The organism is Ramlibacter ginsenosidimutans (assembly GCF_016654015.1).
GTDB lineage: Bacteria > Pseudomonadota > Gammaproteobacteria > Burkholderiales > Burkholderiaceae_C > Ramlibacter > Ramlibacter ginsenosidimutans.
Window position 1 is genome coordinate 112474 of sequence record NZ_JAEPWM010000002.1, and the last position, 56123, is coordinate 168596.

A 56123-nucleotide genomic window follows, 5' to 3' on the forward strand; every position below is an offset into this window, starting at 1 on the left:
CAGCGCTTGCCGGAGCGCCTGGCTTCGATGCTCCGCCACCAGGAGGGCCACGAAGCTTTCGGCCGCGGCGAGAGGGACCGTCCGACGTGCAGCACCGGCTCGCCCGCGGCGATCACCGGCTGGGGCAGCCTGTTCCAATGGGCCTGAGTTCCACCCCCGCGGGATCGGCCCATCTGCCGCGATTGGCGTTCTCCGCGTCCGCGCGTTAAAAAGTCACGTGCCTCCCGGCGGCGGCGGTGGAGCGTTGCCTAATTTACGAGTCCTTTACCCCCCGGCCCCAACCTCGCGCGTTGAAAGAGCGTTCGCCGAACGAGGAACATCATGCCGTCCGTCGCCTCCCGCGCCCCGTCCTTGCTGCCCTGGCTGGCGGTGCTCACCCTGTGCTGCTTCCTGGCGCCGGCCCGCGCCCAGGACACTTCCGATCCGCCCGCACGCGTCGCCTACGTGAGCCAGCGGCTAGGCAGCGTGGTGTTCGCCCCGCAGGGCGAGGAAGAGTGGCAGGACCTGCCGCCCAACCGGCCGCTCACGCCCGGCGACCGGCTGTGGACGGACGCGGGTGCCCGCGCGGAACTGCAGCTCGGGACGGCCACCGTGCACGTGAACAGCGAGGCGCACCTGGGCCTGAGCGACCTCGACGAGCATGCAGCGCAGTTCATGCTGCAGCAAGGCAGCATCCATGCGCACGTGCGGGAAGTGGTCGCCGGCGAGAACTTCGAGGTCGATACGCCCAATGTCGCCGTGCGCGCCCTGCAGCGCAGCGACTTCCGCGTCGACGTCGACCCGCAGGCGCAGCAGACGCGCGTGATCGTGCGCAGCGGCGTCGTCGCCGTGTTCGGCGAGGGCGGACAGTCGATCAACCTGGGCACCTCGCAACAGGCCGTCTTCGCCGGCCGCTTCCTCGCCCAGGTGAGTGCGCCGCCCTATGCGGACGACGCCTTCGCCGCCTGGGCCGACGAGCGCAACCGGCAGGAGGACGAGGCGATCGCCACGCGCTTCGTGCCGCGCGGCGTGGTGGGCGCAACGCAGCTCGATTCCTACGGCACCTGGGCGCAGGAGCCCGAGTACGGCGCGGTCTGGTATCCGGCCGTGGCTGTCGCCAACTGGGCGCCCTACCGCTATGGCCACTGGTCCTGGATCGCTCCCTGGGGCTGGACCTGGATCGACGACGCGCCCTGGGGCTTCGCCCCCTTCCACTACGGCCGCTGGACGATGATCGGCAACCGCTGGGCCTGGGTGCCGGGACGGCTGACGCCGCGCCCGGTGTACGCGCCGGCGCTGGTCGCCTTCGTCGGCGGCGCCACGTTCACCATCGGCAGCGGGCCGGCCGTGGGCTGGTATCCGCTGGCGCCGGGCGAGGCCTGGTGGCCCTGGTACCGCAGCAGCACGCGCTACGTGAGCGCCGCCAACTACCGCATCAACCTCGCCGCCTACCCGCGCAACTTCAGCAACCACTACTGGCGCCAGCACCCGGTGGCGGTCACGAGCGTGCGCGACGAGGACTTCCGCCACGGCCGTTCCGTCGAGCGCGTGTGGCAGCCGGTCGCGCCGCAGACGATCGAGCGCGGCCGTCCCGGCGCCGCGCCCGGTCGGCCCCTCCATGACGCCACGCCGCGTCCGCGCGCGACCGCCCCCGGCATGCGGACCGACGCGCCGCAGTCGAATGGCGTGCCGCCTGCAGTGCGCGACCAGTACCGCGCGCAGCAGGAACAGGACCGCCTGCAATGGCAGGCCCAGCACGATGCGCGCGAGCAGATGCGCAGCCAGGCCGAGGGACGCACGCACCAGCAGGGCAACGCCGGCCGGGTGGACTCGGGCACGCGGCAACGCGACGCCGGGCGCGTGGATTCCGGAACGCCGCAGCGCGAAGCCGGCCGCGTGCAGAACGAGCAGCCGGGCAGCGACTTCGACGCGAGCCGCCGTCCTTCCCCGCGCATGTGGCGCCAGTCCGCGCGCCAGCCCGCCCAGCCCGTTCCGGTCCCGCGGCAGCAGGCGCAGGCCGTGGTGCGTCACGAACGCGCGCAGCAAGCTGCGCCGCTGACGCCGGCGCATGCAGCGGCCGCGAGCCACGCGCAGCCGCAGCAGGCACGCGGCGAGCCGTACGCCGCAGAGCACCGCGGGCCGCGCGAACGCTAGTCGTCGTCGTTCAGGCGCCGCGCGGGCGCTAGGCCTCGTCCTTCAGCTTGTATTGCGAGGCCAGTTGCGCCTGCACGCCCGGCGGCACCGGCTCGTAGTGGCTGAAGGCGATCGTGTAGCGGCCCTGGCCGCCGGTGAGCGAGTTGAGCCGCGACTGGTAGCTCGCGAGCTCAGAGAGCGGCGCCTGCGCCAGCACGGTCAGCGCACCGTCGTTCGCGCCCTGCGTCCCGCTCACCTGGCCGCGGCGGGCCGCGAGGTCGCCCGTGATGTCGCCCATGTTTTGCTCGGGCGCAGAGATCTCCACGTCGACGATGGGCTCCAGCACGCAGGGGCGAGCGGCCTGGACGGCCTCGATGAGCGCCTTCTTGCCCGCCTGGATGAAGGCGATCTCCTTGCTGTCCACCGTGTGGTGCTTGCCGTCGTAGACGGTGACCTTCAAGTCCACGACCGGATAGCCGGCGATCACGCCCTGCTCCATCGCCAGGCGAACGCCCTTCTCCACGGCGGGCATGAAGTTGTGCGGGATCGCGCCGCCCTTCACCTCGTCGGCAAACTGGAAGCCGGTGCCGCGCGGCAACGGCTCCACGCGCAGGAATACCTCGCCGAACTGGCCGGCTCCGCCGGTCTGCTTCTTGTGCCGGTGGTGGCCTTCCGCATGGCCCGTGATGGTCTCGCGGTAGGCGATGCGGGGCGGCCGCGTCTCCACCTGGCAGCCGTGCACCTCCGTCAGGCGCTCCAGCAGCGTGCGCAGGTGCAGCTCGCCCAGTCCGTACACCACCGTTTCGTTGGTGGTGGCAACGTGCTCCACCTTCAGGCACGGGTCCTCGCTCACCAGCTTCAACAGGATGTCGTGCAGGCGCTGCTCGTCACCCCGGCGCTTGGGCGTGATCGCCAGCCCGTGCACGGGCACGGGGAACTGCAGCGGCTTCAGGTGGATGTGCGCATCTTCCGCGGCGTCGTGCAGGACGGCGTCGAAATGCAGATCCTCCACCTTTGCGATCGCGCAGAGGTCACCCGGAACCGCCTTCGCCACCTCGTTCAGCTCCTTGCCCTGCAGCATGAAGAGGTGGCCCACCTTGAAAGGGCGGCGCCCATCGCCCACGTACAGCTGGCTGTCGCGCGTGATGGTGCCCTGGTGCACGCGGATCACGCCCATCTTGCCCACGTACGGGTCCTGCGCGATCTTGAAGACGTGCGCCAGCACGTGCTTGTCCGGGTCGCTGACCGCATCGATCGGGCGGGCGGCCTCGCCTTCGCCTTCGAGGAAGGCCGGCGGGTTGCTCTCGGTCGGATCGGGCAACAGGCGTTCGATGACGTCCAGCAGCTCGGGCACGCCGGCGCCGGTGCGCGCTGATACGAAGCAGACCGGCACGAGATGCCCTTCGCGCAGCGCCTGCTCCAGCGGCGCATGCAATTCCTCGGGCGCCACGTCGCCGTCGTTCAAATAGCGCTCGACGAAGTCCGCGTCGACTTCCACCACCTGCTCGACCAGCGCGCGATGCGCCTGCTCGACCGAGGAAAAGTCCGGCGGCGGGCCCTCGTCGGTCAGCTTCCAGAAGCAGTCCAGCACCCGCTCGCCCTTTTGCGAGGGCAGGTTCACGGGCAGGCATTCCTTGCCGAAGGTGGCCTGGATCTGCCCCAGCAGCGCCTGCAGGTTCACGCCTTGCGCATCGATCTTGTTCACCACGATGATGCGGTCGCGCTCGCGCTGCTTCGCCCACTCCATCATGCGCACCGCCATCGGCTCGATGCCGGTGGCTGCGTTGATCACGACGGCTGCGGTCTCCACGGCCTCCAGGGCGGGCAGCGACTGGCCCAGGAAGTCGGGCGCGCCGGGGGTGTCCACCAGGTGGGTGGTGATGTCGCGGTGCTCGAAGTGCATCAGCGTCGTGTTGAGCGAGCGCTGCGCCCGTTTCTCCAGCGGGTCCTGGTCGGACACCGTGGAGCCCTTCTCTACGCTGCCGGGCGCGCCCACCGCCCCGGCTTTCCACAGCAAGGCTTCCGCCAGGCTGGTCTTGCCGGCGGCGCTCGGCCCGACCAGGGCCAGGGTGCGCCGCGAGGCGATGTCACGATGGGTTGCCACGGAAAGCCTCCTTCGCGAACGCGGGACGACCATCCTACGCAGCTCGCCTGCACCCCGCAACGCAGGGAGAACGCGCATGCGCTGTCGAGTCCACCGCGTCCGACACGTGCGGCGGCGCTCTCCTACGGGCGCCTGCCCGACGGCAGCTGCGTCAACCCAGGCGCAGTGCGGCGACGCCCGCCAGGATGGCCGCCGTGCCGAGTGCACGCCTGGCGGTGAAGCGCTCGCGCAGCTGCCATCCGCCCAGCAGCGCCGCGAACAGTACGGACGTTTCGCGCAGGGCCGCGACCGTGGCGACCGGCGCCAGCGTCATGGCCCACAGGGCGATCCCGTACGAGCCGACCGAGGCGGCGGCTCCCGCCAGGGCGTAGTGCGCGCGCCGACCGGCATGCGCCCGCAGCGCTGTCCAGCCATTGCGCGCCAGCACGATCGCACCGAAGGGCAGTGCGTTGAGCAGGAACACGCAGGCGACATAGCCTACGGCGTTGCCGCTCGCGCGCACGCCGTGGGCGTCGAGCACCGTGTAGCTGGCGATCACCACGGCATTCGCGAGCGCGAAGGCGACGGCGCGTCCCGACTCCAGGCTGTGCCGCGCAAAGCCGAGCACGAGCACGCCGCCGCACACGGCCAGCACGCCAGCCCAGGCGAGCGGCGACAGCGCTTCGCCAAACGCCGTGAACGAGGCCAGCGCCACCAGCAGGGGCGCGGCGCCGCGCATCAGCGGATAGGTGAGCGACAGTTCGCCGTGGCGATACGCCGAGACCAGCAGGCTGAAGTAGCCGATGTGGACGGCCGCCGAGGCCAGCAGCCAGGGCCACGCCGCCGCCGCTGGGCCGCCCGCGAGGCCGAGCAGCGGAAGGCACATCGCGCCGCCGAGCAGGTTGATCAGCGCCGTGTCCAGCGCCTTGTCGGCCGACGACTTCACGAGCGCATTCCAGCCCGCGTGCAGGAGGGCGCCGAACAGGACGGCGAGCGCGACGGGCCAGCTGAGGATCATGGCTTGGAAGAGACGACGGTCGGGATCATGGCGCAAACGGCCCCGCTGGCCGCGCATTGGCGCTAGGATTTTCCCGCAGCGGCCCTTCGTCCGCCGGGAGAACTCCTTGGCCCCAACCCCAGCCCATCCGGTGATCGAGCGACTGCGCAAGAGTGGCGCCACCAAGGTGAAGGTGGCGGTGAGCGACATCGACGGCGTGCTGCGCGGCAAGTACCTGCACATCGACAAGTTCGAAGGTGCGGCGAGCGGCGGCTTCGGCTTCTGCGACGTGGTGCTGGGCTGGGACATGACCGACGTCACGTACGACAACACCAGCGTCACCGGCTGGCAGCACGGCTTTCCCGACGCGCTGGCGCAGGTGGACCTGGGCACCGCCCGCAACGTGCCATGGGACGGCGGCGTGCCCTTCTTCCTGGGCGACTTCGTCAACGCCGACGGTTCGCCCCACCCGCTGTGCCCGCGCCAGGCGCTCAAGCGCGTGCTCGCGCGCGCGGAGAAGCTCGGGTTCCAGCCGCAGTGCGGCATGGAGTTCGAGTGGTTCAACTTCCGCGAGACGCCGCACACCTGGGCGGCGAAGAACGGCGCACCGCCCGAGCCGATCACGCCCGGCATGTTCGGTTATTCGCTGCTGCGCATGGCCGACAACCCGGGCTTCTTCAACGCGCTGATGGACGAGATGCTCGCCTTCGACGTGCCGATCGAGGGCTTGCACACCGAGACCGGTCCCGGCGTGTACGAAGTGGCGATCGCGTTCTCGCCGGCGCTGCAGCAGGCCGATCGGGCGATCCTGTTCAAGACCGGCGCGCGCGAGATCGGCAAGCGCTTCGGCATCATGCCCAGCTTCATGGCCAAGTGGAGCCCGAAGTACCCCGGCTGCAGCGGCCACATCCACCAGAGCCTGTCGGACGGCAAGGCCAACCTCTTCTACGACGCGAACACGCCGCGCAGGATGAGCGCGCTGTTCGAGAGCTACCTCGCGGGGCAGGTGGCTTGCATGATGGAATTCGGCCCCATGCTGTGGCCGACGATCAACAGCTACAAGCGTCTCGTCGACGGCTTCTGGGCGCCGGTGAAGCCGACCTGGGGCATGGACAACCGCACCGCCAGCTTCCGCGTGCTGGCCGGCTCGCCCAAGGCCACGCGGCTGGAGACGCGCTGCCCGGGCTCCGACGTGAACCCGTATCTCGCCATGGCCGCGGTGATCGCGGCCGGCATGCACGGCGTGGAGAAGGGCCTGAAGCTCACCGCGCCGCCCATCACCGGCACCAACGTGGGCGGCGAGAACGTGCCGCGCGCCCCGCGCACGCTCATCGAGACGACGCGGCTGTTCCTGCAGTCGGAGATCGCGCGCGACTGGCTGGGGGATACCTTCGTCGAGCACTATGCCGCGACGCGCGACTGGGAATGGCGACAGTGGCAGGATGCGGTGACCGACTGGGAATTGCGACGCTACTTCGAGATCATCTGATGCTGGTGCGCCCCCTCACGCCTGCCGACGCGACGCTCTACCGGGCCTTGCGCCTGCGGGCGCTGCGCGAGCACCCCGATGCCTTCACGTCGAGCTGGGAGGAAGACCGCGACCAGCCGCTGGAAGCCGCGGCCGCGCGCCTGGCGAAGCACGCGTTCTGGGGCGGCTACCAGGGCAGTGAGCTGTACGGCATCGTGGGGCTCGAGCGCGAAAGCCGCGCGAAGAACCGGCACAAGGCGACGGTCGTGGGCATGTATGTCGCCCCGGAAGCCGCGGGCCAGGGGGTGGGACGCGCGCTCATGGAGGCGCTGCTCGCGCACGCGCGCGCCGTGGGCGTGCAATCGCTCGTGCTCACCGTCACCGACGGCAATCCCGCCGCCACGCGCCTCTACGAAAGCGTCGGCTTCCGCAGCTTCGGCGTCGAGCCCGACGCGATCCGCGTCGATGGCCGCTCCTACGCCAAGAACCACATGCACCTCGACCTGGGCCACGCACCATGAGCCTCGCGAATTTCGCTTTCCCGACGCCGATCACCTTCGGCCCAGGCGCCCGCAAGGAGGCCGGCCCGCACCTGCTCGAACAAGGGCTGCGCCGGCCGCTGATCGTCACGGACCGCGCGCTGGCCGCGCTGCCCCTGCTCGCCGAATTCCAGTCGCACCTGGCCGGGCTGAACGTCGCCGTGTACTCCGGCGTGTCCGGCAATCCCACGGCCAGCCAAGTCATGGCTGGCGCCGAGGCGTACCGCGCGCACCGCGCCGACGCGATCATCGGTTTCGGCGGCGGGGCGGCGCTGGACGTGGCGAAGGTCGTCGGGCTCGCGGCCACGCACGAAGGCGACATCATCGAATACGCCTGGGACCACCCGCAGGTGCGGGCGATCACGCGGGAGCTGCCGTACTTCGTCGCGCTGCCCACCACCGCCGGCACGGGCTCGGAGGTCGGCCGTTCCGCGGTGATCAGCGAGGACGCCACGCACCTGAAGCGGGTGGTGTTCAGCGGGAAGATCCTGGCGCGCAAGGTCTTCGCCGATCCCGAGCTCACCGTGGGCCTGCCGGCGAACGTGACGGCCGCGACCGGCATGGACGCGCTCACGCACAACATCGAGAGCTGGCTGTCGCCGGCTTATCACCCGCTGTGCGACGGCATCGCGCTCGAAGGCACGCGCATCGCGGGCCGCTCGATCGTAGCCGCGGTGCGCGAGCCGGGCAACATCGCCGCCCGCAGCGACATGATGATGGCCTCGATGATGGGCGCGATCGCCTTCCAGAAGGACCTGGGCGCGGTGCATTCCTGCGCGCATGCGCTGGGCGCCGTCTGCGACATGCACCATGGCCTGGCGAACGCGCTGATGATCGAGACGGTGATGGCCTGGAACCTGGAAGCTGCCGACGACAAGTTCGAGGAGCTGGCGCACGTGTGCCGCACCGGTGGCGGCGGCCCGGGCTTCGTGCACTGGCTGGGCCAGGTCAAGCAGCAGATCGGCATCACCGGCACCTTGTCCTCCCACGGCGTCAGGCTGGAGCAGCTGCCGCGGCTGGTGGAGATCGCCGTCAACGACATCTGCCACCGCACCAACCCGCGTCCGGTGACGGCACAGGACTTCGAGCGCCTCTTCCTGCAGGCGATGTGATGGACCGGCTGCGCATCGGCCTCAGCGCCTGCTTCTTCCACCCGGACGGGGAGCGCAAGGCCGCGCCGTCCAAGACCCTGTTGTGGATCGAGCAGTCCACCGCGCACTGGCTGATGTCGGAAGGCGCGCTGCCGGTGATGGTGCCCTCGTTCAGCGGCGAGACTTTCCGCGGCGGCGTGGGCGTGGAGGACTATGCGCGCTGGCTCGACGGACTGGTGATGCATGGGGGCGCCGACGTGTGGCCGGGCAGCTATGGCGAGCAGCCGCTGCGGCCCGAATGGCACGGTGACCGCGTGCGCGACGAGTACGAGATCGCGCTGGTGCGGGCATTCTCGGCGGCCGGCAAGCCGGTGTTCGGCATCTGCCGCGGCCTGCAGTTGATCAACGTCGCGCACGGCGGCACGCTCTACCAGGACCTCCGCACGCAAAAGCCCGGCGCGCTGGTGCACCGCGACGCGGACGCGTACGATCTGAACTTCCACGAGGTCGACATCCTGGCGGGTTCGCGGCTGGCGCAGCTGCTGCCGCCCGGGCGCCACAAGATCAACAGCGTGCACCACCAGGGCGTCAAGGGCCTCGCCCCCGGCTTCGAAGTGGAAGCCGTGTCGCCGGTCGATGGCGTGATCGAGGCGATCCGGCACACGGGCGGCCCGTGGGTCGCCGCCGTGCAATGGCATCCCGAATTCCACCGGCCCGAACTGGGCGTGATCGACGACACGCCGCTGCTGCGCGACTTCCTGCAAGCGGCGCGCGCGGCCCGAACTGCATGAGCACTCTCACCATCCACAACCCCGCGACCGGAGAACCGATCACCACCTTGCCGGCGGACGATGCCGCGTCGGTCGCAGCGAAGTACCAGGCGGCGCGCGCCGCGCAAACGCAGTGGGCGCTGCTGCCGCTGTCGCAGCGCAAGCGCTGCATCGAGACGTTCCGCGCGGGCGTGGTGCGCGACCTGGAGCATCTCGCGCGCGTGATGACGCAGGAGACCGGCAAGCCGATCCGCATGTCGCGCAACGAATTGAACGGCCTCCTGCCGCGCATCGACTTCTTCCTCGCGGAAGTGGATGCGGCGATCGCGCAGGAGACGGTGCACGAGGAAAGCGGCCTGCGCGAGCAGATCCAGCACGAGCCGCTGGGGGTGGTCGCGAACATCTCGGCCTGGAACTATCCGTGGTTCGTCGGCTGCAACGTGATCCTGCCGGCGCTGCTCACGGGCAACGCCGTGCTGTACAAGCCTTCCGAGTACGCGACGCTCACGGGCCAGGAGATCGCGCGGCTGCTGCACGAGGCCGGCGTCCCCGCCGACGTGATGGCCTGCCTGGTCGGGGCCGGGGAAGTGGGCGCGGCTCTCCTGGCGCAGCCCGTCGACGGCGTGTTCTTCACCGGCTCGCACGCGACCGGTCAGCGCATCGCCGAGGCGGTCGGCAAGCGCTTCGTGAAGCTGCAGCTGGAACTCGGTGGCAAGGACCCGACCTACGTCTGCGACGACGCCGACCCGAAGGCGGCAGCCGAATCGCTCGCCGATGGCGCGATGTACAACACCGGCCAGAGCTGCTGTTCGGTCGAGCGCATCTACGTGCACGAGAAGATCCACGATGCCTTCGTCGACCACTTCGTGCGCACCGTGCGCGGTTTCACGCGCGGCGATCCCATGAGCGAGGACACCTACATCGGTGCGATCACGCGTGCCCCGCAGCTCGACGTGCTGGACCGCCAGGTCGCCGACGCGCAGCGCAAGGGGGCCGACCTGCTGCTGGGTGGCCGCAAGGCGCCGGGCCCGGGCAACTGGTACGAGCCGACGGTCATGGTCGACGTGGACCACGACATGGACATCATGCGCGAGGAGAGCTTCGGTCCCGTGATCGGCATCCAGAAGGTGAGCGGCGACGACGAAGCGGTGCGCCTGATGAACGACACCCGCTACGGCCTCACCGCCGGCGTCTACACGCCCGACGAGGCGCGCGCGCGGCGCATCCTCGCGCAGGTGCACGCGGGCAGCGTGTACTGGAACTGCTGCGACCGCGTGAGCCCGCGCCTGCCCTGGAGCGGCGTCGGCGATTCCGGGGTGGGCCTCACGCTTTCGAAGTACGGCATCCAGGCCTTCACGCGGCCCAAGGCCTGGCACCTGCGTTCGGGCTGAGGACCGGCGGCTGCCGGCCCGATGCCTACACCCAGCCGCCCACGCGCAGTTCGCGCGTGAGCCACGCCGCGTACACCGGCGCCGCGACCAGGCCACCGAGGCCGAACCCCGCTTCCAGCACCACCATCGCACCGAGCATGGTGTAGGTCGGCACGTTCGTGCGCCCGCCGACGATGCGGGCGTTCAGGAAGTACTCGAGCTTGTGGATCACGACCAGGAAGCCGAGCGAAGCCACGCCGATCCACGCGCCCACCGTGAGCGCCGCGACGGTGATCGCCGCGTTCGACAGCAGGTTGCCGATGATGGGCACGAGGCTCGCGAAGAAGGTGAAGCCCACGAGCGTGGACGACAAGGGCACGTGGTAGCCGAACATGGGCAGCACGCCGAGCAGGTAGATCGCCGTGAGTCCGGAGTTGATGAAGGAAATGCGCAACTGCGCCGCGAACACGTCGCCGAAGGCGTCGGCCAGCTGCACCATGCGTTCCCGCGCGAGCAGGATCAGCGGCCGCCGCGGCGGTGCGTGCGGCCGGCGTTTGGCGGCCGCAGCCATCAGGCCGATCGCCAGGCCGAGGATGATGTGCACCAGGATCTTCAGCGCGGAGCTGCCCCAGCGCTGCACTTCGGCGGCGTGCTCGCGCAGCCAGCCGCTCACCGCGCTTTGCACGGATTCGGCCGATTCAGGCAGCCGTTCGCCGATCCAGCTCGGAGCGGTCGCGCGCAACTGGTCGAGCGTGTCGGCGACGAGCTTCATCAGCCGCTCCAGGCCGCCCGAGCGGAACAACAGCTCCGACGCCGCCAGCAGCGCGACGACCAGGACGGCGACCATCGCGAACACCACCAGCCAGCGCACGGCGCGCCGCGGCCAGGAACCGTGCGACGGCCCCGTGAAGTTGCGCACGCGCCGGTACAGGACGTAGCCGGCGAGGCCCGCGAACAGCGCCGGAATCAGGTGCAACCACAGCAGCCCGATCAGCACGGCCGCGGCAATGAGGACGGCGCGCAGGCGCAGGTGCTCGTGCGCCCGTTCCACCGGCGCGGTCTCGATCGAGGTCAGGGGCCGCTTCACCGGCCCATTGTGCCCCGCGGCTGCGCGGCCGGGGGGCGCGGCCGACGCGCTACTTCTTCGCCGCGGGCCGGCCGTACTTCGCGGTGAAGCTGGCTTTGCCGATCGCGTTCCCGTTGATCATGAATCCCGCCAGGGCCGCGGTGGCATCGGCCGGAATGTCCAGCTTGTCCGTCTTCAGCGCGACCACCGTGAAGACGTAGCGGTGCGGCTTGTCGCCTTCCGGGGGGCAGGTGCCGCCCCATGCCGCCACGCCGTAGTCGTTGCGCACCTGGCGCGCGCCCTGCGGCAGGTTGGCGTTGCTCGCATTGCCGGCGTCGGGCTTCAGCTCGGTCACGTTCGCCGGGATGTTGATGACCGACCAGTGCCACCAGCCGGAGCCGGTGGGCGCGTCCGGGTCATAGACCGTGACGGCGAAGCTCTTCGTGTCCTTGGGAGCGCCGCTCCACTTGAGCGCCGGCGACTTGTTCTCGCCGCTGCAGCCGAACACGTTGGCCTCGAACTTCTTGTCCATCATCGCGTTGGGCTTGACGTCCGGGCTCTCCAGCTTGAAGCCGGCTGCGTGCGCCGTGGCGACCGCCGCGACGGCAAGGGCGGCTGCGATCAGGCTTGCTTTCATGGGGCCTCCTGTCGTGGTGCTTGTGCCCGCGATGATGCCTCGGCCGAGCCAGCTTGTCTCGGCCGGGCTGCCCATCCCGGGCGCGGCCCCGCGGCCGCCGGGTGCCAGGCCGCCGCTACTCGGCCGTCAGGTGCTTGCCCACGATGCCGGCCAGTTCGAACATCGTCACCTGCGGCTTGCCGAACACCGGCCGCAGCTTGTCGTCGGCGTTGATCGCGCGCTTGTCCTTCGCGTCCTGCAGACCCTGGGCCTTGATGTAGTCCCAGATGCGCTTGATCACCTCGGTGCGCGCGATCGGCTCGTTGCCCACCACCGCCGCGAGCGCGGGGCTCGGCTTCAGCCCCGCACCGGTCTTGCGCGGCGTTGCCGGCTTCGCCGCCGTCTTCCTGGCCGCGGCTTTCTTCGCGGGCGCCGCCGCCTTCTTTGCCACCGCCTTCGCGGCCTTCGCGGTTGCCTTGTACGGCGCCGGCGGCTCCTTCGCCCTGGACTTCGCAACGGCCGTCGTCTTCGTTGCCGCGCCCGCGGTCTTGCGCGGCGGGAACTTGGAGGCGCGCGGCTCGAACGCGAAGTTCACCTTGCCCGCTTCCGCGTCCCAGGTGAGGTAGGCCTTGAAGGGCCGCCGCGTGCGCATGGAGATGAACTTGTCCAGCAGGTCGGTCTTGCCCGTGGCCAGCAGCTTGGCCATCTGCTCGCGCTCGACCGGCTGCTGCAGGATGATCTTGCCGGTGCGGAAATCGCAGGTCGGCGTGGCATGCGCCTCGGTCGGCACCGAGCGCTCGCAGACGTAGTTGCTGCCCCACTCGAACACCTTGTGCCCGCACTTGGGGCAGGGGCCCAGCGGCTCCTGCGGCGAGAAGTCGATCACCTCGCCGGTTTCGGCGGGGTTGTCTTCCTTGCCGAAGTCGAACTCCAGCTTCCAGTTCTTCTCTTCCTCGTCGTACACCAGCGCCAGTTCGGCGGTGAATGGCCAGCCCGCCTTGGAGCGGAAGCCCTGCAGCGGGCCGACGCGCTTGTCGCGCAGGAAGGACTCGACTTCTTCGAGCTCGAACGGACGGCCCGCCGGGATCTTGGTGAACGAGAAGCCGCAGGGCTGCTGGCCCTGCTTGCCGATGCAGTTGTAGCGGCGATAGCTCTCCTGCACCACGCCGCCGCAGTTCGGGCACGGCGTCTTGAGCGTCGCGTAGTCGCCCGGCACGGTGTCCCGGTCGTACTCCTTGGCCTTCATGACGATGCGCTTCGTCATGTCGGCGATCTCGTGCATGAACTGTTCGCGCGAGAGCTTGCCGTGCTCCATCTGCGCGAGCTTGTATTCCCACTCGCCGGTGAGCTCCGGCTTGCTCAGTTCCTCCACGCCCAGGCCGCGCAGCAGCGTCATCAGCTGGAAGGCCTTGGCGGTGGGGATCAGCTCGCGCCCTTCGCGCAACATGTACTTCTCGTTGATCAGGCCTTCGATGATGGCCGCGCGCGTGGCCGGCGTGCCGAGGCCTTTCTCCGCCATGGCCTCGCGCAGTTCGTCGTCCTCGACGAACTTGCCCGCACCTTCCATCGCGCCCAGCAGCGTCGCTTCGCTGTAGCGCGCAGGCGGCCGGGTCTTCAGCCCCTTGGCCTCGACGCTCTCGGTGCGCACCATCTCGCCGGGCTTCACCGGCACGAGGTTCTGGCCCTTGTCGCCTTCCTTGGCGTCCTCCACCTCGGCGGCCGCTTCCTTGCCGTAGATCGCCAGCCAGCCTGGTTTCACCAGCACCTTGCCTTCGGTCTTGAAGTGGTGGCCCACCGCCTGGCTGATCCGCGTCGTGACCATGTACTCGGCGCTCGGGAAGAACACCGCGAGGAAGCGGCGCACCACGAGGTCGTAGAGCCGCTGTTCCGCGTCCGACAGGCCGCTGGGCGCCTGCAGCGTCGGAATGATCGCGAAGTGGTCCGAGACCTTGCTGTCGTCGAACACGCGCTTGATCGGCTTGACGTAGCCCTCGGTGATCGCCTGCTTGGCGAACGGGGCGAGGTGGCCCATGCCGCTGGAGGCCAGCATGCCCATGGTGTCGTGCACGACCTTGACGTAGTCCTGCGGCAGGTGGCGCGAATCGGTACGCGGATAGGTCAGCGCCTTGTGCCTCTCGTAGAGCGACTGCGCCAGGGCCAGCGTGGTCTTGGCCGAATAGCCGAAGCGGCCGTTCGCCTCGCGCTGCAGCGAGGTCAGGTCAAACAGGCCGGGGGGGGCCTGCGTGCTGGGCTTGGATTCCTCCGTCACCGTGGCCGACTTGCCGCGCACCGCATCGGCGATGGCGATCGCGTCGCGCTCGTTCCAGAGGCGGTCGGCGCGCTTTTCCGGGTCCTCCGGGTCCTTCTTCCAGTTCGGGTCGAACCACTTGCCCGGGTACTCGCCGGCGTCGGCGAGGAAGCTGCCGTGGATTTCCCAGTAGTCGCGGCTGATGAACTTGCGGATCTGCTCCTCGCGCTCGACCACGATCGCCAGGGTCGGCGTCTGCACGCGGCCCACCGTGGTGAGGAAGAAGCCCCCGTCGCGCGAGTTGAAGGCCGTCATGGCGCGCGTGCCGTTGATGCCCACCAGCCAGTCGGCTTCCGAGCGCGAACGCGCGGCGTGCGCCAGGCCTTCCATCTGCTTGTCGGTGCGCAGGCGCTCGAAGCCCTCGCGGATGGCCTGCGGCGTCATGGACTGCAGCCACAGGCGCCGCACCGGCTTCATGCCGGCAGCCTTCTTGCCGGCGCCCGCGCCGTCGCTGCCGAAGGCGTACTGCTCGATCAGCCGGAAGATCAGCTCCCCCTCGCGCCCCGCGTCGCAGGCGTTGACGAGGTCGCCGACGTCCTTGCGCTTGGCCAGCTTCACCACGGCGTTCAGCCGCGACTTGGTCTTGTCCACCGGCTTGAGGTCGAAGTACGGCGGAATCACCGGCAGGTGGGCGAAGCTCCACTTGCCGCGCTTCACGTCGAACTGCTCGGGCGCATGGATCTCCACCAGGTGGCCGACGGCGCTGGTGACGATATACGTGTCGTTCTCGAAGAACTCGTCGTGCTTCTCGAATTTGCCGGCAACGGGCGTCAGCGCCCGGACAATGTCCTGGGCGACCGAGGGCTTTTCGGCAATAACCAATGTCTTTGTCACGGACCGCTCACGCGCTGCCTTGCGGCAATCGCGTCCTTGATGTTCTTACAATCTGCGCTTCCTCACGCGCGCATACGCGCATGCGCACACGCGCGCACGTGTACGAATCCAAATTAACACGAAATCATTTCATGCCCGCAAAGTCCCCGGCGTCGCCCCGCGCCGCCGCCCCCAGGAAGTCCCCGGCCGCCAAGGCGGCGCCCCGGACCAACCGCAGGATCCAGGTCCGCAAGTCGGGCGTCCACGGCAAGGGCGTCTTCGCGCTGCAGGACATCCCCGAGGGGGAGACGCTCATCGAATATGTGGGCGAGATCATCACGTGGAAAGAGGCCCAGCGCCGCCATCCCTGGAATCCGGACGATCCCAACCACACCTTCTACTTTCACGTCGATGACGGGCGCGTGATCGACGCGGCCGTGGGCGGCAACGCGGCGCGCTGGATCAACCATTCGTGCAATCCGAACTGCGAGGCGGACGAGGAGGAAGGCCGGGTGTTCATCAAGACGCTGCGCAACATCAAGGCGGGCGAGGAGCTGAACTACGACTACGGCCTGATCATCGACGAGCCGTACACGAAGAAGCTCAAGGCGGAGTATCCGTGCTGGTGCGGCAGCAAGAACTGCCGCGGCACCCTGCTGGCGCCCAAGCGCCGCCGCTGACCATGCGCTGGGAAGCCGAGGCCTTGTGGGAAGCGGTGGCGCCGCTGCTGCCCGGCTTCACGGTCGAAATCCTGCCCGAGATCGACTCCAGCAACAGCGAGCTGATGCGGCGCGCCCGCGACGGCCAGCGCGATCCCGTGCTGCTGGTCGCCGAGCGCCAGACCGCCGGCCGCGGCCGGCTGGGCCGTTCCTGGCTCGCCGAGCCCGGGGCCTCGCTGACCTTCTCCCTGGGCCTGCCGCTGCAGCTCGCCGATTGGTCCGGGCTTTCGCTGGCCGTGGGCGCGAGCCTGGCCGAGAGCCTGCATCCGGAGGTCCGCCTCAAGTGGCCGAACGACCTCTGGCTGCAGGAGCGCAAGCTCGCCGGCATCCTCATCGAAACCGCGAGCCTGGACGGCAGCCGCTACGCGGTGATCGGGGTCGGCATCAACATCGCGACGCGGGCCGCCGAAGGCCTCTCCACGCCCCCGGCGGCGCTGCGCGAGCTGCTGCCCGGCATCGAGGCGCCGCAGGTCCTGCAACGCGTGGTCCTGCCCCTGGTGCGCGACGTGCTCGGGTTCGCCGAGGCAGGCTTCGCGCCTTTCCATGCGCGCTTCGACGCGCGCGACGCCTTGCGCGACCGGCCCGTGCGGCTCAGCGACGGCAGCGAGGGCACCGCCCACGGGGTGGCCGATGATGGCAGCCTGCTGGTGCATACTGCGGCCGGCCTGCACGCGATCGGCAGTTCCGAGGTGAGCGTGCGTCCCGCCGTCCGCTGAACATCCCCCCATGCTGCGCCTGCTCGTCCTGCTCCTGTTGCTGGCCAACGCCGGGTACTACGCCTGGTCGCACGGCCTGCTGCTGGCCTGGGGCGCCGGCCCCTCTCAGCAATCGGAGCCGCAGCGCGTGCAGCAGCAGGTCCGGCCCGAGGCGGTGCAGGTGCTGTCCCCGTCCGAACTGAAGCAGGTGGAGACAGTCGCGGCGCAGGCGCCGCGGCAGCCGGAGTGCCTGCAAACGGCGGCACTGGATCCGGCGCAGCTCACGCTGCTGCGCGGCGTGCTGGCGAGCTGGCCGGCGGGCTCGTGGAGCTTCGCGCCGGTCACGGAACCCGCCCGCTGGATCGTCTACATGGGCAAGTATCCGGGCGTCGAGCAGCTCGCGCACAAGCGCGCGGAGCTGCGCCAGCTGGGCATCACATTCGACGCGCCGGGCAATCCCGAGCTGGAGCCCGGGCTGTCGCTCGGCGCCTTCCCGACGGAGGCCGCCGCCACCGCGCAGCTCGCCACGCTCGCGGAGCGCGGCGTGCGCACCGCGCGCGTGGTGCAGGACCGGTCGGAGCAGAAGGGCGAAGGCCTGCAGCTCCCGGCCGTGGACGACAGCCTGCGCCCCCGGCTGGAAGAGCTGAAGCCCGCGCTCGCGAACAAACCCCTGCGGCCCTGCCGCTGAACCCGAGGAGTCGTCATGTCCCTGAAGCTCTATTTCGCGCCGGGCGCCTGTTCGTTCGTGCCGCATGCCCTGCTGGAAACGGCGGGGGCGGACTTCGAGCCGGTCATGGTCAAGCTGCACAAGAACGAGCAGAACGACGCCGCCTTCCGCGCCGTGAATCCGCGTGGCCAAGTGCCCGTGCTGGTGGACGGCGAGCAGGTGATCACGCAGATCGTCGCGATCGTGAGCTACCTGGACGCGAAGTTTCCCGAGCAGCAGTTCCTGCCGCGCGAGCCGCTCGCGCGCACCCGCGTGCTCGAGAGCCTGGCGTGGATGAACAACACGGCGCACCCGACGTTCACGCACGTGTTCATGCCCTTCAAGTTCGCCGGGACGCCCGAGGCGCAGGAGGAGCTGAAGGCCTTCAACGCCAAGGTGTACGCGAGCCTGCTCGGCGAGATCGAGGCGATGGCCAGCAAGGCGGCCGCCGCCGGCCAGCCCTGGCTGGGCGGCGAGCGACTGGGCCCGCTGGACGTCTACGCGCTGGTGCTGCTGCGCTGGGGCGGCTTCGCGAAGATCGACCCGACCAGCTATCCGGCGCTGTGGGCGCACGTGCAGAAGGTCGCGCAGCAGCCCGGCGTGGCGAAGGCGATCGAGCGCGAGCGGCTGCAGCTCAATCTCTACAAGCCCTGAGGTTCACGCGGCCTGCGTGGCCGTCACGGCTTCCGGCTGCGTGGCCGTGGCGTCGAAGCGCACGCTGACGCGCGTGCCCGGCGGCACCTGGCCCGGACGCGCGTCTTGGATGGCGATCGTGGCGTGGTGCTGGCGCGCGATTTCAAGCACGATGGGCAGGCCCAGACCGGAGCCGTCGACGTTGGTGCCGAGCGCGCGGTAGAACGGCTGGAACACCAGCTCACGCTCGCCCTCCGGGATGCCGGGGCCCGTGTCTTCCACCTCAAGCAGCAGTGCGTGGCCGGCGGGATCGGCCAGCACGCGCGCCGTCACCACGCCGGGGTGGTCGGGGCTGGAGGGCGTGTAGTTCACCGCGTTGTCCAGCAGGTTGCGGATCAACTCCTTCAGCAGCGTGGGGTTGCCCTGCAGCGTGACGCCCGGCGTGCGCGGCTGCACCCCGTCGTAGCCGAGGTCGATCTTCTTCTCCATGGCGCGCGGCACGGTGTCGCGGACCGCCTCGATGGCCAGGGCCGCCAGGTCGCAGGGCTGGCGCACCATCGCCTTGCTGCTGTTCTCGGCGCGCGCCAGCGCCAGCAACTGGTTGACGGTGTGCGTCGCGCGCATGCTGGAGCGGCCGATCAGCTTCAGGGATTGCTTCAGCTGCTCGGCGTCGACCTGCTCGCGCTGGGCGAGGTCGGCCTGCATGCGCAGGCCCGCGAGCGGCGTTTTCAGCTGGTGCGCGGCGTCGGCGAGGAAGCGCTTCTGCGTCGCGATGGAGCTTTTCAGGCGCGTCAGCAGGTCGTTCACGGACGAAACGAGGGGAGCGACCTCCAGCGGCACCACGCGGTCGTCGAGCGGGCTCAGGTCGTCGGGTTTGCGGGCGCGGATGCGCTCCTCCAGTTCGGACAGCGGCTTGATCCCGCGCACGAGCGCCAGCCACACCAGCAGCACGGCGAGCGGCAGGATCACGAGTTGCGGCAGCATCACGCCCTTGATGATCTCGGTGGCGAGCACGGACCGCTTCTCGCGCGTTTCGGCGACCTGAACCAGCACGGGAGCCGCGCCCGGCACCTGCACCCAGGTGGCGGCGACGCGCACGTCCACGCCGCGCATCTCCGCGTCGCGCAGCCGCGTCTCGCCGGGCGCCGGGCGCTCGTCGTCCGGCGGCGGGGGCAGGTCGCGCTCGCCGGAGAGCAGCTCGCCTTGCGACCCGAGCACCTGGAAGTAGACCTGGTCGGCCTCGTCGGCGCGCAGGATCTCGCGGGCGGGCTGCGGCAGGTTGAAGCTGGGACGCTGCGCCTGCACGGTGACCAGCTGCGCCAGCGCCTGCACGTTGTATTCGAGCGCGCGGTCGAACGGCTTGCCCGCGATGCTCTGCGCCACCAGCCAGGTGAGCGCGAGGCTGACCGGCCACAGCAGCAGCAGCGGGGTGAGCATCCAGTCCAGGATCTCGCCGAACAGCGAGCGTTGCTCACGCTGGAAGATCTTCATGACCAACGACTTCGCCTCGCTCCGATGACCCGGCTTCGCCCGATGACTGCCCTGTGCGCCGCGGATCGCTCGTCATTTGTCATCGAAACGCGGCGAGGCCATTCGTCATCCGGGAATCTTCTCCAGACAGTAGCCGAGCCCGCGCACGGTGGCAATGCGGATCGGGCCCTTCTCGATCTTCTTGCGCAGGCGGTGGATGTACACCTCGATGGCGTTGTTGCTCACCTCTTCGCCCCACTCGCACAGGCGCTCGACCAGCTGGTCCTTGCTCACGAGGCGGCCCGCGCGTTGCAGCAGCACTTCCAGCAGGCCCAGCTCGCGGGCGGACAGTTCGATCATGCGCCCGTCGATGGTGGCGACGCGCCCCGCCTGATCGTAGTGCAGCGGGCCGTGCTTGATGGTGCTGGTGCTGCCGCCCATGCCCCGGCGCGTCAGCGCGCGCACACGCGCCTCCAGCTCCGAGAGCGCGAAGGGCTTGGCCATGTAGTCGTCCGCGCCCAGGTCCAGCCCCTTCACGCGCTCCTCGATGCCGTCGGCGGCGGTCAGGATCAGCACCGGCAGGTTGGAGCCGCGCGCGCGCAGCTTGCGCAACACCTCGAGGCCGTGCAGGCGCGGCAGCCCGAGGTCCAGGATCAGGAGGTCGAACTCGCTGGTGGTCATCAGCGCTGCGTCGGCTTCCGAGCCGCTCGCCACGTGGTCCACCGCAGCCCCCGAAGCGCGCAGGCTGCGCAGCAGGCCGTCGGCCAGGACCTGGTCGTCTTCCGCGATGAGGATGCGCATGCTTGTCTCCTGTCTGGGACGGCGCCTTCTGCGGACGCTCGCGGAAATTCTAGGCTCCGGGTTGGACCGGCGCCTGACCTGGATCAGCCGCGGGCGCCGGCAGCCCGCATCGCGCTCCGCGCGTCAGCCCAGGGCTCAGGACGAGCCGCCGGCGTAGGCTTCCAGGCCGATCTTCACCACGGTCGCCACGTCGGGCCCGACCTCCTGCCGGAACTCCCGTTCCGCCTGCGCGACTGCGTCCTTGAAGGCCTGCAGCCACAGCAGGCCGGTGGGCGTGAAGCGCACGACGCGCGCGCGGGCATCGTGGGGGTGGGCTTCCCGAGCGACGAGGCCCCAGGCCTCGCACTGGTCCACCAGGTCGCCCATGGCCTGCTTGCTCATGCCGGCCTTCTCCGCCAGGTCGGTCAGGCGAGTGCCTTCCAGGTCCAGGTGGCGGGTGATGTGGATGTGCGCCGCACTGATCTGCGCGCGCGCCGCCAGGTTGGACAGCGCCAGCGGCACGTCGATGTTGTGCGCCATCAGGTGCAGCACGCGGTCGTCGAAGCGCCGCATCGCGTGCCCGAGCAGGCGCCCGAGGTGGGTGAGGCGCCAGCCCTCGTCCAGTGTTGTCATTCACCAATCGTAAGGCAAACTGACCAAAAAACCGGTTGTCCGGATGGGACCTCGATCGTTACATTACTGGGCATGCATCCAGCCTGTTCGTCGAACCAGTGGGTGCCCCCAACCTTAAATCACTGATGGCCAAGGAGAAACTGATGGACGCTCAAGTCAAGGGCACGAGGATCGCGGCGGCGGACAGCGAGAAGGCCAAGGCCCTCCAGGCCGCGCTGGCGCAGATCGAGAAGCAGTTCGGCAAGGGCACGATCATGCGCCTGGGCGAAGGCGAGGTGATCGAGGACATCCAGGTGGTCTCCACCGGCTCGCTGGGCCTGGACATCGCCCTGGGCGTCGGCGGCCTGCCGCGCGGCCGGGTGATCGAGATCTACGGCCCGGAATCCTCCGGCAAGACCACGCTGACGCTGCAGGTCATCGCCGAGATGCAGAAGCAGGCCGGCCAGTGCGCCTTCGTCGACGCCGAACACGCGCTGGACATCCAGTACGCGCAGAAGCTCGGCGTGAACGTGAGCGACCTGCTGATCTCCCAGCCCGACACGGGCGAGCAGGCGCTGGAGATCGTGGACAGCCTGGTGCGCTCGGGCGCGGTGGACCTGATCGTCATCGACTCGGTCGCCGCCCTGGTGCCCAAGGCCGAAATCGAAGGCGAGATGGGCGATTCGCTGCCCGGCCTGCAGGCGCGGCTGATGTCGCAGGCCCTGCGCAAGCTGACCGCGACCATCAAGAAGACCAACTGCATGGTCATCTTCATCAACCAGATCCGCATGAAGATCGGCGTGATGTTCGGCAGCCCCGAGACCACCACCGGCGGCAACGCGCTCAAGTTTTACGCCTCCGTGCGCCTGGACATCCGCCGCACCGGCACGATCAAGCGCGGCGAGGAAGCGATCGGCAACGAGACCAAGGTCAAGGTGGTGAAGAACAAGGTCTCGCCCCCGTTCAAGACCGCGGAGTTCGACATCCTGTTCGGCGAGGGCATCAGCCGCGAGGGCGAGGTCGTCGACATGGGCGTGGCCAACGGCATCCTCGAGAAGTCCGGCGCCTGGTACGCCTACAACGGCGAGAAGATCGGCCAGGGCCGCGACAACGCCCGCGAGTTCCTGCGCGAGAACCCGGAGCTGGCGCGGGAAATCGAGAACAAGATCCGCGAGGTCCTCAACATCGCGCTGCTGCCCGCCGACGTCGCCCCTGCGGAGTAATTCCGCATGGCCTTCGGCCAGCTCTCGCTCAAGGGCCGCGCGCTCAAGCTGCTCGCGGCCCGCGAGCATTCCCGCCACGAGCTCGAACGCAAGCTCGCGCCGCACGAGACCGAAGCCGGCCAGCTGAAGGCCGCGCTCGACGAGTTGCAGGCGCGCGGCTTCATCGACGAACAGCGCGTGGTCGACTCGGTGCTGCACCGGCGCGCCGGCCGGCTGGGCGCGCAGCGCATCCGCCAGGAACTGCACGCCAAGGGGCTGGACGGCGAGCGCGTGGCGGCCGCCGTGGCCAGCCTGCGCGACACCGAAGCGCAGCGCGCCCGCGAAGTGTGGCGTCGCAAGTTCGGCGTGCTGCCGGCGGATGCGGCGCAACGCGTGAAGCAGGCGCGCTTCCTCCTGGCGCGTGGCTTTTCCGGGGAGATCGTCCGGCGGGTGCTGGCCTGCGACCACGAAGAGGACGGCGGCGCCTGACGACTCGAGCAAGGGTGGCGTAACTGCAACGCGATGCGCCTGGAGCGGCCGCGCCACGACACAATAGGCCCATGTTCAGCTGGTTCTCCTCTTCCGAATCGCTGCGTTTCGGCAAGGAACTCGCCGAGTTCGTGCTCCACGAGCTTTCCGGGTCGGCGGCCAAGGGCGAAGCCAAGTTCACCGCCAAGGCCGAAAAGGCACTCGTGCGGGCCGATCAACGTGTCAGGGACTTCAAGGCCCGTGAACGCCTGAACGTCTACAAGAAGGCCAAGCTGGCCAACGCCTTCCTCTGGACGCTGCGTGACAGCGGGTGCAGCGCCGAATACGCCGACCAGCTCACCGAGTGGCTGAGCCTGCGTCTCTGATCCGTGGGCTGGCTGCGCGACACTTTTGGCCGCAGGGGCGCCGCAGCCACCGAGCGGCCTGCCTCCGCCGAGCCTCTCGTGGCGGCGACCGACTGGCGCAAGCGCGGCAACGATGCGCTCGCTGCCGGGGACTTCGCTGAAGCGGCGCGCTGCTACGAGCAAGGCGTGCTGGCGAGTCCGCAGGACGCCGCGCTTCGCCTGAACCTGGGCTTCGTGCTGCTGGAGCAAGGGCAGTTCGCCCCGGCGGCCGAACGCCTGCGCCAGGCGCTGGCGCTGAGGCGCCCCGATGACGGGTGCGCGCTGCACGAGGTGCACTACCTGCTGGGCCGCGCCCGTGCCGGCTTGGGGCAGCACGTGGAAGCGGTGGCCAGTTTCGAGGCGGCCTTGCGCGCGCAACCGGCGTTCGCCGAGGCGCTGGAAGACGGCGCGCGTAGCCTGCACTCGCTCGAGCGGCACGCGGAAGCCGCGGAGTGGATCCAGCGGCTGCTGGCCTTGCGGCCGACGTACTTCAACCGGCTTCTCCTCGCCACCGAGCTGAACGCCTCCGAGCGCCATGCCGAAGCCGCTGCCCTGCTCGACGCGCTCTGCGTCGAAGAGCCGACCAACGCCGACGCCACATTGCTGCGCTTCAGCGCGTTGATCAAGACCGGACGCCATGCAGAGGCGCTGGAAGAGACGGATCGAGCGATAGCCGTCCATGGCCGCAGCGCCAGCTTGCTCGCGAATCGCTCCGTGCCTCTGGAGCGGCTGGGTCGCTGCCAGGAGGCGCTGGACTGCATCGAGCAGGCGCTGGCGCTGGAGCCGGCCAATCGCGTCGCCCTGGTGAATCGGTGCACCGTGCTGACGCAGCTCCTGCGGTTGCCGGAAGCCATCCAGGCCGGTGAAGAGGCGCTGAAGTCGCTGCCGGAGGACGCGGAAGTCCACCTCGCCTTGAGCATCGCGCTGCTGATGCGCGGGGACCTGCAGCGTGGCTGGCAGGAGCACGAGTGGCGCCGGCGCAGCGCGGCCACGCGCGGCAAGCTGCTGCAACTGGAAGGCAAGCGCATGTGGGCAGGCGAGAGCCTGCAGGGCCGCACCATCTTCCTCCATGGCGAGCAGGGGTTCGGCGACAACATCCAGTTCGTGCGCTATGTCCAGCCGATCGCGCAGCAAGCGCAGAGCGTGGTGCTGATCGTGCCCGCTGCGCTCGAGTCGCTGGTCGCCCGCTCCTTGCCCGCGAATTGCCGCCTGTTGCCGCAGAACAGCGCCCTGCCGCCGATCGACTTCCACTGCCCGCTGATGACCGTGCCGGCGATCGTGGGTACCACGGAAGACACGATCCCGTCCCAGGTGCCCTACCTGCATGCCGACGCGGCGTTGCTGCCAGCCTGGCGCGAGCGCCTGGGCAACGGCACCTTGAACGTGGGCATCGCCTGGGCCGGAAATCCGAAGCACACCAACGACCACAACCGCTCGATGCCGCTGGCGAGCTTGCGGCGCCTGGATGCGCCGGGTTGTCGCTTCGTCACCGTGCAGCCGGGGCTGGGCGAGGCGGACCGCGCACTGCTCGCAGACTGGCCAAGCGCGATCGACCTGGGCAGCGAAGTGCGCAGCTTCGACGAGACGGCCGCGCTCATCGAGGCGCTGGACCTCGTGATCACTGTCGACACCAGCATCGCCCATCTCGCTGGCGCGCTGGGAAAGCCCGTGTGGATGATGCTGGCCCATGTGCCGGACTGGCGCTGGATGCTGGAGCGCTCCGATTCGCCGTGGTACCCGAGCGCGCGCCTCTACCGGCAGCCGGCACCGCGCGACTGGGCGTCCGTGGTGGACAGCGTGCGCCGCGACCTGCTCGCGCTTTGCGCCGCCCGCTGAGCGCGCTGCCGACCGGCGATCAGAAGCGCCCTGGCAGCCGCGGCTGCTTCGGCATCTGCATCTCCGCAGTCCAGGAAGGGGCCGGTGCCGACGCTTCGGCAAAGCGCTGCACTCGCCGCGCGACCTGCCGCTAGAGGCCCAGCATCAGCTTCAGGTTCTGCACCGCCGCCCCGCTCGCGCCCTTGCCCAGGTTGTCCAGGCGCGCGACCAGCACGGCCTGCGCGTAGTCCATGTTGGCGTACACGCGCAGCTCCATCCTGTTCGTGTCGTTCAGCGCGGTGGGCTCCAGCTTGCCGTCGGTGGTGGCGGCTTCCACCGTCACCCATTCGCTGCCTTCGTAGTGCTTGCGCAGCACGCGTTCGAGATCGGCGGCCCCCGGCTTGCCGGGCAGCGTGTCGAGGTGCAGCGGCAGTTCCACGAGCATGCCCTGGCGGAAGTTGCCGACCGAGGGGATGAAGATCGGCCGGCGCTGCAGGCCGGAGTACTTCATGATTTCCGGCAGGTGCTTGTGCTTCAGCCCCAGTGCATAGACTTCGTACGGCGGCGCGCTGCCGGCTTCATACGCTTCGATCATCGAGCGACCGCCGCCGGAATAGCCGCTGACCGAAGGCAGCACGACCGGATGATCCTTCGGCAGCACGCCGGCATCCACCAGCGGGCGCAGCAAGGCGATGGCGCCCGTGGCGTAGCAGCCGGGGTTGCTGACGCGCTCGGCGCGCACGATCGCTTCGCGCTGCCCGGGGGCCAGCTCCGGAAAGCCGAACACCCAGCCCTCGGCCGTGCGGTGCGCCGTCGAGGCGTCGATGATGCGTGGCTTGCGCCCACCCGTGCGCCCGATGTCATCGATCATCGCCGCCGACTCGCGAGCTGCGTCGTCGTGCAGGCAGAAGATCACCAAGTCCACGCCGGCCATCAGCGCGCGCTTGGCCTCCGGGTCCTTGCGCTTGTCCGGAGCGATGCTCACCAGTTCCACCTGCGGCATCGTCTGGAGCCGTTCGCGGATCTGCAGGCCGGTGGTGCCGGCTTCGCCATCGATGAAGACCTTGGCCATCTGGATTCCTATAGCGGAAGCTTATGGTTCCCCCAAGCTACCGTGTGAATTTGGTGCAATGCACCATGATACAGTCACCATCCGATTCCTGCGGACCGCCCGCCCGACCTCATCCGCGCTCGCCGCCCGCCCCGTTTTTTCCTTCCCCGAGAGAACCCCTCATGAAGATCCACGAGTACCAAGGCAAGGAGATCTTGCGCTCATTCGGCGTGCCGGTGCCGCGCGGCATTCCGGCCTTCACGGTCCAGGAAGCCGTCGAAGCGGCGCAGAAGCTCGGCGGCCCCGTCTGGGTCGTCAAGGCCCAGATCCACGCGGGCGGCCGCGGCAAGGGCGGCGGTGTCAAGGTCGCCAAGTCGGTCGATGACGTGAAGAAGCTCGCCGGCCAGATCCTCGGCATGCAGCTGAAGACGCACCAGACCGGCCCCGAGGGCCAGAAGGTCCGTCGCCTCTACATCGAGGACGGCGCCGACATCCAGAAGGAGTACTACCTCTCCGTCGTGACCGATCGCGCGACGCAGAAGGTGGCCTTCATCGCCTCCAGCGAAGGCGGCATGGACATCGAGGAAGTGGCCCACTCGTCGCCCGAGAAGATCGTGAAGGTCTTCGTCGACCCGCTCGTGGGCTTCACCCAGGCGCAGGGCGAAGAGCTCGCCAAGGGCATCGGCATGCCGGCCGACTCGGTGGCCCAGTTCGTCGACATCTGCCAGAAGCTCTACAAGTGCTACATGGAGACGGATGCGTCGCTGGTGGAGATCAATCCGCTGAACCGCGACAGCAAGGGCAAGGTCATCGCCCTCGACGCCAAGTTCAACTTCGACAGCAACGCGCTGTTCCGCCATCCCGAGATCGTCGCGCTGCGTGACCTCGACGAAGAGGATCCGGCGGAGATCGAGGCGTCCAAGTTCGACCTCGCCTACATCTCCCTCGACGGCAACATCGGTTGCCTCGTGAACGGCGCGGGCCTCGCGATGGCCACCATGGACACCATCAAGCTGTTCGGCGCCGAGCCGGCCAACTTCCTGGACGTCGGCGGCGGCGCCACGCCGGAGAAGGTGACCGAGGCCTTCAAGATCATGCTGAAGAACAAGAAGGTCGAGGCCATCCTGGTCAACATCTTCGGCGGCATCATGAAGTGCGACACCATCGCCACCGGCGTGATCACCGCATGCAAGGCGGTGAACCTGAGCGTTCCCCTGGTCGTGCGCATGAAGGGCACGAACGAGGAAATGGGCAAGAAGATGCTGGCCGAGAGCGGCCTGCCGATCATCAGCGCGGACACGATGGCCGAAGCTGCGCAAAAAGTCGTGGCCGCGGTGAAATGAATTGTTCTTGGGGACAGACCTTCAGCTCTGTCCTCAACTGACTAGGAAAAGACATGTCGATCTACATCAACAAGGACACCAAGGTCATCACCCAGGGCATCACGGGCAAGACCGGCCAGTTCCACACGCAGAAGTGCCAGGAGTACGCGAACGGCAAGAACTGCTTCGTGGCCGGCGTGAACCCCAAGAAGGCGGGCGAGAAGATCTTCGACATCCCGATCTTCGCGTCGGTGAAGGAAGCCAAGCAGCAGACCGGCGCCACCGTGTCGGTGATCTACGTGCCGCCCGCGGGCGCAGCGGACGCGATCTGGGAAGCGGTGGAAGCCGACTTGGACCTGGCGATCTGCATCACGGAAGGCATTCCCGTGCGCGACATGCTGATCGTGCGCAACAAGATGAAGCAGAAGGAAGCCAACGGCGGCAAGAAGACCCTGCTGCTCGGCCCCAACTGCCCGGGCCTCATCACGCCCGACGAGATCAAGATCGGCATCATGCCCGGCCACATCCACAAGAAGGGCCGCGTGGGCGTGGTCTCGCGCTCCGGCACGCTGACCTATGAAGCCGTGGCGCAACTCACCGAACTGGGCATCGGCCAGTCGTCCGCGGTCGGTATCGGCGGCGACCCGATCAATGGACTCAAGCACATCGACGTGATGAAGGCGTTCAACGACGACCCGGACACGGACGCCGTGATCATGATCGGCGAGATCGGCGGCCCCGACGAGGCGGACGCCGCCCGCTGGTGCAAGGCCAACATGAAGAAGCCGATCGTGGGCTTCATCGCCGGCGTGACTGCGCCCCCCGGCAAGCGCATGGGCCATGCAGGCGCGCTGATCTCCGGCGGCGCCGATACGGCCGATGCCAAGCTTGCCATCATGGAGGAGTGCGGCTTCAAGGTCACGCGCAACCCGTCCGAGATGGGCAAGCTGCTGAAGGCGCTGCTCTAAACCGCTTCACTCCCGCGCGACAGGCCGGCACCCCACGGGGCGCCGGCCTTTTTTTCGCTTGGCGCATGCCGCGTTTTGAAACAGAATGTACGTCTGCGCGACCGGTTCGCATCGTCAGGGCCGGCCCTTGGCCGCGGTCACTGGCGAGTCCGCTGTGAAGGCGGCGGCGCAGGTCGTTCTGGGGATTCCACACGTTGGGCCGGCAGCCATGCCGGGCAAAAAGGTCGCAAGTGAGCACTTCATCTTCCGCGCGGCGGGGGCAGTTCTGGCGCACGGATGGGTTCGTCGGCGTGCTCGTCGTGGCCGCCACGATGGTGCTGCAGTACTCCACGGATTTCCTGAGCGGCCTGGAGCGGCGCTTCTATGACTACGCGAGCACGGTCACCGCGCGCCAGCCCTCGGACCGCGTGGCCATCATCGCGATCGACGACTACAGCATCGGCAACATCGGGCAGTGGCCGTGGCGCCGTGACGTCCATGCCGAACTGATCGACAAGCTGGCGGCGGGCCAGGCCAAGACGATCGTCGAGACGGTCAATTTCGCGGAGCCGCAAAGCGACCGCGGGCTGGCCTACATCCGCAGGATCCAGGACGCGCTCGCGCCCGCGCATGGCCAGCCGGCATCGGTGGCCGCCGCGACCAAGCTCATTCGGGAAGCGGATCAGGCCCTCGACTACGACGCGCGGCTCGCGGCCAGCATCGCGAAGGCCGGCAACGTGCTGGTGCCTTCCTTCTTCACGCTCGGCCAACCCCTGGGCAAACCGGACCGGCCGCTGACCGCGGCCGCGCTGAGGAGCGCCCTGGACGGCACGCAGGACTTCGCCATCGAGAGCGTGAGCACCACCCAGCCGATCGAGGCGATCGCGAACGCGGCCGCCGGCATCGGCCAGCTGAACCTGCTGAACGACGTGGACGGAGCGGTGCGCTCGAACCCGCTGGTGATCGACTATTACGGCAAGGCGATTCCATCCCTCGCGCTGCTCGCGGCGGCGAGGAGCCTGAACCTCTCCATCTCGGACATCAGGCTGCATCCCGGCAAGTCGGTGCAGGTGGGCAAGCTCTGGCTGCCCACCGACGGCGCCGCGCGCGTGCTCCCGCAGTTCTACCGCCCTCGCCCGGGCGGCCGGTCGGCCTTCAGCATCGACTCCTTCTACGACGTGCTCACGGGCAAGATCCCGGCGTCCAAGTACGCGGGCAAGATCGTCCTGATCGGCGCCACGGCGCAGGGCGTCGGCACCCAGGTCCCCGCTCCGGGCTACGCCGCGGTGACGCCTGTCGAAATGCTGGCGCACGTGACCTCCAGCATCCTGGAGGAACACTACATCGTCGTGCCGGCCTGGGGCACCTGGGCCGCGCTGGGCGCCTTCCTGCTGGTGGCCGGCTACGTGATCGCGGTGCTGCCCCGGCTGTCGGCCGGCATGGGCGGAGCGCTCACGGCGCTGCTGTTCATCGCTCTCCTGGCGACGGAATTCGGGCTGCTTTCCGGCGCGGCGATCCGGCTCGAGTTCGTGTTCCCGGCGGCGCTGCTGCTGATCGGCCATGTCGCGCTCACGACCAAGCGCTTCCTCGTCACCGAGGCGGGCAAGGTGCGGGCGGACGAGGAATCCGCCGAGACCAATCGCATGATGGGGCTCGCGCTGCAAGGGCAGGGCCAGTTCGACATGGCGTTCGACCGCTTCCAGCGCGTGCCGATGAACGACGAGGTGATGGCGAACCTCTACAGCCTCGCGCTGGACTTCGAGCGCAAGCGGCAGTTCAACAAGGCGGAGGCCGTCTACGCCCACATGGCGCGCTACAACCCGCGCTACAAGGGCCTCGACGCGAAACTGAAGCGCGCCCGCACGCTGTCGGAGACCGTCATCCTCGGCGGCGGCGCGAGCCGTTCCGGCGGCACGCTGCTGGTGGACGGTGGCGATGTGGAACAGCCGATGCTGGGCCGCTACCGGCTGGAGAAGGAACTGGGCAAGGGCGCCATGGGCGTCGTGTACCAGGGCCGCGACCCGAAGATCGGACGCGTCGTCGCGATCAAGACATTGGCCCTGTCCCAGGAGTTCGAGGGCGAGGAACTGGCGGACGCGCGCGAGCGTTTCTTCCGCGAGGCCGAGACGGCCGGGCGGCTGCAGCACCAGAACATCGTCACGATCTTCGATGCCGGCGAGGAACACGATCTCGCCTACATCGCGATGGAGTTTCTCCAGGGCCGCGACCTCGTCGACCACTGCAGGGACGGCAACCTGCTGCCCGCCGCGCGCGTGCTGTCCATCGCGGCGCGCGTGGCGGAGGCGCTGGCCTATGCACACCGGCAGCACGTGGTCCACCGCGACATCAAGCCGGCGAACATCATGTACGAGCGCGACTCGGACACGGTGAAGGTGACGGACTTCGGGATTGCGCGCATCACCGACGCGAGCAGGACCCGGACGGGGCTGGTGCTGGGCACGCCCAGTTTCATGTCGCCCGAGCAGCTCGCGGGCCGCCAGGTGGACGGCCGCTCGGATCTCTGGTCGCTGGGCGTCACGCTCTACCAGATGCTCACCGGCGCGCTGCCGTTCCGGGGCGAGTCGATGGCGCAGCTGATGTACAGGATCGCCAACGAGGACGCGCCGGACTTGCGCCTGGTGCGCCCCGACTTGCCGCAGCGACTCGCCGAGGTGGTCGGCCGCGCGCTCGCCAGGAAGCCGGACCTGCGCTACCCGGATGGCGACGCCTTCGCGCGCGACCTGCGTGCCGTGCTGGCCGGCTTGCCCACGGAATCGGGTGCGCCGGCGCGCGCAGCGGCTTCGTCCTTGCCGTTTGGCGAGACCGGGAATTCCGGCCGCGCCGGCGCCGCTCATGCCAGCGCGGCGACCGTCGAATCCGCGCCAGTGATGGCGGCAGGCAACGCTTTGCCTGCGCCTGTAACGCCTGTGGCGTCGCGCGGATATGATGCAACCCAGAAAGTCGAGCTCGCGCCCGCAACGCCGTTCGACAAAACCACCGTGATGAACAAGACGGGGGCTCCGGAAAGGCCCCAGGCCGGCGCCAGGAACACCGGCCAGGAGCCTTGACCCGCGAACTATGAACTACGAGTTTTGCATCCGCACGGACCCCGGTCTTGCGCGCGAAAACAACGAGGATTCCGTCACAGTCGACGAGCCGACCCGCCTCGGGATCCTCGCGGACGGAATGGGAGGCTACAACGCCGGCGAAGTCGCCAGCGGCATGGCCACGACCTTCATCAAGTCCGAGCTCGGGCGCTGGCTGGCGCAAGCGGGACGCCACGCGAACGGTCGCGAAGTGCGCCGTGCGATGGAAATCTGCGTCGACAACGCGAACCGCTCGATCTTCAACGCGGCCAACTCCAACCCCCAGTACAGCGGCATGGGCACCACCCTCGTGGTCGGGGTGTTCCAGGACGGGCGCCTGATGCTGGGGCACATCGGCGACTCGCGCTGCTATCGCCTGCGCCACGACGCGCTGGAACAGATCACCAAGGACCATTCGCTGCTGCAGGAGCAGATGGATGCGGGCCTGATCACGCCGGAGCAGGCCGCCACGTCGACCAACAAGAATTTGGTGACCCGCGCCCTGGGCGTGGAGGACGCCGTCCTGCTGGAGGTCAACGAGCACAAGGTCGAACCTGGCGACCTCTTTCTGATGTGTTCCGACGGACTGTCGGATATGCTGGACGACGATGCCATCGCGCAGATCCTGGTGGGGTCCGGAGGCCTCGAGCAAAAAGCCGTGCAGCTGGTCGACGCAGCGAACGCGAATGGCGGGCGCGACAACATCTCGGTGCTGCTGGCGCAGGCCAGCAGCGGCTCCAGGAAGCGGGGCTTCATCTCCCGCTGGCTGGGACAATGAGGCCGCCGGAATTACGGGCTAGAACACTGAATCAGAGGAGTCGACCATGCCGAAGATGATCGTTTCGATCGACGGTGTCGTCATCAAGGAAGTGCAGTTGACCAAGGACCGGACCACGCTCGGACGGCGCCCTTACAACGACATCGTGATCGACAACCTGGCCGTGTCCGGCGAGCATGCGGTACTGCAGCTCGGGGACAATGAGGTCTTCCTGGAAGACTTGAACAGCACCAACGGGACCTACGTCAACGGCAAGGCGGTGAAGAAGCAGTTGTTGCAAAACAACGATACCGTCGAAATCGGCAAGTACAAGATCAAGTTCATCAACGAGGTGCCGGGCGCGACCTTCGAGAAGACGCAGATCATCAAGCCGGGCATGGTGCCGCCCATGCCGGCGACGGCGGCCGGCGCGCCTGCAGGCTCCGCGGCGAAACCTGCGGGCACACCCGCTGCGGCGGGCGAAGCCGCAGCGAATGCCAGCATCAAGGTTCTGTCTGGCGCCGCTGCCGGACGCGAGGTGCCGCTGGTGAAGGTGGTCACGACCATCGGCAAACCCGGCGTGGCGGTCGCCGCCATCACCAAGCGCTCGCACGGCTTCGTGGTCGCCCATGTCGAGGGCGCGAACAAGCCGATGCTCAATGGCGCAGCGATCGGGCCGGACCCCGTGACGCTGAAGAACGGTGACATGCTGGAGCTGGCCGGCACGCAGATGCAGTTTCTGCAGGCGGGCTGACGGCCCGCCACGGCGCACCCGTCTCGCATGGGGACGCTTGCCAGGCACTGGCCGCGCATCGCGATCACGCTGGCCCCGCTGGTGTTTGCGCTGCTCCACGCGGTGGGCGCGCTTCCCATCGGTTTCCTGAACCGCCTCGACGCCATCCTCTACGACGCGCGGCTGCGCGCGAGCATGCCGCGCAGCATGGACCCGCGCGTGGTCATCGTCGACATCGACGAGAAGAGCCTGGCCGAAGTCGGGCGCTGGCCCTGGGGTCGCAACAAGCTCGCCGCCATGCTCGACGAGCTGTTCGAGCGCCAGCAGGTGGCGCTTGTCGGCTTCGACGTGGTGTTCGCCGAGCCGGACGAGAGCTCGGGCCTGCAGCGCCTGCGGGAGCTTGCGCAGGCGGACCTGAGGGACGCCGCCGGCTTCCGCGAGCGGGTGGCGCAGCTGCAATCCAGCCTGGACTACGACGCGAGCTTCGCCCGGGCGCTCCAAAAGCGTCCCGCCGTCCTCGGCTACTACCTCACCAGCGAGCGGGATGCCCGCAAGAGCGGCCTGCTGCCGGCGCCGGTGATGACCCGCGACAGCCTGAAGGGCCGCCCGATCGCCTTCTACAGCTTCCAGGGCTACGGCTCCAACATTCCCCAGCTCGCACAGGCCGCCCCGGTGGCGGGCTACTTCAATTCCATCACGGACGGGGACGGCGTCGTGCGCTCCATCCCGCTGCTGGCGGAATATGGAGGCGCGTACTACGAATCGCTGGCGCTCGCCATGTTCCGCGTTCTGGCCGGGCATCCGGCCGTGGAACCGGGTTTCCCGCGCGAGCACTTCGTGGGCCGCAGCTATCCGGGGCTGGACAGCGTCCTGCTGAAGCTCGGGTCGCGGCAGGCGGCGATCCCGGTGGACGACAAGGTGGCGGTGCTCGTCCCGTTCCGCGGCCCGGGCGGCCCGATGGGCGGCTCGTTCCGCTACGTGTCCGCCTCGGACCTGATCGCGAAACGGCTGCCAGCGGGCGCGCTCAAGGACAAGATCGTGCTGGTGGGCACCACCGCGCCCGGGCTGTTGGACCTGCGCGTCACGCCGGTGGGCGCGACCTACCCCGGCGTGGAAGTGCACGCGAACGCGGTCTCGGGGCTGCTCGAGGGCCGATTGCTCGTGAAGCCCGACTACGCCATGGGCTACGAGGTAGTCGTGCTGATGGTCGCGGGCCTCGCGCTCGCGTTCCTGCTGCCCATGTTGTCGGCCACCGTCGCCGTGCTGGTGAGTTCGGCCGTCATGACGGGCCTCCTGGCGCTGAACTACTTCCTGTTCAACACCTTCGGCCTGGTGCTGCCGCTGGCCTCCGCCCTCGTGATGGCGGGCGCCGCATTCGCGCTGAACATGAGCTATGGCTACTTCGTCGAGAGCCGCAGCAAGCGTGAGCTCGCCAACCTGTTCGGAACCTACGTCCCGCCTGAACTCGTCGACGAGATGGTGAAGGACCCGGACAGCTACAGCATGAAGGCGAGCAACAAGGAGCTGACCGTCATGTTCTGCGACATGCGCGGCTTCACCAGCATGTCGGAGCGCATGGAGCCCACGCAGCTGCAGGAGCTGCTCAACGCGGTGTTCAGCCAGCTCACCGAGATCATCCGCGCCAACCGGGGCACCATCGACAAGTACATGGGCGACTGCGTCATGGCGTTCTGGGGCGCGCCTGTGGAGACGCCGATGCATGCGCAGCTGGCGGTGAAGACGGCGCTGCAGATCACGCAGGCGGTGCGCGCGATCAACCAGGAGCACCGCGCCAAGGGCATTCCGGACATCGGCGTGGGCATTGGGCTGAACACCGGCACGATGTGCGTGGGCGACATGGGCTCGGACGTGCGCCGCAGCTACACGGTGATCGGCGATGCCGTGAACCTGGGCTCCCGGCTCGAGGGGCTCTGCAAGGTGTATGGCGTGGACATCGTGGCGAGCGAGTCCACGCGCCAGCAAGCGCGCGAGTTCAGCTGGCTGGACCTCGATCGCGTCCGCGTCAAGGGCAAGCAGGAAGCGGTGGCCATCTTCCACCCGCTGGGTCCCTCCGGCGCGCTGGATCCGCAGGCCGCCGACGAACTCCGCGCGTGGGGCGCTTTCCTGCAGGCGTACCGCGCTCAGGACTGGGAAAAGAGTGAGCTGCAGCTGGTGAACCTGCAGAGGTTGGGCGCCAAAAAGTACCTTTACGAGCTGTACGCCCAACGTGTAGCCTCGATGCGGTTGCTGCCATTCGACCCGGGATGGGATGGCGCGACCCAGTTCGAGACGAAATAGATAGGGGCGTTGCCAATGCGCGTGCGGGTGCTGGGCTGTTCCGGCGCGATCGCGAGGGACTGCCGGACGACGTCCTTCCTCATCGACGGCGACGTACTCGTCGACGCGGGCACGGGCGTCGGCGACCTGTCCCTGGAGCAGATGCGGGGCGTCCGCGACGTCTTCCTCACCCACTCGCACCTGGACCACATCGCCGCGCTGCCGCTGATGGTGGACGCGGTGGCTTCGCAGCTCGCAGAACCGATCCGCGTGCACGCGCTGCCCGGCACGATCACGGCCCTGAAGGCGCACATCTTCAACAACGTGATCTGGCCGGACTTCAGCCGCATCCCCACGCCGCAATCGCCCTTCGTGTCCTTCCACGAGGTGCAGGTGGGACAGAGCCTTGCGCTGCACGGCAAGGTCGTCGAGGTGCTGCCGGCAGTGCACACGGTGCCGGCGTGCGGCTATGCCGTCAGTGCGGGTGCAGGCTGCTGGGTGTTCACCGGCGACACCGAGCGCAACCCGGCGTTCTGGAGCCGCATCAACCAGCTCGATGTGGCGGCCCTCGTGATCGAGACCGCCTTCAGCAACCGGGAAGAAGACCTCGCGAGGCGCAGCCTGCACCTGTCGCCCGTCGCCCTGGCCGGGGAACTCGATCGCATCGACAAGCGCAAGCGCTTCCCGATCTACATCACGCACACCAAGCCTGCGGAAACCGCGCTGATCATGGCGGAGATCCAGCGCTTCGAGCAGGCGCAGCCGTCCGGCATGAACGTGAGCCACGACATCCGCTGGCTGCGCGCGGGCGAGGAGTTCGAGCTGTGAGGAGGGGCAGGCCGGCCGGCGGCCACATGGAGACGCGTGCGCGCCTGGCACTTTCGGTCGGCTGGCATCCGCTAATGCGCAAATTTGTCACTGCGAACGACGCTCTACGTCGGCTGAACGGCTTCCAGGTTGTCAGAAAGCGATAAGAAGTTCACAAAACGTCTTTGGCATGGCGCTTGCACTACCTCCTCACTTCGTCAACCTGGAGGTCTCAATGAAGCGTCAATTTCAACAGGGTTTCACCCTGATCGAACTGATGATCGTGGTCGCGATCATCGGTATCCTGGCCGCGGTGGCCCTGCCCGCATACCAGGACTACACCAAGCGTGCCAAGATGTCCGAGGTGGTCCTCGCCGCGTCCGCTTGCCGCACGACCATCACCGAGGTGTACCAGTCCGGCTCGCAGACGTCCGTGCAGCCCGGCAACTGGGGCTGCGAATCGACGACGGCCGCGTCCAAGTATGTTGCGTCGATCGCCACCGACGGCAACGGCATCGTGACGGTGACCTCCCAGAACATCGGCCCCGGCGCCAACGGTGACGTGACTCTGATCCCCGCTGACAGCAACGGCAGCACGATGACCTATAGCAACCAAGCCCAGACCATCTTCAAGTGGGTCTGCGGCGGCACCGGAACGACGGTCACGCCGAAGTACCTGCCGGGCTCCTGCCGCGGCGGCTGATCAGCATGCATGCTGCAGAGGGGGCCGCCAGGCCCCTTTTTGCTTTTTGGGCTCGCCGTTCGCGCGCCAGACGGGGCGATGCCGTTCCGGGCGCGGTATGCGCTGGAATGCGACGGACCGGCCAGCAGCGGGTTCAGTCGGTCGGGAGCGAAGACGCGCAAATTTGTCGGCCGAACGACGCTTTGCGTCGACCGGACGGCTTCAGGTCTCGTCGAACGTGCCAAGAAGTTCACGAAACGGGGTTGGCACAGGGCTTGCAATACTTCCTTGCTTCTTCATCAACCTGGAGGTCTCAATGAAGCGTCAACTTCAACAGGGTTTCACCCTGATCGAACTGATGATCGTGGTCGCGATCATCGGTATCCTGGCCGCGGTGGCCCTGCCCGCATACCAGGACTACACCAAGCGTGCCAAGATGTCCGAGGTGATCCTGGCCGCGTCCGCCTGCCGCACGACCATCACCGAGGTGTACCAGTCCGGCTCGCAGACGTCCGTGCAGCCCGGCAACTGGGGCTGCGAATCGACGACGGCCGCGTCCAAGTATGTTGCGTCGATCGCCACCGACGGCAACGGCATCGTGACGGTGACCTCCCAGAACATCGGCCCCGGCGCCAACGGCGCGGTGACTCTGATCCCCGCTGACAGCAACGGCAGCACGATGACCTATAGCAATCAAGCCCAGACCATCTTCAAGTGGGTCTGCGGCGGCACCGGCACGACGGTCACGGCGAAGTTCCTGCCGGGCTCCTGCCGCGGCGGCTGATCAGCATGCATGCTGCAGAGGGGGCCGCCAGGCCCCTTTTGTTCACAGGCATCGCCACGCAAGACGTGGCGGCGCCTTTTCGTGCTCAAGACGCGTTGGAGCTGACGATTCTGATGCCGTGCCTTAACGAGGCGAAGACAGTGGCTGCCTGCGTAGAGGCGGCGCTCGGCTTCTTGGAACGCGCAGGAATCCGGGGTGAGGTTGTCGTTGCTGACAACGGATCCACAGATGGTTCGCGAGAGCTGGCGCGTTCCGCCGGCGCGCGCGTAATAGCTGTACCGGATCGAGGCTATGGCGCAGCACTGAAGGGCGGCATCGAGGCTGCGCGCGGAGCCTACGTTATCATGGGCGACGCGGACTGCAGTTATGACTTCTCGAACCTGGATGCGTTCGTCGAGCAGCTGCGAGGCGGTGCTCGGCTCGTGATGGGAAACCGGTTCCGTGGAGGCATCGCGGAAGGTGCGATGCCTTTGCTGCATCGTTACCTGGGCAATCCGGTATTGAGCTTCATCGGACGCCTATTCTTCCGCACGGACATCGGAGATTTCCATTGCGGGATCCGGGGCTTCCATCAGGAGTCCGTTGCCGCCCTTGGGTTAGTGAGCAACGGAATGGAGTTTGCAAGCGAGATGGTGGCCAAGGCCGCCCTGGCTGGGATCTCGATTGCGGAAGTCCCCACAACCCTGAAGCCGGACGGGCGTGGCCGGCCGCCGCACCTGCGCACGTGGCGCGATGGGTGGCGGCACCTGAAGTTCCTGCTCCTGTTCTGCCCGCGCTGGCTGTTCCTGTATCCGGGCGTAATGCTTGTCTTGGCAGGCGTGGTGGGCATGGGCGTGCTGCAGCGCCCGTGGAGCAGTGACGCGCATGATCTGCGCATTCACACGATGTTGTACATGGCGGGTGCCATGGTCCTTGGCGTCCAGCTGGTGCAGCTCGCGGTCTTGACGAAATGGCTCGGGGTGCTGTCCGGCATAGTGCCGCAGCCGCCATGGCTTCGACGCGCGCAGCCCGCGTTGAGTCTTGAAGCGGGACTGCTGCTCGGGGCCGGACTATTCGCCATCGGACTGATCTGGTCGGTCGGCCTGGTGCAGCAGTGGGGGAGGTCCGGCTTCGGGCCGCTTGCGCCAACGGAAGGCATGCGGGCCGCGATTCCCGCCGTGACCTTGATGATCATCGGCATGCAAGCCGTGGCGGGAACGCTGTTCGCGGGCGCCATCGAGCTGGCTTGGCGGACGGGTCGGCAGAAGCGACATGCCTGAGGAGCGAACGGCAGTTCCTTCGTGGGTTTTTCGGCACGAGGGTGTGTGTGTCTACCTTCTCGGTGCGCTGTGCTTCACTTTTATTCCGATCTACCTGGGGCATCTTGGCATCAGCTGGGACGCCCTCAATCACCACTTCTATCTCGGGTGGTCGGCGGAGCACTCACGGCTGTCCCTCGACTATCTGCCTGCCGGATACCAGTCGTACCAGTTTCCGTATCTGTATTGGCCCGTGTACAAGCTGGCGTCGGCGGGTGCAAGCGGGACGACGGCGGGCGTAGTGCTGGCGTTGCTGAACACAACGGCCATTCCTCCGGTCTGGATGATTGCTCGCAGTTGCATCAAGGGCGCCGAGGCCTTCTCGGCGGCAATGCGCGTCACTGCGGTTCTGCTCGCATTTCTGAGCGGAGTTGTTCTTTCGCTCTTCGACGCCACTTCGAATGACCTGCTCGCAGGCATTCCGCTGATCTGGGCATACGCGCTCGCCTTGCAACCGGTGGGCGAGCCTGCCGCTGGAGCCGTGCGACCTGCGCTGCTGTCAGGTGCCGCTGCGGGAATAGCCGTTGCATTCAAGCTGAGTAATGGACCCCTTGCCATTGTGTTGCCGCTGCTTTGGCTGTGGCCCGCGGGATCGGCGATGCAGCGCATCAATCGCAGTATCGCCGCAGGCTTGATGCTCCTGGCAAGCTACGCGCTGGTCTACGGTTACTGGGGGTGGGAGCTCTGGACCCATTTCGGGAACCCGATTTATCCCATGTACGACGACTGGTTCGCGCGCCTTCGGGATCTTGGCGGGTGGCACCGATGATCAGGTTCGAACCAGATTCGCTGACGCAGGCCCTCACGCGGTTCTTCGACATGGCGGCGCCGGACGCCAACGTATACGTTGAGATACCCGCACCCGATGTACGCCTCGCCGCCGTCCTGTTCCTCGCCGCTGCTGCACTCGTCATGTGGCGGCGCCTTGGTCCCGGTCGACGTCCGACGTTCGCGATGCTGCTCGTGCTCCTGGTTTCCACGTGGGCGTGGCTCACCACCTCAGGCAACGGCCGCTATTTCATTCCCTTGCTGGTCTGCGCTGGTCCCATCGCCATCGGCCTTCTGTGCGCCCTCCCTCTCACCCGGACGATGAAGGCGTCGATTGCGTTTGGCCTCGTGGTGGCGCAGTTGTTCGTCCTCACGCAGCAGCCGCCCTGGGGTACCTGGTCCTGGGCGGACTGGCAAGAGGCGCCGTACTTTTCCGTGGAACTCGGGCGGGAAGAGACCCAAGCTCCTGCGACCACGTACGTCACGATCTCGCCAATCTCCTACTCGCTGATCGCTCCTCAGTTCCCCGCGAACTCTCGCTGGGTCAATATCACCAGCGCAGACGCAACCTCACATGACTCGCGCTGGCTGGATGAATACCTTACCCGTGCAGCGCGGGCTGGCCCAGTGCGGCTCCTGGCCCCGTCGCTGCCTCCAGCCACGCTCGCCGATGGAAAGCCGGAGCAGGCGGTGCCGGAGGCATTCGACAAGATGATCGCGCAGCGGCATCTGCGCATCAGCGGAGACTGCCACCTGATTCGTTCGTTGGGACAAACTCGCCTGGAGGGCCGCGACCACCCTGGCCCTGCCGCCCGCCCGGTGGGCTTCTGGTCTTGTCCATTAGCATACGTGCCAACGCTTCCCGACGCGGCACGGCCGGCGCCGATTCCGGCTGAAGTGGAGCGTGCGTTTCAGCGCTTGAGCGTCCTCTGCCCGCGGTTCTTTCCCTCATGGGAAAAATCGACCTTGCGCGTCGTGGATGGCTGGGAGCGCCATTTCTCCGAGTCTGATTCTCGCGTGTACGTCCTCGACAACGGTCAAGTCTGGTACAAATTCTGGCGGGCGCTCAATCCTGTTCTCCTGGGAACACGTGAGGAGCTAGTCGAGGCCAAGCGAACGCTGGACTGTTCGATGCTTCGCAGTGACGGCGCATGGCAAACCGGTCGCCAATGAGCACAGTGGAACGCAGCCTTCTGCTGCGGTTCGTCTTTCATCATGAGTGATGCTCCGCCGCCGGCGGCAAGGGGATGGGCCGCGTGATCGCAAGTGCGAGGCGTCGTGCATCGCAAATTACTTCAGTGTGGGATTCGAATGAATCTATCCGCCGCAAGCCGAGTCGTGGATGATGACGTCGCCGAAATGGGAGCGGGCTTCCCGTGGGAGCGCCTGTTGGGCAAGATCGCCGTCGTGACGAGCCTGGCTGCCGCACTCGGCTGGCCGCCTAGGGTGGCTCGCGCCAAGGTATTTCGCAAGATGGTGGAAAGCTACGCATGACCTGCAGCGGGTTCCGATCGTGAGTGTGGCGCGGCTCGCGTTGTGCGTGGGCCTGGACCGCGCCGTATTGGCACTGTTGCTGGCGCGGGGCTGGCCTGTAGCCGCGGGGCTGGTCACGCTCGTGATGATCAGCCGCTTCCTCACAGTGGAGCTTCAGGGCTACTTCTTCACGTTCGTCAGTCTGATCGCCTGGCAGTCGCTGGTGGAGCTAGGGCTGCTGCAGGCCATCGTGCATTTCGCGAGCCACGAAGCTGCCACGCTCTCGTGGACGCACGGCCGTCGCATCGAGGGGCCGGAGCCTGCCCGGCAGCGGCTGCGTTCGCTGCTGCATTTTTCGCTCAAGTGGCTTGGCGCGGGGGCGCTGGCGCTGGTTGCCGCTCTGCTCCCGATCGGGTGGATTCTTCTGGGATCCGGAGACGGCGCTGTCCGTGACTCGGCGCGGGCGGCATGGGTCCTGCTCGTGCCGCTGGCTGCCATCAACTTGACTGCCGCCGGCGCTTTTGCAGTGCTGGAAGGCTGCGGCAAAGTCGCAGATGTGGGGTTCGGGCGTTTGGTGCAGTCCGTGGGTTCCGTGCTCGCGCTTTGGGCGGCCCTTGCGGGAGGCGCAGGACTGTACTCACTCGTGCTGCAGGCTGGAGTATCGGCATTGATCGCTGTCGGTTGGCTTGCCGGCTGCTACGGCGGCTTTTTCACTCAAGTGTGGAGATTGCCGCGCAGGATCGGAGCCGGCATTCGCTGGCGATCCGAAATATGGCCATTCCAATGGCGCATGGCCGTGAGCTGGGCGAGTGGCGTGCTGATCGCGCAGCTTTTCACCCCACTGCTCTTCGCTAGCTGCGGGCCCGCCCCCGCCGGGCAGATGGGGCTCGCTTTGCAAGCGTTTGGAGGCATCAACATGCTGGCGCTAGCGTGGGTCAGCGCGCAAGTTCCCGTCTATGGGAGGCTCATTGCGCTCGGCCAGGGGCGCGAGCTGGATCGCCTTTTTTGGCGCGCCGTGCTGCAGTCCGCGGGTGCTCTATTCTTGCTCCTTGCTTGTGTCTTGGCGGCAGTGTGGGAGCTGACGGTCTTGCGCTCGCCGCTCTCCGCTCGCCTCCCGCCGCTTCCGCTTGTCGCCGTATTCTGCGTCGTGAGTCTCGCGAATCACCTGATCTTCGCGCAGGCGACATTGCTGCGCGCCCATCGTGAGGATCCCTTCATGGTGCTGTCGCTGGCGAGCGGGGCGGTGACAGCCGTTATGTGCGTCACCTGGATTCCGCCTTATGGACTTGCAGGGGCCGTTGCCGCATACGCAGTGGCCACATTGGGCGTAGGACTCGTCGGTGGCACCACAGTGTTTCTGCGCAAGCGGCGCGAGTGGTGGCTGATGGAAGGAAACGCAAGGGCTGCGAAGGAGAGCGCTTGATGCTTGGGAATCCGCCATTGCTCACGGTGGCCGTGCCCACCTATAACCGTCTTGGGTGCTTGCGTCTGCTGCTGAGCGCCATAGGGCCGGAGGTCCAGCGGCTGCACGCGGAGGGCACGGTCGAGCTTCTTGTCTGTGACAACGCCTCAACGGACGGGACGACCGAATTCCTCGAAGGTCTCGCGATCGCTGGATGGCTGCGCGTCCTGCGGAGTCCTTTCAATGTTGGTGCAGATGCGAACTTCATTCGGTGCCTCACTGAGGCGCGCGGACGGCACGTTTGGATGATCGGGGACGACGATCTTCCGCTACCCGGCGTTCTCGAACGGGTCGCCGCGTTCCTGGCGCGGCGACGGTGCGACCTCCTCTATCTGCCTGCTCGCTGGCACTCGGGGGACTTGGCCGAGTGCGTTCCTGCGCCATCGCCGGTCATGGAGCCGCAGCCAGTGAACGCGGGCGAGCTGGCCATACGCGCGAACGCATACGTGACGTTCCTGTCCTCCTGGGTGTTGGATCGGGAGCGATACCTCTCGTTGGCCGACGCGCGACCAACGCGATTCGAGGGCAGCTTCCTGGCGCAGCTGGAATGGCATCTTGCCTTGCTTGCGGCCGGTGGGCCGCTGTATGCGGCGCCAGAGGCCTGGCTGTTGGCGCGTGCGGGACATGGCGGCGGTTATGCACTGTTCGAGACGTTTGTGCAGCAGTACCACCGAATCATCGGCGAGAGGCTCGCGCGCGCACCGTCGATTCGCGACTTCCTTCAGGAACACATTTTGCGCGGCTATCTGCCCGGTCTTGTCTGGGGTATCAGGCTTGGAAAGGCCGGGGCCTTTCGGCTGGCCGACTGGCAAGCCGTCGAGGCGATGATGGCGCGGGTGTGGCCCGACCGGCCACGCCAGCGTCGCCGCATCACCTGGATCGCCAGTTGGCCGCAGCCGCTGGCCCGGCTCGTGATGGCGACTGCATGGCTTGACACCCGGGCGTGGACGCGGCGGCTACGCACGCGGGAGAAGTGGCGGTGAGTTCGCTGTTACGCATGCTTCTCGGACGGCTACGGCATGACGGCATCGCGTGGACCGTTCCTGCTGCATCGCGGGCGGCTGTTCGCCGATTGAGATCGTGGTTGGCCGCACGCAGCCTCGGCGCCCCTGGCCTGCAATTGGGTCCGGGATGCGAACTGATCGGGGTCCGCCATATTCGATGGGGGCGTGACGTCAGCGTCCGTAGCGGGCTGTGGCTGGAGGCGGTGACCTCCTATCGCGCCGTCGAATTCGAGCCCAGGATCGTGATCGGGAACCGCGTGTCGTTCTCGCACGGCGTCCACCTCTCGGCGATCGAGGCGATCAGTGTTGGCGACGATGTGCTGTTTGGCAGCCTGATTTTTGTTGCCGACCACCAGCACGGAACCTATTCGGGGACCGCGCAGAGCACGCCCGACGAGCCGCCTTCGAATCGGCCGCTGGTGCTTCGTGGTCCAGTGGTCATCGAGGACAACGTATGGATCGGCGATGGAGCGCACATCCTCGGGCCGGCCCGGATCGGTCGCGGCGCGGTGATCGGGGCACATGCAGTCGTTCGGGGCGATGTACCGGCTGGCGCGATGGTTGCGGGAGCGCCGGCGGTCGTAGTGCGCGTGTTCGACGGCGCAACCGCCACCTGGATCCGTCCTATTCGTGGTGGCCCAGGTCCGGTGGCCGGCGCAGCAGCACCGCAGGCAAGTTCGATCCCCAGCTGAGGAATGTGGCGTAGCGCAGTAGCAGTGCCACACGCTGCGCGCCTGCGATGCGCGCAAGCAAACGTACGAGACTGTTGACGGTCCGCACGCGTTTGTCTCCGGCATCAAAGGTGAGGGTGTTGTCGCCCTGCGGCGCCGGCGCCGCCGCCGTTTGCGCGAGGCCCCGCGCGCGCAGCTCGCGTTGGAACTGCGAGTCCGCGGCGAAGGGGCGAGAGACGTCAAGGTCGCTGCAACCGGAGGCGCGCCGCATCAGGGGACTGATTGGCGAGCCGTCGTCGAGAACCGCATACCCATACGCGTTGCCGCGATAGCGTTCGTGACCCGCCGCCAGAAGAGCGGCGCAGTAGTTCTGGACCAGCTCCGAGACAATCGGGTCCAGCGGGGGAACATGGCGGTTCTGGTGGCGCGAGAGTCGCTCCGGTCGCAACGCGTCGACCCCGCTGAAATGGAAGAAAGAGAGCGTCTGCCCGTTCGCCGTGTAGCCACTCGCAGAGCGCTCCAGTGTGCGCTCATGCAAGTTCCAGTAGGCTACGTTGCACCCGGGGTGCCGCAGAACGCGGACCGAATCAAAGTAAGACGGAGCCAGATCGACCCATTTTTGATCGACGAATACGCCGAAAGTGGCGTCGTTGAAGCCCAGCGCCAGGCATCTCCTCTCCCACCAGTCCAGGAATGCACGGGCGTTGGCGCCGGCGCGCAGGCCGACGAAGCCGAGGTTGAATGTCCCGCCACGCAGGAAGTCGATGTCCGACGGTCGTTTGCCGTCCATGACCGGACGCAGCGCATGCGGTGTGAGGACGATCTCGCAATCGTGGAGGGCGGCGAGAACCGGCTCCGGAGGGGCCAGCACCTGGATGTCGGGGTCCAGGTAGACTACCTGTTCGTAGCCTTCGGTGAACAGCTGCTTGAGGAAACTTGGCTTCAGTGCGGTGTTCAGTTCCACCACGTCGAACTTGTACGCGATGAGTTCGAAATCCGGCAATCCAAGTTGCTCGGCATACGTTGCCGAAAGCCCGGTTTCAGCAAGCTCGCTGTCGAGAGCTGCGGTCCGGCGGTCAACAATCAATAGGCGGAAGGCCGCCTCCGGCATGTGACGGGAGACCGAATCACGCAATACGCGCGCGTAGGCCAAATAGTTGCCCGATGCAATGGTGGCGAAGCAGGTTCTGGTTCTCATCACGCGAAGTCGATGCTCCAGTGCAGGCTGGGTGCGCAGGTCACCCTTTGGCCATGGGTTGCGATCCCCAGATGATGGATTCGAAGCCATAGAGTGCCCAGGTCGCGCCGGGCAGATTTCGCCCAGCCAACCAGCTGGCCGGCTCGAGCAGCAGGCCCATCGTCGCCAAGACGAACGGACGGTAGCGAGGACAGGCGATGTCGGTCTGCAGCCCCGATGCGATCAGCTCTGACACCACCGCCGACCAGGAAGGAACCTCCCGATGCGTGTTGTCGTCGAAGAAATTCAGGGTGCCGCGACGACGTGGAAATCGTACGCTTGCTTCGCAGGGAAATGCGAGGTACAGGCAGCCCCCGGGCCGGAGGGCCGCGGCCATGGCCTTCAACACGCCATCCGGGTCCTCGCAGTGTTCAAGGTTGTGCGAAGACACCACGGCGTCAACCTGCCCTTCGAAGTGCCGGATGGCGCCCGCGAAATCCGCGGATGCGACGACCTTGTAGGTGTCCGCATACCGCAAGGAGTCACCCTGGTTGTAGTCGCTCACATCCAGGCCGTGATAGACGAGGTCCGGCCGCAGGATCTTGGCGTCCCGCGGCGAATTGTTCCCGCAGCCTACATCCAGCACGTGTGCCCCGGGAGGCAACGAGCGGAGAAAAGCGAGCTTCCCGCGCGGGCGCAAGGTCACAACGAGCACGTGGCGCAACCGAGTACCGAGCGGACGTTTCAGATTCATTCGCCAGAGCAAATCAAGGGACGAGTCCTCATTATGTGGGCCGTTGGTGCAGGGGAATCCAAGACGAAGCGCCAGCGCCGGATATATCACGCTCGCCTGCGTTCAGGATGTCTTCCGGCCGCATGCCATCGAAGAAACGCCCGTCTGGAACGCGCCCATATAGCTCATAACGGTGGTCGTACAGATGTTCGGCGCGCCACACCCAGCGCGCACCGACGGGGCACTTGCGCAGAGGGTGGGTGGGGCCGAAGATCGCCACAACGTTGCTGTTGACGGCGGCCGCCATGTGCATGAGACCGGTGTCTGTGGTGTAGACGCTGTCGGCACGTGCGAGGACATCCCACGTTTGCTGGAGTGTCGTTCTTCCGCACAAATTGAATGCGGAATGTGCGCGTGCGAACGACTCGTAATAAGGTCTCTCCTGCTGGGAACCGAGGAACACGACGCGCGCCTTGGAAGCTAGTTGGCGGACGAGCGCGCCGAACAGGTGCTCGGGCATTTGCCGTACCGCCGAGGCCTCACCGGGGTTGTTGCCGCCGGCGTTGACGGCCACGACATAGGGACCAGCCAAGTCGAAGGGCTGCATCGGCGGCAGCTCCAGTGCGAGATCGTCGCGATCGACGGCCAGTCCCTCGGCCTCGAGCAGGTCGAGGTAATAGTGGACCTCGTGACGAAGCGGTCCCACGTGAACGCGTGTGGTATGAGGCAATCCTTCGACCGCCCGGCGCGCAAAGCCGATGCGGCGGGGAATGCCCGCGCATAAGGCCAGCCAAGTGAAAATCCAGTGCTTATCGAGTACGTAGACCGCGTCATAGCCGCGCAGCCTGGCCCGAATGTGGCCGAGTGCCGAGAGACGTCCGTCGAAGAGGACCGACTCGTCGAAATCCAGGACGCGATCCAGGTGAGGGTTGCCATCCAGCACTGCCCGGAACGACCGGCCGACGAGATAGTCGATCTGCGCATCCGGCAGATTCCGGCGAAGCTGCCGCACCAGTGGCGTCGTCATGACGACGTCCCCCAGCGCGCCGATCTTCCACAGCAGCACTTTCATCCGGCGCTCGTCCTCCTCGCGCAACTATAGCGATGCGCTGGGGTAGCATCTTGCCCGATGCGCTCCGAGCCACTGCACTCGCCCGACCGCCGTGTCGCTTATGCGCACGAATGGCTCACGGAACAGGGCGGGTCCCAGATCGAGCTGCGGGTTCCGATGACGGCGGAGTTGGCGCACCAGTTGCACGCTCATGACCACGTCTCCCAGTGCCCAACTTGCTGGAGCGACCCCCATCGGCCCGTTCCGTCGTCTGCCGCTCCCCATACGCTTTCGCCGGGCCCGGCTGTCACAATCCGGCAGCAGCCATGATGTCGTCCCTGCCCAGAGTCCGTGAGAGCGCGTTGGCGAGATTAATCGACCAGGCCGCGGGCACGGCTGTGCTGGCGCTGTGGGGGACGTTCCGGCGACGTCGTTCGTTGCCGCATGCACCTCGACGCTTCGGCGTGATGATGTTCGAGACCATCGGGGACTCGCTGCTGGCGGGCTCGCTGGTGGCGAGCCTCCGTGAGTCCATGCCGAATGCAGAGATCGTCATCTTTGCTTCGCGAGGAAACCGCGGCATTCTTCAACTGTTTGAAGGCATTTCGAGCGTTGTCGAAGTGCCCCTGACGCGGCCGACAAAGGCGGTTGCCGCGATCCGCAGCGTCCCGGTGGACGTGATGATCGACATCGGACAATGGCCGCGTTGGTATGCGTTTTTGTGTGCCATTGCGCGGGCACGGTACACGATCGGTTTTGCCACACCCGGCCAGACCCGCCACTACGCATACGACAGGGCGATTCCGCACGACCCGGCTGCGCACGAAGTGGAGAATTTCCAGCGTTTGCTTTCTCCTCTGCCTGGCGTGGCTGCGCTCCCACCCGAGCGCGCCCTGAGACCGGTAGGCCCGCCTCCAGCCTACTTCGCAATGTCTGCGCCCTATGTGATCGTGCATCCTTGGGCCAGCGGGTTCCGGCATGCTTCGCGCGAATGGCCGCTGCCTCTTTGGGCTGACCTGATTAGCCGGTTGTGCAACTTGGGTCTGTCGGTGTACGTGACGGGGAGTCCTGCCGACCAGCCGAAGGCCGAAGCACTCGCCAGTTCGTGCGCAGTGGGTTTGCCGGTTCGGTCGGCAGCCGGCCGCCTGTCGCTCGCAGAACTAGCCGCCGTGCTGCGAGGGGCTGCGGCGGTGGTGGCCGTGAATACGGGCGTGATGCACTTGGCAGCGCTCCTGGATACCCCGCTCGTGGCGCTGCACGGACCCACGAGCCGTCGACGCTGGGGGCCAACGGGTCGCCGCAGTATTGCGATGGCTCCCTCTACGGGCGCAGAATTTCTAAGCCTTGGCTTCGAGTACCCCGCTGGAGTGGTCGATTGCATGGCGAGCATCAGCGTCGATGAGGTATTTGCGGCGGTTTTGCAACAGCTACAACTCCAGCAAGAGCCTAGCCCAGCGTGACAAGATCGCGCTTTGCTGGTCCACGGCGCTTCACGTTGTCGCTGGCACTCGCCGCCCTCCCCTGGCTGAACCCCTTCGCCCGCGGCCCCTCCCCCTCCGTGATGCCGTGGCTGGTGAGCGCGCTCTGCGGCATCGGCCTGTGGATCCTGGCCTCCGCCGGCGGCCAGGGGTGGCCGCGCATGCCGCGTGGCCTGCTCGCCGCCATGGCCGCAACCGTCGTGTGGGCGGCGCTCGCGCACCTGCCGTTGCGTCCGGAAGTCGTGATGCTTGCAGCGGGGCTCCTGCTGATCGCGCTGGCCGCCGGCTTCTCGCCGGACCCGGACCTGCGCGCCGGCCTGCAGGCGGGCTTCCTGGCGGCCGCCGCTCTCAGCGCAGTGCTCGGGCTGGTGCAGTACTTCGGCGTGGCTTCCGTGTTCTCGCCGTGGATCGACCTGGCCGAGGCCGGCGAGGCCTTTGGCAACCTGCGCCAGCCGAACCAGTACGCCACGCTCTGCTGGATCGGCGGGGCCATCGTGCTGTTCGGGACTCTGCGGCTGTCGCGCGGCGCCGCGCTCGCCTTGCTCGTGCTGCTCGCTGCGGGCAGCGCCGCCTCCGTCTCGCGCACCGGCATGGTCCAGGGCCTCGTGCTGACGCTGCTCGCAGCGTCGTGGAAGCACCCGCGCCGCGGCGAGCGGCTGCGCCTGTGCGCGGTCGCCGCCCTTGCGTATTTCGTGGCCACCGTGCTGCTGCCGATCGCGCTGGACGCCGCCACTGGTGCGATGCCGGCGCGCACGCTGTGGGGCCGCATCGGCGGTGCCGCGGGTTGCAGCAGCCGTCTCGTGCTGTGGTCCAACGTGCTGCACCTGATCGCGCAGAAGCCGCTGGCGGGCTGGGGCTGGGGCGAACTCGATTACGCGCACTTCGACACGCTGTACGCGGGACCGCGTTTCTGCGACATCCTGGACAACGCGCACAACCTGCCGCTGCACTTCGCGGTCGAACTGGGCGTGCCCGCCGCGGTGCTCCTGTGCGCAGGCGGCCTGTGGTGGGCGTGGCGGCAGCGCCCCTGGCGCGAGGCCGACGCGATGCGGCAACTCGCCTGGGCGATCGCTTCGCTGATCCTGTTGCACAGCCTGCTCGAGTACCCGCTCTGGTACGGACCGTTCCAGATCGCGTTCGGCGCGAGCCTCGGCTGGCTGCTGGCGCGCGAATCGATGCCCGCCGCCGCCGCTTCTTCGCGGCGGACCGCCCTCGCCGGCGCGCTGGTGCTGCTCGCGGCCACCGCCCATGCCGCGTGGGACTATGCGCGGGTGAGCCAGATCTACGTGCAGCCGCAGCGGCGCTTGCCGTTCTGGGCGGACGACACGCTGTCGGTCGTGCGCCGTTCCTGGTTGTTCTCGGGCCAGGCGCGGTTCGCGGAGCTCACGCTGGCGACGCCCGACCGCGGCAACGCGCAGCGGCTGTATCCCCTGGCACTGGACGTCCTGCACTATTCCCCGGAGCCCCGGGTGATCGAGCGCGCGATCGAGAGTGCGACGCTGCTCGGGCGCGACCGCGAAGCCGTGCTGCTGCTGGCGCGCTTCCGCGCGGCCTTTCCGCAGGAATACGAGGCTTGGCGGCGCAGCCAGCACGTGGCGCGCTAGGACGCCACGTAGCTCCCCGACTTGCCTCCGTGCTTTTCCAGCAGCTTCACGTCAGTGATGGTCATCCCGCGGTCAACCGCCTTGCACATGTCGTAGACCGTGAGCAGGGCGACGTTCACCGCGGTGAGCGCTTCCATTTCCACGCCCGTCGGTCCCACGGTCTCCACGGTGGCCGTGCACACCACCGCGGCCGGTTCGGCGCCCTGGGCCGGACGCAGGACGAAGTCCAGCGCCACGCGCGTGAGCGCAAGCGGGTGGCACAGGGGAATCAGGTCGCTGGTTTTCTTGGCGCCCTGGATGCCGGCGATGCGCGCCACGCCCAAAACGTCACCCTTCTTTGCCGACCCGCTCTGGATCAAGGCCAGGGTAGCGGGTAGCATTTCGATGCGGCCCTCGGCGACCGCCACGCGATGCGTGGCCGCCTTCCCGGCGACATCGACCATGTGGGCCTGTCCTTGCGCGTCGAAATGGGTGAATCCTGTCATGCTGCAACCATCGCTTCTTCTGGACCATCATACGAGCTTCGCGTGGCGCTCCCGCCTGCGGGCGGCCGGTGTCCACCTGGGCTTGAGCTTGCTGGTCGCAGCACTCTCGGCCTACCTGGTCTTCGCACTCTGGTACCCCTATCCGTACCGCGAGATCTCCGGCGGGCGCGAGCTGTTCCTGCTGGTGGTGTCCGTGGACGTGGTGCTCGGTCCCCTGCTCACGTTCGCGGTGTTCGACCTGCGCAAGGGCTGGACGATGCTGCGTCGCGACCTCGCGGTCATCGGGCTGCTGCAGCTGGCGGGCCTGGGCTACGGGCTGTGGACGGTGCACGTCGCGCGTCCCGTGCACATGGTGTTCGAATACGACCGCTTCCGCGTCGTGCACCTCGTGGAGATCCCGAGGGAGCTCGAAGACAAGGTGCCGCCGGGCATCGAGCTGGCGCCGCTGCGCGGACCGACGCTGCTGGCGCTGCGCCCCTTTCGCAACGGGGCCGAGCAGGGAGCGATGACGATGGAGGCGCTGCAGGGCGTGCCGCTCGCCGCGCGCACGGAACTCTGGGAGCCGTATGAGGTCGGACGGGCGGAGGTGCTGCAGGCCGCGCGCCCCGCGACGCAACTCAAGCAGAGGTTCCCCCAGCGCGCAGCCGAAATCGACGCCGCCTTGCGGGGCTCCGGCCGTGAGGCCGCCGCGGCGGCCTACCTGCCCCTCGTGGCGCGTACGGCCGAGGCCTGGACCGTGCTCCTGGATGCCAACACCGCCGAAGTGATCGGATATCTGCCCCTGGATTCGTTTTGAACCTGTTCTCCCGTTCCCGCTGGCGCGCCGCCGCCGCTGCGGTCCTGGCCGTCTCGGTCGCGATGGCGCCGGTGCGCGCGCAACTGCCGCAGCTCGGAGGCAACGGCGAACTCAGCACGAACGCCGAGCGGCGCATCGGCGAGCGCATCGCCCGCGAGCTGTACCGCGACCCCGACTACATCGACGACCCGGTGATCGTCGAGTACGTGCAGGGCATCTGGCAGCGCCTGCTGGACTCCGCCCGCCGACGCGGCGAGCTGACCCCCGAACTCGACGAGCGCTTCGCGTGGCAGGTGATGCTCGGCAAGGACCGCACCGTGAACGCGTTCGCTCTGCCCGGTGGCTGGATGGGCCTCAACTCGGGGCTGGTCGCCGTGACCGCCAACAGTGACGAACTCGCATCCGTGCTGGGGCATGAGCTGAGCCACGTCACCCAGCGCCATATCTCGCGGATGATGGAGCAGCAGTCGCAGCAGGCGCCCCTGCTGATCGCGGGCATGCTGCTGGGCGCGCTGGCCGCGGGCAAGAGCGGCCAGGCCGGAGGTGCGCTGATCTCCGGCGCGCAAGGGCTGGCGATGGCGCAGCAGCTCAGTTTCTCGCGCGACATGGAGCGCGAGGCGGACCGCATCGGCTTCGGCGTGATGACCGGCGCCGGCTTCGCCCCGCAAGGCTTCGTCACGATGTTCGACAAGCTGCAGCAGGCTTCGCGCCTCAACGACAACGGCGCCTATCCCTACCTGCGCACCCACCCCATGACGACGGAGCGCGCGGCCGACATCCAGGCCCGCCAGGAGCTCGTGCCGCGCGCGGTCGTGCCGACGACGCTGGAGCACGCGATGATCGCTGGCCGTGCCAAGGTGATCTCCAATCCGGGCATCGATGCATTGCGCGCGTTGGTCAGCGACGCCCAGGCGACCAGCCTCGCAGCGCAGCCGCGCCCGCGCCAGGCCAACGTGCTTTACGCGGGGACCCTCGCCGCCGCGCGCGTGCACGATGCAGCCGCTTTCCAGCAACTGCTGCCACGCCTCGAAGCGGTCGCGGTCGGCGACGCCGCCGCGCAGCGGCTCGCGCGACTGCTCGCCGCCGAAGTCGCCGAGGACCGGCAGGACTGGCCGGGGGTGCTGCGCCTGGTCGATTTCGCCAGCCCGGGCCGGCCCGAGCTGTTCCTGGCGGCCCCCGCCCTGGTGCACACGGGCCATGCGTCGGAAGTGGCGCAGCGCCTGCAGACCTGGGTGGCAACGCGGCCGCGCGACGCGAGCGCGTGGCAATTGCTGGCCACCGCGTACCAGGCCCAGGGACAGCAACTGCGCGCCGTGCGAGCGGACGCCGAAGCGCACGTCGCGCAGATGGATTACCAGGCGGCGCTCGATCGCCTGCGGGCCGGGCAGGACATGGTGCGCAAGGGCACGGCCGGCGCCGACTACATCGAGGCGTCGATCATCGACACCCGGGCCCGCCAGGTCGCTTCACTTCTTCACGAGCAGTCGCTCGAGCGCTGAGTCGATCACCATTCCGATGGCGGTGTACAGCAGCGAGCCGATCAGGGCGGCCAGGAAGCTGCGCACGACAAAGCCGTCCAGCAACGCGGACGCGGCCCAGAACATCAAGGCGTTGATCACGAACAGGAACAGGCCGAGCGTCAGCACCGTGACCGGCAGCGTCAGCACCACCAGCACCGGGCGCACGACGGCGTTGAGCAGGCCGATGACCAGCGCCGCGCCCATCGCGGTGGCGAAGCTGCGCACCTCGACCCCGTTGTAGACGTAGGCCACGAACAGGAGCGCGGAGGCGCTCAGCACCCACTTCGCGATCAGCTTCAGCATGGGCGGGGAGCATAGCACCCGCCCTGCTGCGCTAGAAGTCGCAGGCGAGGAACAGGAGCGCTCCCAGTCCCATCAGGGCGCCCGGCGCCCAGTGGCCGCGGTCGCCGGGGCCGCCCTGCCGCGGTCGTCGCGCGTCCAGCACGCTCTCGGTCTGGTGCTGCGCCATCAGCGCGCGCGTGAGCTCGGGCAGCGGCCCGCGGGCCAGCACCGGCGTCACCTCGTCGCCCCGGCCCTCCAGGAAAGGCACGAGCTGCTGGAACAGCTTGCTCGCCCACCGGGTGCGCCAGTTCTCGCGCGCGGAGTGGCTCACCCACTTGCTGATGCGTTGCGTCATCCGCGGCGCGCACGCGACCAGCACCCAGTGCGTGCCGGGACCGCCCGCGCCCGCCAGCCGCTGCCGGGCATAGCCGGGATCGTCCAGGTACACGATGACCTTCTGCATGGGCTCTTTCTCCTTGCCTTGTCTACCGCGGCGCGGCGCTGCGCCGCCGGTGGCCGGCGCGCCAGCCGGCCGCCCGCACGCCCCGCGCCTCCAGCATAAGTGCTCCGCCTCCGCCCGGATACCTGGCGCAGCGGGCTGCGGGGCTATGATGCCCATCCGCCGTCTTCCCGCAGTCCCATGGCCGGCATCCACATCACCGACATCGAAGCCGCCATCAATTTCTGGCGCGAGCGCAAGCCATCGCCCGACGGCGTGAGCCTGCCGCCCGAGCTGCGCGCGTTGGCGGAGGTGTATGCGCTGATGGTGTACTACCGCGAGGACGAGGCCGACGAGCGCAGCTTCCCGCCGGCTGCCTATGCCGCGTGGAAGGCCTGGTACGACAGCCAGCCCGACACGCCCTGCATCGCGATCTGCTCCACCAGCCAGGGCGACGCCCAGTGCAAGGGCTGCGGCCGCAGGTTCGAGGAGGTGCAGCGCTGGACCGAGATGAGCCCGGCGCAGAAGCGGCAGGTCTGGCGGCGCATCACGCTGCAGGGCGACGCCTGGCGCTTCAACCGCTACGTCGAACGCGCGAGCGCCGCCGCCGAGCGCGGGCAGAACTAGCCGTGCGCCGGCTGCGCCAGGCTCCCAATCTCGCCATCGCGACGCTCTGGGCGGACCTGTTGCAAGAGGAGGGCATCGCCGCCAGCGTGCAGCGCCAGTTCCTGGGCAGCGTCGCCGGCGAAATTCCGCCCGATCAGTGCCTGCCGGAGATCTGGATCACGCACGACGAGCAGTGGGCGCGCGCCCGCGCGCTGCTCGATGAACTGCTGGCGCTGCCGCAGCGGCGCTGGCACTGCGGCTGCGGCGAGCTGGTCGAAGGCGGCTTCGAGTCCTGCTGGAACTGCGGCCGGGCGATGCCGTCCTGACGCGCCGCCTGCAAGGCGCGCGCGCGCCGGCTCACTTCCAGCGGATCGGCTCGATGTCGACGTGCCGCGCGCCGTCGCCCAGCATCAGCGTGCCTTCCTGGATGGTCGCCTGCAACTGCATCGAGCGCTGCGCCAGCGCTTCCAGCGCCTTGGAGGCGTCGCTGGGAATGCGCCACACCGACAGGTTCTGCAGGCGGGTGAGCTTCGTCTCGATGCCGCGCCACCAGACTTCCGCCGCGTGGTGGAACGGGTAGACCGCCACCTGGTCCGATTGCCGGCACGCCTTGGCGATCGCGACTTCGTCGGGTTGGCCGACTTCGATCCACAGGCGCGTGGCGCCGGTGAAGTCGCGCAGCCACGCATCGGGCTCGTCGGGGTCGGACAGGCCCTTGCCGAAGGCTAGCGTGCCGTCGCCGCCGCAGACGGTCTGCAAGGTGTGGGCCTGCAAGGCCAGGGCCGCCAGCCGCACCATCATGCGTTCGTCGGTCTCGCTGGGGTGGCGCGCCAGGGTGAGGGCGTGGTCGGCATAGTAGCCGTGGTCGATGTCGGCCACGGCGAGCTGCACCTTGAAGACGGTGGACTTGAGGGCCAAGGGGTCCTTCAGCAGCGGCGTGCGAGTTCCGCCGCCTTGCCGATGTACGCGGCGGGCGTCATTGCGAGCAGGCGCTCCTTCTCGGGCTCGGGGATCGCGAGCGAGCGGATGAGGGCGTGCAGGTCCTCGGGCGCGACCGTCTTGCCCCGCGTGACTTCCTTCAGCCTCTCGTAGGCGCCGTGCACGCCGTAGCGGCGCATCACGGTCTGGATCGGTTCGGCCAGCACTTCCCAGGCGGCGTCGAGGTCGTCGCGCAGCGCCTCCTCGTTCAGTTCCAGCTTGGACAGGCCGACCCCGAGCGCGTGATATGCGAGCGCGGCGTAGCCGAGGGCCACGCCCATGTTGCGCAGCACCGTGGAGTCGGTCAGGTCACGCTGCCAGCGCGAGATCGGCAGCTTTTCCGAGAGGTGCCGCAGCAGCGCGTTCGCCAACCCGAGATTGCCCTCGGCGTTCTCGAAGTCGATGGGGTTCACCTTGTGCGGCATCGTCGAGGAGCCGATCTCGCCTTCGCGCAGCCTTTGCTTGAAGTAGCCCAGGCTGATGTACCCCCAGGCGTCGCGGCACCAGTCCACCAGGATGGTGTTGGCACGCGCGATCGCGTCGAACAGCTCCGCCATGTAGTCGTGCGGCTCGATCTGGATGCTGTACGGCTGGAAAGTCAGGCCGAGGCCCAGGGGCTCGGGCGACTCGACCACCTTGCGGCTGAACGCCTCCCAGTCGAAATCGGGCCAGGCGGCGAGGTGGGCGTTGTAGTTGCCGACCGCACCGTTCATCTTGGCCATCAGCTTCACGCCGGCAATGCGCTCGCGCGCACCCGCGAGGCGGACCACGACGTTCGCGATCTCCTTGCCCACCGTGGTGGGGCTGGCGGTCTGGCCGTGCGTGCGGCTGAGCATCGGCACCGCGGCGTACTCGTGGGCCAGCGAGCGCAGCTTCTCGATCGTCGCATCCAGCGCGGGCAGCAGCACCTGCTCGCGCGCCGCCTTCAGCTGCAAGGCATGGCTGGTGTTGTTGATGTCCTCGCTGGTGCAGGCGAAGTGCACGAACTCGCTGGCGGCGCGCAGCTCGGGGCGCGCCTCGAACTTGGACTTGATCCAGTACTCGACCGCCTTCACGTCGTGGTTGGTGGTCTTCTCGATTTCCTTGATCGCGGCGGCATCCGCCTCGGAGAAATT

At 67.9% G+C, this 56123-nt stretch carries 53 protein-coding genes and 1 pseudogene (2 of these 54 only partly in view); 37 read left to right on the forward strand and 17 right to left on the reverse strand.

Annotated features, from left to right (window positions below):
* A protein-coding gene (locus tag JJB11_RS06435; protein WP_201167396.1) for a hypothetical protein crosses the window boundary here: on the forward strand, window positions 1-147 show its 3' portion. It extends 117 nt beyond the left edge of the window; the window shows 147 of its 264 coding nt (coding positions 118-264); its start codon lies beyond the left edge, outside the window; it ends in the stop codon at window positions 145-147.
* A 174-nt stretch (window positions 148-321) separates the two neighbouring features.
* Window positions 322-2133, forward strand: coding sequence for a DUF6600 domain-containing protein (locus tag JJB11_RS06440; protein ID WP_201167398.1), 1812 nt, complete (start codon window positions 322-324; stop codon window positions 2131-2133).
* A 28-nt stretch (window positions 2134-2161) separates the two neighbouring features.
* Here the strand turns inward: JJB11_RS06440 and fusA are convergent, their stop codons facing one another.
* Together fusA and JJB11_RS06450 are read right to left on the reverse strand one after the other, a co-directional pair.
* Entirely contained in the window at window positions 2162-4249 is a 2088-nt protein-coding gene (gene fusA, locus JJB11_RS06445; protein WP_201167400.1) for an elongation factor G, read from the reverse strand.
* A gap of 118 nt (window positions 4250-4367) precedes the next feature.
* Complete coding sequence (locus tag JJB11_RS06450) at window positions 4368-5213, reverse strand: EamA family transporter (RefSeq protein ID WP_201167402.1); 846 nt, start codon at window positions 5211-5213, stop codon at window positions 4368-4370.
* Between the two features lie 106 nt (window positions 5214-5319).
* On the opposite strand from JJB11_RS06450, the gene JJB11_RS06455 reads away from it, so the two are divergent.
* The 5 genes from JJB11_RS06455 to JJB11_RS06475 are packed head-to-tail and all read left to right on the forward strand — an operon-like array spanning window position 5320 to window position 10451.
* Entirely contained in the window at window positions 5320-6681 is a 1362-nt protein-coding gene (locus tag JJB11_RS06455; RefSeq protein WP_201964665.1) for a glutamine synthetase family protein, read from the forward strand.
* Window positions 6681-7181 (forward strand): GNAT family N-acetyltransferase, encoded by a 501-nt coding sequence (locus JJB11_RS06460; RefSeq protein WP_201167406.1) that lies wholly within the window; start codon window positions 6681-6683, stop codon window positions 7179-7181. Before JJB11_RS06455 ends, JJB11_RS06460 begins: the two co-directional genes overlap by 1 nt.
* Window positions 7178-8311 carry an iron-containing alcohol dehydrogenase gene (locus tag JJB11_RS06465; protein ID WP_201167408.1) on the forward strand — a complete coding sequence of 378 codons (1134 nt, stop codon included), beginning with the start codon at window positions 7178-7180 and terminating at the stop codon, window positions 8309-8311. Before JJB11_RS06460 ends, JJB11_RS06465 begins: the two co-directional genes overlap by 4 nt.
* Window positions 8311-9081 (forward strand): gamma-glutamyl-gamma-aminobutyrate hydrolase family protein, encoded by a 771-nt coding sequence (locus tag JJB11_RS06470; protein WP_201167410.1) that lies wholly within the window; start codon window positions 8311-8313, stop codon window positions 9079-9081. The genes JJB11_RS06465 and JJB11_RS06470 overlap by 1 nt, the downstream gene beginning before the upstream one ends.
* A complete protein-coding gene (locus tag JJB11_RS06475) occupies window positions 9078-10451 on the forward strand; it encodes an aldehyde dehydrogenase family protein (protein WP_201167412.1) in 1374 nt (457 codons plus the stop codon). Before JJB11_RS06470 ends, JJB11_RS06475 begins: the two co-directional genes overlap by 4 nt.
* Window positions 10452-10476: 25 nt before the next feature.
* Here JJB11_RS06475 and JJB11_RS06480 read toward each other — a convergent pair whose 3' ends face one another.
* From JJB11_RS06480 to JJB11_RS06490, 3 genes are all read right to left on the reverse strand, one after another.
* Entirely contained in the window at window positions 10477-11517 is a 1041-nt protein-coding gene (locus JJB11_RS06480; protein WP_201167414.1) for an AI-2E family transporter, read from the reverse strand.
* Window positions 11518-11566: 49 nt separating this feature from the next.
* Window positions 11567-12133, reverse strand: coding sequence for a YbhB/YbcL family Raf kinase inhibitor-like protein (locus JJB11_RS06485; protein WP_201167416.1), 567 nt, complete (start codon window positions 12131-12133; stop codon window positions 11567-11569).
* Between the two features lie 115 nt (window positions 12134-12248).
* Window positions 12249-15254 (reverse strand): DNA topoisomerase III, encoded by a 3006-nt coding sequence (locus JJB11_RS06490; protein ID WP_201167418.1) that lies wholly within the window; start codon window positions 15252-15254, stop codon window positions 12249-12251.
* A 131-nt stretch (window positions 15255-15385) separates the two neighbouring features.
* Here JJB11_RS06490 and JJB11_RS06495 point away from each other — a divergent pair.
* The 4 genes and pseudogenes from JJB11_RS06495 to JJB11_RS06510 form a co-directional block, all read left to right on the forward strand.
* A pseudogene (locus JJB11_RS06495) lies at window positions 15386-15904 on the forward strand (SET domain-containing protein); the annotation flags it as partial.
* A gap of 11 nt (window positions 15905-15915) precedes the next feature.
* On the forward strand, window positions 15916-16668 hold the full coding sequence (locus JJB11_RS06500) for a biotin--[acetyl-CoA-carboxylase] ligase (RefSeq protein ID WP_201167421.1): 753 nt from the start codon (window positions 15916-15918) through the stop codon (window positions 16666-16668).
* Window positions 16669-16678: 10 nt separating this feature from the next.
* A complete protein-coding gene (locus JJB11_RS06505; protein WP_201167423.1) occupies window positions 16679-17335 on the forward strand; it encodes an SPOR domain-containing protein in 657 nt (218 codons plus the stop codon).
* A 15-nt stretch (window positions 17336-17350) separates the two neighbouring features.
* Window positions 17351-18007: a glutathione S-transferase family protein gene (locus JJB11_RS06510; protein ID WP_201167425.1), complete on the forward strand. Its 657-nt coding sequence runs from the start codon at window positions 17351-17353 to the stop codon at window positions 18005-18007.
* Between the two features lie 3 nt (window positions 18008-18010).
* Here JJB11_RS06510 and JJB11_RS06515 read toward each other — a convergent pair whose 3' ends face one another.
* The 3 genes from JJB11_RS06515 to JJB11_RS06525 form a co-directional block, all read right to left on the reverse strand.
* Window positions 18011-19477 carry a sensor histidine kinase gene (locus JJB11_RS06515; RefSeq protein WP_201167427.1) on the reverse strand — a complete coding sequence of 489 codons (1467 nt, stop codon included), beginning with the start codon at window positions 19475-19477 and terminating at the stop codon, window positions 18011-18013.
* A 105-nt stretch (window positions 19478-19582) separates the two neighbouring features.
* Window positions 19583-20257 carry a response regulator gene (locus JJB11_RS06520; RefSeq protein WP_201167429.1) on the reverse strand — a complete coding sequence of 225 codons (675 nt, stop codon included), beginning with the start codon at window positions 20255-20257 and terminating at the stop codon, window positions 19583-19585.
* 135 nt (window positions 20258-20392) lie between these two features.
* A complete protein-coding gene (locus tag JJB11_RS06525) occupies window positions 20393-20869 on the reverse strand; it encodes a MarR family winged helix-turn-helix transcriptional regulator (protein ID WP_201167430.1) in 477 nt (158 codons plus the stop codon).
* 143 nt (window positions 20870-21012) lie between these two features.
* Between JJB11_RS06525 and recA the strand changes: the two genes are divergently transcribed.
* From recA to JJB11_RS06545, 4 genes are all read left to right on the forward strand, one after another.
* Window positions 21013-22071, forward strand: coding sequence for a recombinase RecA (gene recA, locus JJB11_RS06530; RefSeq protein WP_201167431.1), 1059 nt, complete (start codon window positions 21013-21015; stop codon window positions 22069-22071).
* A gap of 6 nt (window positions 22072-22077) precedes the next feature.
* Window positions 22078-22539, forward strand: coding sequence for a recombination regulator RecX (gene recX, locus JJB11_RS06535; RefSeq protein WP_201167433.1), 462 nt, complete (start codon window positions 22078-22080; stop codon window positions 22537-22539).
* A 71-nt stretch (window positions 22540-22610) separates the two neighbouring features.
* On the forward strand, window positions 22611-22904 hold the full coding sequence (locus JJB11_RS06540; RefSeq protein ID WP_201167435.1) for a hypothetical protein: 294 nt from the start codon (window positions 22611-22613) through the stop codon (window positions 22902-22904).
* Window positions 22905-22982: 78 nt separating this feature from the next.
* A complete protein-coding gene (locus tag JJB11_RS06545) occupies window positions 22983-24758 on the forward strand; it encodes a tetratricopeptide repeat protein (RefSeq protein ID WP_201167437.1) in 1776 nt (591 codons plus the stop codon).
* Window positions 24759-24888: 130 nt separating this feature from the next.
* Here JJB11_RS06545 and argC read toward each other — a convergent pair whose 3' ends face one another.
* A complete protein-coding gene (argC, locus tag JJB11_RS06550; protein ID WP_201167439.1) occupies window positions 24889-25809 on the reverse strand; it encodes an N-acetyl-gamma-glutamyl-phosphate reductase in 921 nt (306 codons plus the stop codon).
* Between the two features lie 161 nt (window positions 25810-25970).
* On the opposite strand from argC, the gene sucC reads away from it, so the two are divergent.
* From sucC to JJB11_RS06630, 16 genes are all read left to right on the forward strand, one after another.
* On the forward strand, window positions 25971-27131 hold the full coding sequence (gene sucC, locus JJB11_RS06555; RefSeq protein ID WP_201167442.1) for an ADP-forming succinate--CoA ligase subunit beta: 1161 nt from the start codon (window positions 25971-25973) through the stop codon (window positions 27129-27131).
* A gap of 53 nt (window positions 27132-27184) precedes the next feature.
* Window positions 27185-28078 (forward strand): succinate--CoA ligase subunit alpha, encoded by an 894-nt coding sequence (gene sucD / locus JJB11_RS06560; protein ID WP_201167446.1) that lies wholly within the window; start codon window positions 27185-27187, stop codon window positions 28076-28078.
* 230 nt (window positions 28079-28308) lie between these two features.
* The gene (locus JJB11_RS06565) at window positions 28309-31125 is read left to right on the forward strand and encodes a protein kinase domain-containing protein (protein WP_201964666.1); all 2817 of its coding nucleotides are present in this window, start codon (window positions 28309-28311) and stop codon (window positions 31123-31125) included.
* Window positions 31126-31135: 10 nt separating this feature from the next.
* A complete protein-coding gene (locus tag JJB11_RS06570) occupies window positions 31136-31921 on the forward strand; it encodes a Stp1/IreP family PP2C-type Ser/Thr phosphatase (RefSeq protein WP_201167449.1) in 786 nt (261 codons plus the stop codon).
* Between the two features lie 46 nt (window positions 31922-31967).
* Window positions 31968-32654, forward strand: a complete 687-nt coding sequence (locus JJB11_RS06575) for an FHA domain-containing protein (RefSeq protein ID WP_201167451.1) — start codon at window positions 31968-31970, stop codon at window positions 32652-32654.
* Between the two features lie 27 nt (window positions 32655-32681).
* On the forward strand, window positions 32682-34931 hold the full coding sequence (locus JJB11_RS06580; RefSeq protein WP_201167452.1) for a CHASE2 domain-containing protein: 2250 nt from the start codon (window positions 32682-32684) through the stop codon (window positions 34929-34931).
* Between the two features lie 15 nt (window positions 34932-34946).
* Window positions 34947-35738: a 3',5'-cyclic-nucleotide phosphodiesterase gene (locus JJB11_RS06585; protein WP_201167454.1), complete on the forward strand. Its 792-nt coding sequence runs from the start codon at window positions 34947-34949 to the stop codon at window positions 35736-35738.
* 214 nt (window positions 35739-35952) lie between these two features.
* The gene (locus JJB11_RS06590; protein WP_201167456.1) at window positions 35953-36420 is read left to right on the forward strand and encodes a pilin; all 468 of its coding nucleotides are present in this window, start codon (window positions 35953-35955) and stop codon (window positions 36418-36420) included.
* 295 nt (window positions 36421-36715) lie between these two features.
* Entirely contained in the window at window positions 36716-37183 is a 468-nt protein-coding gene (locus JJB11_RS06595) for a pilin (protein ID WP_201167458.1), read from the forward strand.
* 5 nt (window positions 37184-37188) lie between these two features.
* Window positions 37189-38442 carry a glycosyltransferase family 2 protein gene (locus tag JJB11_RS06600; RefSeq protein WP_201167460.1) on the forward strand — a complete coding sequence of 418 codons (1254 nt, stop codon included), beginning with the start codon at window positions 37189-37191 and terminating at the stop codon, window positions 38440-38442.
* Window positions 38435-39250 (forward strand): hypothetical protein, encoded by an 816-nt coding sequence (locus JJB11_RS06605; RefSeq protein WP_201167462.1) that lies wholly within the window; start codon window positions 38435-38437, stop codon window positions 39248-39250. The genes JJB11_RS06600 and JJB11_RS06605 overlap by 8 nt, the downstream gene beginning before the upstream one ends.
* A complete protein-coding gene (locus JJB11_RS06610; RefSeq protein WP_201167463.1) occupies window positions 39247-40422 on the forward strand; it encodes a hypothetical protein in 1176 nt (391 codons plus the stop codon). The genes JJB11_RS06605 and JJB11_RS06610 overlap by 4 nt, the downstream gene beginning before the upstream one ends.
* A 138-nt stretch (window positions 40423-40560) precedes the next feature.
* The gene (locus JJB11_RS06615) at window positions 40561-40743 is read left to right on the forward strand and encodes a hypothetical protein (RefSeq protein ID WP_207189933.1); all 183 of its coding nucleotides are present in this window, start codon (window positions 40561-40563) and stop codon (window positions 40741-40743) included.
* A gap of 25 nt (window positions 40744-40768) precedes the next feature.
* Window positions 40769-42145, forward strand: coding sequence for a polysaccharide biosynthesis protein (locus tag JJB11_RS06620; RefSeq protein WP_201167468.1), 1377 nt, complete (start codon window positions 40769-40771; stop codon window positions 42143-42145).
* Window positions 42145-43167, forward strand: coding sequence for a glycosyltransferase family 2 protein (locus JJB11_RS06625; protein ID WP_201167473.1), 1023 nt, complete (start codon window positions 42145-42147; stop codon window positions 43165-43167). Before JJB11_RS06620 ends, JJB11_RS06625 begins: the two co-directional genes overlap by 1 nt.
* A gap of 101 nt (window positions 43168-43268) precedes the next feature.
* Window positions 43269-43880 (forward strand): acyltransferase, encoded by a 612-nt coding sequence (locus tag JJB11_RS06630; RefSeq protein WP_201167475.1) that lies wholly within the window; start codon window positions 43269-43271, stop codon window positions 43878-43880.
* On the opposite strand, the gene JJB11_RS06635 is transcribed toward JJB11_RS06630, so the two are convergent.
* The 3 genes from JJB11_RS06635 to JJB11_RS06645 are packed head-to-tail and all read right to left on the reverse strand — an operon-like array spanning window position 43813 to window position 46841.
* A complete protein-coding gene (locus JJB11_RS06635) occupies window positions 43813-45057 on the reverse strand; it encodes a glycosyltransferase family protein (protein WP_201167478.1) in 1245 nt (414 codons plus the stop codon). The genes JJB11_RS06630 and JJB11_RS06635 overlap by 68 nt on opposite strands.
* Before the next feature lie 40 nt (window positions 45058-45097).
* Window positions 45098-45790: a class I SAM-dependent methyltransferase gene (locus JJB11_RS06640; RefSeq protein WP_201167481.1), complete on the reverse strand. Its 693-nt coding sequence runs from the start codon at window positions 45788-45790 to the stop codon at window positions 45098-45100.
* Window positions 45791-45821: 31 nt separating this feature from the next.
* Window positions 45822-46841, reverse strand: coding sequence for a glycosyltransferase family 9 protein (locus JJB11_RS06645; RefSeq protein WP_201167484.1), 1020 nt, complete (start codon window positions 46839-46841; stop codon window positions 45822-45824).
* Between the two features lie 305 nt (window positions 46842-47146).
* Here JJB11_RS06645 and JJB11_RS06650 point away from each other — a divergent pair, with 305 nt between their 5' ends.
* Window positions 47147-48280, forward strand: coding sequence for a glycosyltransferase family 9 protein (locus tag JJB11_RS06650; protein ID WP_201167487.1), 1134 nt, complete (start codon window positions 47147-47149; stop codon window positions 48278-48280).
* 35 nt (window positions 48281-48315) lie between these two features.
* Window positions 48316-49902 (forward strand): PglL family O-oligosaccharyltransferase, encoded by a 1587-nt coding sequence (locus JJB11_RS06655; RefSeq protein WP_201167490.1) that lies wholly within the window; start codon window positions 48316-48318, stop codon window positions 49900-49902.
* Here the strand turns inward: JJB11_RS06655 and moaC are convergent.
* On the reverse strand, window positions 49899-50387 hold the full coding sequence (gene moaC, locus JJB11_RS06660; protein WP_201167493.1) for a cyclic pyranopterin monophosphate synthase MoaC: 489 nt from the start codon (window positions 50385-50387) through the stop codon (window positions 49899-49901). The two genes, JJB11_RS06655 and moaC, sit on opposite strands and share 4 nt — an antisense overlap.
* On the opposite strand from moaC, the gene tfpZ reads away from it, so the two are divergent.
* Both tfpZ and JJB11_RS06670 read left to right on the forward strand, forming a co-directional pair.
* The gene (gene tfpZ, locus JJB11_RS06665; protein ID WP_201167497.1) at window positions 50386-51183 is read left to right on the forward strand and encodes a TfpX/TfpZ family type IV pilin accessory protein; all 798 of its coding nucleotides are present in this window, start codon (window positions 50386-50388) and stop codon (window positions 51181-51183) included. The two genes, moaC and tfpZ, sit on opposite strands and share 2 nt — an antisense overlap.
* A 62-nt stretch (window positions 51184-51245) precedes the next feature.
* Window positions 51246-52682 (forward strand): M48 family metalloprotease, encoded by a 1437-nt coding sequence (locus JJB11_RS06670; RefSeq protein WP_201169029.1) that lies wholly within the window; start codon window positions 51246-51248, stop codon window positions 52680-52682.
* Here the strand turns inward: JJB11_RS06670 and JJB11_RS06675 are convergent.
* Together JJB11_RS06675 and JJB11_RS06680 are read right to left on the reverse strand one after the other, a co-directional pair.
* Window positions 52650-53003 carry a phage holin family protein gene (locus JJB11_RS06675; protein WP_201169024.1) on the reverse strand — a complete coding sequence of 118 codons (354 nt, stop codon included), beginning with the start codon at window positions 53001-53003 and terminating at the stop codon, window positions 52650-52652. The genes JJB11_RS06670 and JJB11_RS06675 overlap by 33 nt on opposite strands.
* Before the next feature lie 34 nt (window positions 53004-53037).
* Complete coding sequence (locus JJB11_RS06680) at window positions 53038-53448, reverse strand: hypothetical protein (RefSeq protein WP_201167500.1); 411 nt, start codon at window positions 53446-53448, stop codon at window positions 53038-53040.
* Window positions 53449-53625: 177 nt separating this feature from the next.
* Between JJB11_RS06680 and JJB11_RS06685 the strand changes: the two genes are divergently transcribed.
* Entirely contained in the window at window positions 53626-54051 is a 426-nt protein-coding gene (locus JJB11_RS06685) for a DUF3717 domain-containing protein (RefSeq protein ID WP_201167503.1), read from the forward strand.
* A gap of 2 nt (window positions 54052-54053) precedes the next feature.
* Window positions 54054-54356, forward strand: coding sequence for a putative signal transducing protein (locus JJB11_RS06690; RefSeq protein ID WP_201167506.1), 303 nt, complete (start codon window positions 54054-54056; stop codon window positions 54354-54356).
* A gap of 31 nt (window positions 54357-54387) precedes the next feature.
* Here JJB11_RS06690 and JJB11_RS06695 read toward each other — a convergent pair whose 3' ends face one another.
* On the reverse strand, window positions 54388-54948 hold the full coding sequence (locus tag JJB11_RS06695; protein ID WP_201167509.1) for a YaeQ family protein: 561 nt from the start codon (window positions 54946-54948) through the stop codon (window positions 54388-54390).
* An 8-nt stretch (window positions 54949-54956) separates the two neighbouring features.
* Window positions 54957-56123, reverse strand: the 3' portion of a protein-coding gene (gene purB / locus JJB11_RS06700) for an adenylosuccinate lyase (RefSeq protein WP_201167512.1). The gene runs 213 nt beyond the window's last position; 1167 of the gene's 1380 nt are visible here — the last part of the coding sequence; its start codon lies off the right edge, out of view — the gene reads right to left on this strand; the stop codon is at window positions 54957-54959.

Bases quoted from the DNA above. Each gene is read 5' to 3' on its own strand.
- JJB11_RS06440 (WP_201167398.1), top strand. From the start codon at position 322: ATGCCGTCCGTCGCCTCCCGCGCCCCGTCCTTGCTGCCCTGGCTGGCG.
- fusA (WP_201167400.1), bottom strand. From the start codon at position 4,249: ATGGTCGTCCCGCGTTCGCGAAGGAGGCTTTCCGTGGCAACCCATCGT.
- JJB11_RS06450 (WP_201167402.1), bottom strand. From the start codon at position 5,213: ATGATCCTCAGCTGGCCCGTCGCGCTCGCCGTCCTGTTCGGCGCCCTC.
- JJB11_RS06460 (WP_201167406.1), top strand. From the start codon at position 6,681: ATGCTGGTGCGCCCCCTCACGCCTGCCGACGCGACGCTCTACCGGGCC.
- JJB11_RS06465 (WP_201167408.1), top strand. From the start codon at position 7,178: ATGAGCCTCGCGAATTTCGCTTTCCCGACGCCGATCACCTTCGGCCCA.
- JJB11_RS06470 (WP_201167410.1), top strand. From the start codon at position 8,311: ATGGACCGGCTGCGCATCGGCCTCAGCGCCTGCTTCTTCCACCCGGAC.
- JJB11_RS06475 (WP_201167412.1), top strand. From the start codon at position 9,078: ATGAGCACTCTCACCATCCACAACCCCGCGACCGGAGAACCGATCACC.
- JJB11_RS06485 (WP_201167416.1), bottom strand. From the start codon at position 12,133: ATGAAAGCAAGCCTGATCGCAGCCGCCCTTGCCGTCGCGGCGGTCGCC.
- JJB11_RS06500 (WP_201167421.1), top strand. From the start codon at position 15,916: ATGCGCTGGGAAGCCGAGGCCTTGTGGGAAGCGGTGGCGCCGCTGCTG.
- JJB11_RS06505 (WP_201167423.1), top strand. From the start codon at position 16,679: ATGCTGCGCCTGCTCGTCCTGCTCCTGTTGCTGGCCAACGCCGGGTAC.
- JJB11_RS06510 (WP_201167425.1), top strand. From the start codon at position 17,351: ATGTCCCTGAAGCTCTATTTCGCGCCGGGCGCCTGTTCGTTCGTGCCG.
- JJB11_RS06515 (WP_201167427.1), bottom strand. From the start codon at position 19,477: ATGAAGATCTTCCAGCGTGAGCAACGCTCGCTGTTCGGCGAGATCCTG.
- JJB11_RS06520 (WP_201167429.1), bottom strand. From the start codon at position 20,257: ATGCGCATCCTCATCGCGGAAGACGACCAGGTCCTGGCCGACGGCCTG.
- JJB11_RS06525 (WP_201167430.1), bottom strand. From the start codon at position 20,869: ATGACAACACTGGACGAGGGCTGGCGCCTCACCCACCTCGGGCGCCTG.
- recA (WP_201167431.1), top strand. From the start codon at position 21,013: ATGGACGCTCAAGTCAAGGGCACGAGGATCGCGGCGGCGGACAGCGAG.
- recX (WP_201167433.1), top strand. From the start codon at position 22,078: ATGGCCTTCGGCCAGCTCTCGCTCAAGGGCCGCGCGCTCAAGCTGCTC.
- JJB11_RS06540 (WP_201167435.1), top strand. From the start codon at position 22,611: ATGTTCAGCTGGTTCTCCTCTTCCGAATCGCTGCGTTTCGGCAAGGAA.
- argC (WP_201167439.1), bottom strand. From the start codon at position 25,809: ATGGCCAAGGTCTTCATCGATGGCGAAGCCGGCACCACCGGCCTGCAG.
- sucC (WP_201167442.1), top strand. From the start codon at position 25,971: ATGAAGATCCACGAGTACCAAGGCAAGGAGATCTTGCGCTCATTCGGC.
- sucD (WP_201167446.1), top strand. From the start codon at position 27,185: ATGTCGATCTACATCAACAAGGACACCAAGGTCATCACCCAGGGCATC.
- JJB11_RS06570 (WP_201167449.1), top strand. From the start codon at position 31,136: ATGAACTACGAGTTTTGCATCCGCACGGACCCCGGTCTTGCGCGCGAA.
- JJB11_RS06575 (WP_201167451.1), top strand. From the start codon at position 31,968: ATGCCGAAGATGATCGTTTCGATCGACGGTGTCGTCATCAAGGAAGTG.
- JJB11_RS06580 (WP_201167452.1), top strand. From the start codon at position 32,682: ATGGGGACGCTTGCCAGGCACTGGCCGCGCATCGCGATCACGCTGGCC.
- JJB11_RS06585 (WP_201167454.1), top strand. From the start codon at position 34,947: ATGCGCGTGCGGGTGCTGGGCTGTTCCGGCGCGATCGCGAGGGACTGC.
- JJB11_RS06590 (WP_201167456.1), top strand. From the start codon at position 35,953: ATGAAGCGTCAATTTCAACAGGGTTTCACCCTGATCGAACTGATGATC.
- JJB11_RS06595 (WP_201167458.1), top strand. From the start codon at position 36,716: ATGAAGCGTCAACTTCAACAGGGTTTCACCCTGATCGAACTGATGATC.
- JJB11_RS06600 (WP_201167460.1), top strand. From the start codon at position 37,189: ATGCATGCTGCAGAGGGGGCCGCCAGGCCCCTTTTGTTCACAGGCATC.
- JJB11_RS06605 (WP_201167462.1), top strand. From the start codon at position 38,435: ATGCCTGAGGAGCGAACGGCAGTTCCTTCGTGGGTTTTTCGGCACGAG.
- JJB11_RS06610 (WP_201167463.1), top strand. From the start codon at position 39,247: ATGATCAGGTTCGAACCAGATTCGCTGACGCAGGCCCTCACGCGGTTC.
- JJB11_RS06615 (WP_207189933.1), top strand. From the start codon at position 40,561: ATGAATCTATCCGCCGCAAGCCGAGTCGTGGATGATGACGTCGCCGAA.
- JJB11_RS06625 (WP_201167473.1), top strand. From the start codon at position 42,145: ATGCTTGGGAATCCGCCATTGCTCACGGTGGCCGTGCCCACCTATAAC.
- JJB11_RS06635 (WP_201167478.1), bottom strand. From the start codon at position 45,057: ATGAGAACCAGAACCTGCTTCGCCACCATTGCATCGGGCAACTATTTG.
- JJB11_RS06640 (WP_201167481.1), bottom strand. From the start codon at position 45,790: ATGAATCTGAAACGTCCGCTCGGTACTCGGTTGCGCCACGTGCTCGTT.
- JJB11_RS06645 (WP_201167484.1), bottom strand. From the start codon at position 46,841: ATGAAAGTGCTGCTGTGGAAGATCGGCGCGCTGGGGGACGTCGTCATG.
- JJB11_RS06650 (WP_201167487.1), top strand. From the start codon at position 47,147: ATGATGTCGTCCCTGCCCAGAGTCCGTGAGAGCGCGTTGGCGAGATTA.
- tfpZ (WP_201167497.1), top strand. From the start codon at position 50,386: ATGCTGCAACCATCGCTTCTTCTGGACCATCATACGAGCTTCGCGTGG.
- moaC (WP_201167493.1), bottom strand. From the start codon at position 50,387: ATGACAGGATTCACCCATTTCGACGCGCAAGGACAGGCCCACATGGTC.
- JJB11_RS06670 (WP_201169029.1), top strand. From the start codon at position 51,246: ATGGCGCCGGTGCGCGCGCAACTGCCGCAGCTCGGAGGCAACGGCGAA.
- JJB11_RS06680 (WP_201167500.1), bottom strand. From the start codon at position 53,448: ATGCAGAAGGTCATCGTGTACCTGGACGATCCCGGCTATGCCCGGCAG.
- JJB11_RS06685 (WP_201167503.1), top strand. From the start codon at position 53,626: ATGGCCGGCATCCACATCACCGACATCGAAGCCGCCATCAATTTCTGG.